This window comes from Chelonobacter oris (genome assembly GCF_000772535.1).
Taxonomy (GTDB): Bacteria; Pseudomonadota; Gammaproteobacteria; order Enterobacterales; family Pasteurellaceae; genus Chelonobacter; species Chelonobacter oris.
Map to the genome: position 1 here is coordinate 57,672 of NZ_JSUM01000005.1, position 57,671 is coordinate 115,342.

At 47.2% G+C, this 57,671-nt stretch carries 53 protein-coding genes (2 of these 53 cut by a window edge); 33 read left to right on the plus strand and 20 right to left on the minus strand.

What is annotated here, in order from left to right; translation table 11 throughout:
* Positions 1-692 carry the 5' portion of a tRNA (cytosine(32)/uridine(32)-2'-O)-methyltransferase TrmJ gene (gene trmJ, locus OA57_RS03925; protein ID WP_034613837.1) on the minus strand. The gene continues 31 nt to the left of window position 1, outside the view, so only the first 692 of its 723 coding nucleotides appear in the window; it begins with the start codon at positions 690-692; its stop codon lies off the left edge, out of view.
* A 179-nt stretch (positions 693-871) separates the two neighbouring features.
* Between trmJ and suhB the strand changes: the two genes are divergently transcribed.
* Positions 872-1,675, plus strand: a complete 804-nt coding sequence (gene suhB / locus OA57_RS03930) for an inositol-1-monophosphatase (protein WP_034613838.1) — start codon at positions 872-874, stop codon at positions 1,673-1,675.
* A gap of 40 nt (positions 1,676-1,715) precedes the next feature.
* Here suhB and mreD read toward each other — a convergent pair whose 3' ends face one another.
* From mreD to uvrA, 4 genes are all read right to left on the minus strand, one after another.
* The gene (gene mreD / locus OA57_RS03935; protein WP_034613840.1) at positions 1,716-2,204 is read right to left on the minus strand and encodes a rod shape-determining protein MreD; all 489 of its coding nucleotides are present in this window, start codon (positions 2,202-2,204) and stop codon (positions 1,716-1,718) included.
* Complete coding sequence (gene mreC / locus OA57_RS03940; protein WP_052122360.1) at positions 2,204-3,253, minus strand: rod shape-determining protein MreC; 1,050 nt, start codon at positions 3,251-3,253, stop codon at positions 2,204-2,206. The genes mreD and mreC overlap by 1 nt, the downstream gene beginning before the upstream one ends.
* Before the next feature lie 84 nt (positions 3,254-3,337).
* On the minus strand, positions 3,338-4,390 hold the full coding sequence (locus tag OA57_RS03945; RefSeq protein ID WP_034613841.1) for a rod shape-determining protein: 1,053 nt from the start codon (positions 4,388-4,390) through the stop codon (positions 3,338-3,340).
* A gap of 296 nt (positions 4,391-4,686) precedes the next feature.
* Positions 4,687-7,536, minus strand: a complete 2,850-nt coding sequence (gene uvrA / locus OA57_RS03950) for an excinuclease ABC subunit UvrA (protein WP_034613843.1) — start codon at positions 7,534-7,536, stop codon at positions 4,687-4,689.
* Positions 7,537-7,699: 163 nt separating this feature from the next.
* Here uvrA and ssb point away from each other — a divergent pair, with 163 nt between their 5' ends.
* The 13 genes from ssb to OA57_RS04015 all read left to right on the plus strand — a co-directional run bounded on the left by ssb (position 7,700) and on the right by OA57_RS04015 (position 25,812).
* Positions 7,700-8,182, plus strand: a complete 483-nt coding sequence (ssb, locus tag OA57_RS03955; RefSeq protein ID WP_034613844.1) for a single-stranded DNA-binding protein — start codon at positions 7,700-7,702, stop codon at positions 8,180-8,182.
* A 217-nt stretch (positions 8,183-8,399) separates the two neighbouring features.
* The gene (locus tag OA57_RS03960) at positions 8,400-9,575 is read left to right on the plus strand and encodes a tyrosine-type recombinase/integrase (protein ID WP_034613846.1); all 1,176 of its coding nucleotides are present in this window, start codon (positions 8,400-8,402) and stop codon (positions 9,573-9,575) included.
* The gene (locus OA57_RS03965) at positions 9,572-11,170 is read left to right on the plus strand and encodes a site-specific integrase (protein WP_034613847.1); all 1,599 of its coding nucleotides are present in this window, start codon (positions 9,572-9,574) and stop codon (positions 11,168-11,170) included. The genes OA57_RS03960 and OA57_RS03965 overlap by 4 nt, the downstream gene beginning before the upstream one ends.
* Positions 11,163-13,172 carry an integrase gene (locus OA57_RS03970; RefSeq protein ID WP_034613849.1) on the plus strand — a complete coding sequence of 670 codons (2,010 nt, stop codon included), beginning with the start codon at positions 11,163-11,165 and terminating at the stop codon, positions 13,170-13,172. The genes OA57_RS03965 and OA57_RS03970 overlap by 8 nt, the downstream gene beginning before the upstream one ends.
* Positions 13,165-13,641, plus strand: coding sequence for a hypothetical protein (locus tag OA57_RS03975; RefSeq protein ID WP_034613850.1), 477 nt, complete (start codon positions 13,165-13,167; stop codon positions 13,639-13,641). The genes OA57_RS03970 and OA57_RS03975 overlap by 8 nt, the downstream gene beginning before the upstream one ends.
* Positions 13,642-13,701: 60 nt before the next feature.
* Positions 13,702-14,847 (plus strand): helix-turn-helix domain-containing protein, encoded by a 1,146-nt coding sequence (locus tag OA57_RS03980; RefSeq protein ID WP_034613852.1) that lies wholly within the window; start codon positions 13,702-13,704, stop codon positions 14,845-14,847.
* Entirely contained in the window at positions 14,847-15,398 is a 552-nt protein-coding gene (locus tag OA57_RS03985; protein WP_034613853.1) for a PIN domain-containing protein, read from the plus strand. Before OA57_RS03980 ends, OA57_RS03985 begins: the two co-directional genes overlap by 1 nt.
* A gap of 97 nt (positions 15,399-15,495) precedes the next feature.
* Positions 15,496-15,720: a helix-turn-helix domain-containing protein gene (locus tag OA57_RS03990; RefSeq protein ID WP_001283160.1), complete on the plus strand. Its 225-nt coding sequence runs from the start codon at positions 15,496-15,498 to the stop codon at positions 15,718-15,720.
* Positions 15,721-15,732: 12 nt separating this feature from the next.
* On the plus strand, positions 15,733-17,874 hold the full coding sequence (locus OA57_RS03995) for a class I SAM-dependent DNA methyltransferase (protein WP_034613856.1): 2,142 nt from the start codon (positions 15,733-15,735) through the stop codon (positions 17,872-17,874).
* Positions 17,871-19,025 carry a restriction endonuclease subunit S gene (locus OA57_RS04000; protein ID WP_034613858.1) on the plus strand — a complete coding sequence of 385 codons (1,155 nt, stop codon included), beginning with the start codon at positions 17,871-17,873 and terminating at the stop codon, positions 19,023-19,025. The genes OA57_RS03995 and OA57_RS04000 overlap by 4 nt, the downstream gene beginning before the upstream one ends.
* A gap of 14 nt (positions 19,026-19,039) precedes the next feature.
* On the plus strand, positions 19,040-21,172 hold the full coding sequence (locus OA57_RS04005; RefSeq protein WP_001077932.1) for a RecQ family ATP-dependent DNA helicase: 2,133 nt from the start codon (positions 19,040-19,042) through the stop codon (positions 21,170-21,172).
* A complete protein-coding gene (locus OA57_RS04010) occupies positions 21,169-22,557 on the plus strand; it encodes a DNA-processing protein DprA (protein ID WP_001103168.1) in 1,389 nt (462 codons plus the stop codon). The genes OA57_RS04005 and OA57_RS04010 overlap by 4 nt, the downstream gene beginning before the upstream one ends.
* A gap of 12 nt (positions 22,558-22,569) precedes the next feature.
* The gene (locus OA57_RS04015) at positions 22,570-25,812 is read left to right on the plus strand and encodes a type I restriction endonuclease subunit R (protein WP_034613859.1); all 3,243 of its coding nucleotides are present in this window, start codon (positions 22,570-22,572) and stop codon (positions 25,810-25,812) included.
* Positions 25,813-26,421: 609 nt separating this feature from the next.
* Here the strand turns inward: OA57_RS04015 and OA57_RS04020 are convergent.
* Positions 26,422-27,306: a LysR family transcriptional regulator gene (locus OA57_RS04020; protein WP_034613860.1), complete on the minus strand. Its 885-nt coding sequence runs from the start codon at positions 27,304-27,306 to the stop codon at positions 26,422-26,424.
* Positions 27,307-27,416: 110 nt separating this feature from the next.
* On the opposite strand from OA57_RS04020, the gene OA57_RS04025 reads away from it, so the two are divergent.
* From OA57_RS04025 to OA57_RS04050, 6 genes are all read left to right on the plus strand, one after another.
* Positions 27,417-28,277 (plus strand): alpha/beta fold hydrolase, encoded by an 861-nt coding sequence (locus OA57_RS04025; protein WP_034613861.1) that lies wholly within the window; start codon positions 27,417-27,419, stop codon positions 28,275-28,277.
* The gene (locus OA57_RS04030) at positions 28,264-29,415 is read left to right on the plus strand and encodes a YbfB/YjiJ family MFS transporter (RefSeq protein ID WP_034613862.1); all 1,152 of its coding nucleotides are present in this window, start codon (positions 28,264-28,266) and stop codon (positions 29,413-29,415) included. Before OA57_RS04025 ends, OA57_RS04030 begins: the two co-directional genes overlap by 14 nt.
* A 67-nt stretch (positions 29,416-29,482) precedes the next feature.
* Positions 29,483-29,689: a tautomerase family protein gene (locus tag OA57_RS04035; RefSeq protein WP_034613864.1), complete on the plus strand. Its 207-nt coding sequence runs from the start codon at positions 29,483-29,485 to the stop codon at positions 29,687-29,689.
* Between the two features lie 10 nt (positions 29,690-29,699).
* Positions 29,700-30,362, plus strand: a complete 663-nt coding sequence (locus OA57_RS04040) for an NAD(P)H-dependent oxidoreductase (protein ID WP_034613865.1) — start codon at positions 29,700-29,702, stop codon at positions 30,360-30,362.
* 242 nt (positions 30,363-30,604) lie between these two features.
* On the plus strand, positions 30,605-31,753 hold the full coding sequence (locus OA57_RS04045; RefSeq protein ID WP_034613867.1) for an iron-containing alcohol dehydrogenase: 1,149 nt from the start codon (positions 30,605-30,607) through the stop codon (positions 31,751-31,753).
* A gap of 28 nt (positions 31,754-31,781) precedes the next feature.
* Positions 31,782-32,639, plus strand: a complete 858-nt coding sequence (locus tag OA57_RS04050) for an aldo/keto reductase (protein WP_200883592.1) — start codon at positions 31,782-31,784, stop codon at positions 32,637-32,639.
* A 64-nt stretch (positions 32,640-32,703) separates the two neighbouring features.
* On the opposite strand, the gene OA57_RS04055 is transcribed toward OA57_RS04050, so the two are convergent.
* Positions 32,704-33,366 (minus strand): cation diffusion facilitator family transporter, encoded by a 663-nt coding sequence (locus tag OA57_RS04055; RefSeq protein ID WP_034613870.1) that lies wholly within the window; start codon positions 33,364-33,366, stop codon positions 32,704-32,706.
* 224 nt (positions 33,367-33,590) lie between these two features.
* On the opposite strand from OA57_RS04055, the gene OA57_RS04060 reads away from it, so the two are divergent.
* From OA57_RS04060 to OA57_RS04080, 5 genes are all read left to right on the plus strand, one after another.
* A complete protein-coding gene (locus OA57_RS04060; protein WP_034613872.1) occupies positions 33,591-34,868 on the plus strand; it encodes an SLC13 family permease in 1,278 nt (425 codons plus the stop codon).
* Between the two features lie 333 nt (positions 34,869-35,201).
* Positions 35,202-36,212 carry an alpha/beta hydrolase gene (locus tag OA57_RS04065; protein WP_084589864.1) on the plus strand — a complete coding sequence of 337 codons (1,011 nt, stop codon included), beginning with the start codon at positions 35,202-35,204 and terminating at the stop codon, positions 36,210-36,212.
* A gap of 29 nt (positions 36,213-36,241) precedes the next feature.
* A complete protein-coding gene (locus OA57_RS04070) occupies positions 36,242-36,841 on the plus strand; it encodes an NAD(P)H-dependent oxidoreductase (RefSeq protein WP_034613874.1) in 600 nt (199 codons plus the stop codon).
* 41 nt (positions 36,842-36,882) lie between these two features.
* Positions 36,883-37,605 carry a putative quinol monooxygenase gene (locus tag OA57_RS04075; RefSeq protein WP_034613875.1) on the plus strand — a complete coding sequence of 241 codons (723 nt, stop codon included), beginning with the start codon at positions 36,883-36,885 and terminating at the stop codon, positions 37,603-37,605.
* Positions 37,606-37,716: 111 nt separating this feature from the next.
* Entirely contained in the window at positions 37,717-38,613 is an 897-nt protein-coding gene (locus tag OA57_RS04080; protein ID WP_034613877.1) for a LysR family transcriptional regulator, read from the plus strand.
* A 59-nt stretch (positions 38,614-38,672) separates the two neighbouring features.
* On the opposite strand, the gene OA57_RS04085 is transcribed toward OA57_RS04080, so the two are convergent.
* From OA57_RS04085 to OA57_RS04095, 3 genes are all read right to left on the minus strand, one after another.
* Positions 38,673-38,969, minus strand: coding sequence for a YciI family protein (locus OA57_RS04085; RefSeq protein WP_034613878.1), 297 nt, complete (start codon positions 38,967-38,969; stop codon positions 38,673-38,675).
* A gap of 10 nt (positions 38,970-38,979) precedes the next feature.
* Positions 38,980-39,531, minus strand: coding sequence for an NAD(P)H-dependent oxidoreductase (locus OA57_RS04090; RefSeq protein WP_034613879.1), 552 nt, complete (start codon positions 39,529-39,531; stop codon positions 38,980-38,982).
* A gap of 149 nt (positions 39,532-39,680) precedes the next feature.
* Entirely contained in the window at positions 39,681-40,577 is an 897-nt protein-coding gene (locus tag OA57_RS04095; RefSeq protein ID WP_034613880.1) for a LysR family transcriptional regulator, read from the minus strand.
* A gap of 140 nt (positions 40,578-40,717) precedes the next feature.
* Here OA57_RS04095 and OA57_RS04100 point away from each other — a divergent pair, with 140 nt between their 5' ends.
* The gene (locus OA57_RS04100) at positions 40,718-41,278 is read left to right on the plus strand and encodes a hypothetical protein (protein WP_034613881.1); all 561 of its coding nucleotides are present in this window, start codon (positions 40,718-40,720) and stop codon (positions 41,276-41,278) included.
* An 84-nt stretch (positions 41,279-41,362) separates the two neighbouring features.
* On the opposite strand, the gene OA57_RS12335 is transcribed toward OA57_RS04100, so the two are convergent.
* Positions 41,363-41,521, minus strand: a complete 159-nt coding sequence (locus tag OA57_RS12335; RefSeq protein ID WP_034613882.1) for a DUF1328 domain-containing protein — start codon at positions 41,519-41,521, stop codon at positions 41,363-41,365.
* Positions 41,522-41,721: 200 nt separating this feature from the next.
* On the opposite strand from OA57_RS12335, the gene OA57_RS04110 reads away from it, so the two are divergent.
* From OA57_RS04110 to rnb, 6 genes are all read left to right on the plus strand, one after another.
* Positions 41,722-42,477, plus strand: a complete 756-nt coding sequence (locus tag OA57_RS04110) for a Nif3-like dinuclear metal center hexameric protein (RefSeq protein ID WP_034613928.1) — start codon at positions 41,722-41,724, stop codon at positions 42,475-42,477.
* Positions 42,478-42,589: 112 nt separating this feature from the next.
* Positions 42,590-42,901, plus strand: coding sequence for a DUF883 family protein (locus OA57_RS04115; RefSeq protein WP_034613884.1), 312 nt, complete (start codon positions 42,590-42,592; stop codon positions 42,899-42,901).
* A 62-nt stretch (positions 42,902-42,963) separates the two neighbouring features.
* Positions 42,964-43,353: a phage holin family protein gene (locus OA57_RS04120; protein WP_052122361.1), complete on the plus strand. Its 390-nt coding sequence runs from the start codon at positions 42,964-42,966 to the stop codon at positions 43,351-43,353.
* A gap of 19 nt (positions 43,354-43,372) precedes the next feature.
* Entirely contained in the window at positions 43,373-43,645 is a 273-nt protein-coding gene (locus OA57_RS04125; protein WP_034613886.1) for a hypothetical protein, read from the plus strand.
* A 120-nt stretch (positions 43,646-43,765) separates the two neighbouring features.
* Positions 43,766-44,554, plus strand: coding sequence for an enoyl-ACP reductase FabI (gene fabI, locus OA57_RS04130; protein WP_034613888.1), 789 nt, complete (start codon positions 43,766-43,768; stop codon positions 44,552-44,554).
* A gap of 88 nt (positions 44,555-44,642) precedes the next feature.
* Complete coding sequence (gene rnb / locus OA57_RS04135) at positions 44,643-46,610, plus strand: exoribonuclease II (protein WP_034613890.1); 1,968 nt, start codon at positions 44,643-44,645, stop codon at positions 46,608-46,610.
* An 86-nt stretch (positions 46,611-46,696) separates the two neighbouring features.
* Here the strand turns inward: rnb and OA57_RS04140 are convergent, their stop codons facing one another.
* From OA57_RS04140 to OA57_RS04165, 6 genes are all read right to left on the minus strand, one after another.
* Positions 46,697-48,124 (minus strand): DASS family sodium-coupled anion symporter, encoded by a 1,428-nt coding sequence (locus OA57_RS04140; protein ID WP_034613891.1) that lies wholly within the window; start codon positions 48,122-48,124, stop codon positions 46,697-46,699.
* A gap of 94 nt (positions 48,125-48,218) precedes the next feature.
* A complete protein-coding gene (gene dctA, locus OA57_RS04145; protein WP_052122362.1) occupies positions 48,219-49,487 on the minus strand; it encodes a C4-dicarboxylate transporter DctA in 1,269 nt (422 codons plus the stop codon).
* A 40-nt stretch (positions 49,488-49,527) separates the two neighbouring features.
* A complete protein-coding gene (locus OA57_RS04150) occupies positions 49,528-50,460 on the minus strand; it encodes an amidohydrolase family protein (RefSeq protein ID WP_034613893.1) in 933 nt (310 codons plus the stop codon).
* 8 nt (positions 50,461-50,468) lie between these two features.
* Positions 50,469-51,167 carry a 4-carboxy-4-hydroxy-2-oxoadipate aldolase/oxaloacetate decarboxylase gene (ligK, locus tag OA57_RS04155; RefSeq protein ID WP_034613895.1) on the minus strand — a complete coding sequence of 233 codons (699 nt, stop codon included), beginning with the start codon at positions 51,165-51,167 and terminating at the stop codon, positions 50,469-50,471.
* A 2-nt stretch (positions 51,168-51,169) separates the two neighbouring features.
* Positions 51,170-52,204 carry an amidohydrolase family protein gene (locus tag OA57_RS04160; RefSeq protein ID WP_235424626.1) on the minus strand — a complete coding sequence of 345 codons (1,035 nt, stop codon included), beginning with the start codon at positions 52,202-52,204 and terminating at the stop codon, positions 51,170-51,172.
* Positions 52,201-53,304, minus strand: a complete 1,104-nt coding sequence (locus tag OA57_RS04165) for a 4-oxalomesaconate tautomerase (RefSeq protein ID WP_034613898.1) — start codon at positions 53,302-53,304, stop codon at positions 52,201-52,203. The genes OA57_RS04160 and OA57_RS04165 overlap by 4 nt, the downstream gene beginning before the upstream one ends.
* Positions 53,305-53,417: 113 nt before the next feature.
* Here OA57_RS04165 and OA57_RS04170 point away from each other — a divergent pair, with 113 nt between their 5' ends.
* Positions 53,418-54,356 (plus strand): LysR family transcriptional regulator, encoded by a 939-nt coding sequence (locus tag OA57_RS04170; protein ID WP_034613900.1) that lies wholly within the window; start codon positions 53,418-53,420, stop codon positions 54,354-54,356.
* Positions 54,357-54,394: 38 nt separating this feature from the next.
* Here the strand turns inward: OA57_RS04170 and OA57_RS04175 are convergent, their stop codons facing one another.
* From OA57_RS04175 to grxD, 3 genes are all read right to left on the minus strand, one after another.
* Positions 54,395-55,354 carry an AEC family transporter gene (locus tag OA57_RS04175; protein WP_034613901.1) on the minus strand — a complete coding sequence of 320 codons (960 nt, stop codon included), beginning with the start codon at positions 55,352-55,354 and terminating at the stop codon, positions 54,395-54,397.
* 11 nt (positions 55,355-55,365) lie between these two features.
* Positions 55,366-57,009 (minus strand): malolactic enzyme, encoded by a 1,644-nt coding sequence (locus OA57_RS04180; RefSeq protein WP_034613903.1) that lies wholly within the window; start codon positions 57,007-57,009, stop codon positions 55,366-55,368.
* Between the two features lie 346 nt (positions 57,010-57,355).
* A protein-coding gene (gene grxD, locus OA57_RS04185) for a Grx4 family monothiol glutaredoxin (protein ID WP_034613904.1) crosses the window boundary here: on the minus strand, positions 57,356-57,671 show its 3' portion. The gene runs 23 nt beyond the window's last position; the window shows 316 of its 339 coding nt (coding positions 24-339); its start codon lies beyond the right edge, outside the window — the gene reads right to left on this strand; the stop codon is at positions 57,356-57,358.

Below are 57,671 nucleotides of genomic sequence, written 5' to 3' on the forward strand. Positions count from 1 at the left end.
ATGCCCTGCAAAATATTGAGCTCGTTTTTCCGCAAGTCGGCACGGGCATACAAACGGCGCAATTTCGGCATCACACCATTGTTTTTAATAAAATCCAGCCGGCGATAAAGCTGTTCGGTTTGGTTAAAGAAAAATTCCAGCTCCTGCTGTAGCGGCTTTTCAGCGGCTTCCGCCACAAGTGCGGTTTGCGGCTGTTGCTCGAATGCCAACATTGCCATTCGAATTTCATAACTGACCAACTGCACCGCCATTGCCAGATTTAATGAAGCGTAATCCGGGTTGGCCGGAATCGAAAGGTGAAAACCGCACTTCAGTAATTCCTCATTGGTCAATCCGACACGTTCTCGCCCAAACACAATCGCTACCTTTGCGCCTGCCTGAGCATACTGTAGCGCTTGCCCGCCACAGGCGCGCGGCTCAATCGACGGAATCGACAAATGACGACTGCGCGCACTGGTGCCGATCACGAGTGAACAATCCGCCACCGCCTGATCGAAGCTGTCCACCACAACCGCACTTTGCACAATATCGTCCGCACCGGCGGCAAGTGCGGTTGCCTGCTCGTCCGGCAGCACTTTCGGCGCCACCAAATACAGTGACGACAGCCCCATGGTTTTCATCGCTCTGGCGGCAGAACCGATATTGCCGGTGTGAGAGGTTTCGATCAGTACGATACGAATATTTTGCAACACGATAGCTTCCTTACCTGTAGATTCGACCCATAGTATAGCATAATACCCGACTGTTTTTGTGCGTTATTTCAAGTAAAATTACCTCGCAATTTCGGGCTGAATTCCTTATAATGCGCCGAGTTTTGTTTCACATAACAAAATTATCCCTTTTATTTTGTTCTTTAAAATCCGGTGGAATTATGAATCCAATGTTAAATATCGCCATTCGTGCCGCACGAAGAGCGGGCAATATTATTGCCAAAGGCTACGAACGTCCTGAAAGTATCGAAACTGCAAACAAACGCCCCAATGATTATGTCACCAATATCGACAAGGCAGCTGAAGAGGCGGTGATTGAAATCATCAGAAAATCCTACCCCGACCACACAATTATCGGTGAGGAAAGCGGTGCGCTTGAAGGCGAAAACAAAAATGTACAATGGATTATCGATCCGCTAGACGGAACAACCAACTTCGTCAAATCTTTCCCGCACTTTGCGGTTTCCATTGCTATCCGTGAAAACGGCCGTACTGAAGTCGGCGTGGTTTATGATCCGATTCGCAACGAATTGTTCACGGCTGTACGTGGTGAAGGCGCCAAATTAAACGATACCCGTCTGCGTGTGGAAAACCGCCGTGATTTGGACGGTGCAATTTTGGCAACCGGCTTCCCGTTCAAAGCCAAACAACATATGCCTGCCCATTTGAATATTATCGGTGCGTTGATTGAAGATGCCGCAGATTTCCGCCGCAGCGGTTCTGCCGCGCTGGATCTGGCTTATGTCGCCGCTAATCGTGTCGACGGCTATTTTGAAATCGGTCTGAAACCTTGGGATTCCGCCGCCGGCGATTTACTCGTGCGTGAAGCCGGCGGTATCGTCACCGACTTTAGCGGTGGCCATAACTATTTGAAATCAGGCAATATCGTGGCGGCTTCGCCGCGTGTCGCCAAAGCGATTTTAACCAAAATCCAACCGCACTTGACCGATACGCTGAAAAACTAATCAATACAAAACGGGGTGAAATCCATTCACCCTGTTCAATTCATCTCAAATGAAACTTACGCCGCAATGTCCGCAGCAATAAAAAGACCCACGGCCATAAAACCCCGCTGATCACCGCACCGATCAATTCCTGCGAATTAAAACGGGCACTGTGCATAAACAGCTCGATCAGGAAGATAATAATATGGATCGTCACCACCGAAACAATCACCAAAATACTTTGCAGCCACAGCGACAAATTGCGTAATACCAGATGGTTGGAGGCAATCAGGTAGGCAAACAACGATAATACCAATGCGTGTACGCCTAAAATCGAGCCGAGACTCAAATCCCAAATCAAGCCGACGACGAACGCCCAACCGATACTGATTTTATTCGGAATCGCCAGCACCCAATAAAGTAATACCAACACCAGCCAAGACGGTCTGAATCCCTGAAACTCGGATGACCAAGGAGTAATTTCCATCACCAGCGCAACCAGAAAAGTGCAGGCAACCATTAATGACTGAATCAGCCAATTTCCGCGCATTATTGATCACCTCCGGTTAAAGAATCCTGTTGCTGCTGATTGGCATCGGCCGGTTCCGGCTCTGTTTGACCTATGGCATTATCCTCTTCCTGATTAGGATTAATCGTCTCTTTGATATTTCTACCCGCATTACTCGGTGTCAACAATTCGTCCTGTCGGGTAGAAAGACGCTGTCTGACGGCATTACGTACATCTTCCGGTGAAAGCGATTGCGCGCGGTGCAGTTCGTCGTTGATCGGCCACAGCAACAACAGATAACGCAGCCGCTCCAGTGACGCCAACGGTTTTGCGGTGATCACCGCAAAATAATTTTGTTTGTCGGTGGAAACCGAATCGACAATCGCAACCGGATAGCCTTCCGGAAAACGTCCGCCCAAACCGGAGGTTACCAAGAGATCACCTTGAACAATATCAACCGAATGCGGCACGTTATCCAACTGTAATTCATCGCCTCTGCCTGTGCCGCTGGCAATCAAACGCACGTCATTGCGCAACACTTGCAGCGGAATCGAATGGGTAACATCCGTGATTAACAAAACCCGACTGGTATTCGCGCCGACTGACGTCACCTGTCCGACCACGCCTTTTTCATCGATCACCGGCTGGCCGACAAATACGCCGTCACGACTGCCTTGATTAATCACCACTTGCTGACGATAAATATCGGTTTCTGCGGTTAAGACTTCCGCAATTTTTTTATATTCGTCATAACGCAACGGGGAATTGAGCAACAAGCGCAAACGCTGGTTTTCCACTTTCAGCTGATCCAGCAGCAACAAATCCGCATTTTTTTCACGCAATTGCGCTTTCAACACTCGGTTTTCAATCTGTAATTTAGACGTATCCGCTAAATTATCGGAAACCCCGTCCAGCACAGAACGGGGAATATTGGCAAAATAGAAGATGCCGCTGATGGACGTTTCCATCAGGCTGCGCAGTTGGATCATGCCGCTGTTGCGCCCGTCGCCGATCATCAACAGAACAGACGCTACAATCGCCATAATTAAACGGATTCCTAAAGGGGGAGCTTTAGAAAAAATAGGTTTCATGCCGTTACGCTTAAAAAAGTTGCGGTTTTAACATCGGGCTAAAACCGCACTTGTGAAAATAAAGGGTGTTTTCAGTGCGACAAATCAGTCGTCACTGAAAATATCGCCGCCATGCATATCGATCATATCCAATGCTTCACCGCCGCCACGCGCCACGCAAGTCAACGGATCTTCCGCTACGATAACCGGCACGCCGGATTCTCTGGACAACAACGTATCGATATTCGGCATTAACGCCCCGCCGCCGGTCAGTACCATACCGCGCTCGAAAATATCCGCAGCCAATTCCGGCGGGCAAGATTCAAGTGCGGTACGCACGGCGGTAACGATGCCGCTCAACGGTTGCTGAATGGCTTCCAAAACGTCACGTGAAGTTAGCTTAAAGCTACGCGGTGCGCCCTCTGCCAGATTGTGACCGTGTACTTCGATCTCTTTCACTTCATCATCATTTTCGATAAAAGCGGTGCCGATTTCCTGCTTGATCCGCTCGGCTGTCGCTTCACCGATAGATGAGCCGAATGTGCGACGCACATAGGCGATGATCGCTTCATCAAAACGATCGCCGCCAATACGAACAGAAGAGGAATACACGACACCGTTCAATGAGATCACGGCAACTTCGGTCGTTCCGCCGCCGATATCAATCACCATTGAACCCGTTGCCGTCGAAACCGGCAATTTGGCGCCGATAGCCGCCGCCATCGGCTCTTCGATTAAATAGACTTCCCGTGCGCCCGCCCCGATTGCCGATTCTTTGATGGCGCGGCGTTCGACCTGAGTTGCGCCCGCCGGCACGCACACTAATACGCGCGGGCTGGGACGCATGAAATTATTACGGTGAACTTGTTTGATAAAATACTGCAACATTTTTTCAGTAACAAAGAAATCGGCGATAACGCCGTCCTTCATCGGGCGAATTGCGGCAATGCTTTTCGGCGTGCGTCCCAACATCATTTTGGCTTCACGTCCGACAGCGGCAATACTTTTTAATGAGCCGACACGATCCTGGCGAATCGCCACCACTGAAGGTTCGTCCAACACAATGCCTTGACCTTTAACATAAATTAACGTGTTGGCAGTGCCTAAATCAATAGACAAGTCATTGGAAAACAGACCACGAATTTTTTTAAACATAATAATTCCGATTAGACTAAAGAGGGTTAAGCCGAGATAGGCGAAAAAATTGTGCTAAATGTATCAAAAAGCGGGCTGTTCCACAACTTGAAATTGGAAGCAATTAAACACCCGACAGTATTTCATCGCCCTAAAATTTATTGGCGAAGTCTCGGTTTATCCTTATATCACCGTCCTTCGACTTCGCTCAAACAGCGGTTGAGCAAAGCCGAATAACGAGGGCGGCGCATAATTAAAGCCTTACTGTTTGCTCTTAATGATGACTATATCATCAAGCTGCTGCGTAAACCGCACTTTAGCTACTTTTTAGCTAAAATCGGCGCCAAGAAACGTGCAGTGTGGGATTCTTGAGATTTAACCAACTGTTCCGGCGTTCCCTGTGCGATAATCTGTCCGCCGCCGTCGCCGCCTTCCGGGCCGAGATCGATAATCCAGTCGGCGGTTTTAATGACGTCCAAATTGTGCTCAATCACCACAATCGTATTGCCTTGATCGCGCAGGCGGTGCAATACGCCGAGCAACTGTTTAATGTCGGCAAAATGCAAGCCTGTTGTCGGCTCGTCCAAAATATACAGGGTTTTGCCGGTATCCCGTTTGGACAGCTCCGTTGCCAGTTTAACCCGTTGCGCCTCGCCGCCGGACAGCGTGGTCGAAGACTGCCCCAGACGGATATAGGATAATCCGACATCCATCAATGTTTGCAGTTTTCTGGCTATCATCGGTACTGCCGAGAAAAATGCCAACGCTTCTTCCACCGTCATTTCCAAAATTTGATGAATGGTTTTGCCTTTATAGCGAATTTCCAAGGTTTCACGATTATAGCGTTTGCCTTTACAGTGATCACAAGGCACATAAACATCCGGCAAAAAGTGCATTTCCACTTTGATCACGCCGTCTCCCTGACACGCTTCACAGCGTCCGCCACGCACGTTAAAACTAAAGCGCCCCGGATTATAACCTCTCGCCCTTGCTTCCGGCACACCGGCAAACAGTTCGCGGATCGGGGTAAACAAGCCGGTATAGGTTGCCGGATTGGAACGCGGTGTCCGCCCGATAGGGCTTTGGTCAATATCGATCACTTTATCGAAATGCCCCAGCCCGTCAATACTATCGTAAGGGGCGACATGAGTATTGTCCGCCCGATTGAGGGCATTTTGTGCCAGCGGAAATAACGTATCGTTGATTAATGTCGATTTTCCCGAACCGGATACGCCGGTGATACAGGTAAACAAACCGACCGGAATCGACAAATCGACATTTTTCAGGTTATTGCCGCGTGCGCCTTTCAAGCTTAACCATTTCGCCTTATTGACTTTAGTACGCTTTTTCGGAATCTCTATCCGCTCTTCGCCGGAGAGATATTTGCCGGTCAGGGAAGCACTGTTGTTCATCAACTCTTCCGCCGTACCGCTGGCAACCACTTCTCCGCCGTGTACACCTGCACCGGGGCCAATATCGATAATATGATCGGCCGCCATAATCGCATCTTCGTCATGCTCGACCACAATCACGGTGTTACCCAGATCACGCAAGTGAATCAGGGTTTTCAATAAGCGCTCGTTATCTCGTTGATGCAACCCGATCGACGGCTCGTCGAGCACGTACATCACGCCGACCAAGCCCGCACCGATTTGGCTGGCGAGCCGAATCCGCTGCGCTTCCCCCCCCGACAGGGTTTCGGCAGAGCGTGAAAGAGAAAGATAATTCAGCCCGACATTCACCAGAAACGACAACCGCTCTTTGATCTCTTTCAAAATTTTTTCCGCAATTTGCGCCCGTTGTCCGCTTAAGCGCAGGGTTTCGAAAAAGTTCAATGCATTACCGATACTGCGTTCCGCCACATTCGGCAGGTTAAATTGTTCGATAAAGACATGGCGGGCCTCCGTTCGCAAACGTGAGCCGCCGCATGACGTGCAAGGTCGGGTACTAATATTTTTCGCCAATTCCTCACGAACCGCCGTCGATTCGGTTTCTTTGTAACGGCGCGCCATATTATTCAAAATGCCTTCAAACGGATGACGACGTAAGGTGATGTCGCCGCGATCATTGACATATTGAAATTCAATCTCTTCTTCGCCCGAACCGTTCAGCACCACCGCTTGAATCGCTTGCGGCAACGCTTCAAACGGTTGGTGAATATCAAAACCGTAGTGTTTGGCGAGGGACGATAACATTTGGAAATAGTAAAAATTACGCCGATCCCAGCCTTTAATCGCGCCGTTTGCCAAAGAAATCGACGGATTCTGGATCACCAGTTTTTCATCAAAATATTGCTGCACGCCCAAACCGTCACAGCTAGGACAAGCGCCTGCGGGGTTGTTAAACGAAAACAGGCGCGGCTCCAGCTCCGCCACCGAATACCCACAATGCGGGCAGGCAAAATTTGAAGAAAACAGCAATTCTTCCGATGTCGCGCCGCTGCCGCTATTTTCGCCGTCCATCGGCGCCACCACCACCGTGCCGCCCGACAACTCAAGTGCGGTTTCAAACGACTCCGCCAGCCGGCTGGCCAAATCCGACCGCACTTTGAAACGGTCGATCACCACCTCAATGGTGTGTTTTTTCTGTAATTCCAATGTCGGCGGATCGGACAAGTCACAAATTTCACCGTCGATTCTGGCACGGATAAAACCTTGCGCCGCAATATTTTCCAATAGTTTGATATGTTCGCCTTTGCGCTCTTTCACCACCGGCGCCAACAACATCATTTTGCTGCCTTCCGGCAACTCCAGCACTTTATCCACCATTTGGCTGATCGTTTGCGCCGCCAGCGGCACATCATGGGTCGGACAACGCGGCTCGCCGACACGGGCAAACAACAGCCGCAAGTAATCATAAATTTCGGTAATCGTGCCGACGGTAGAACGCGGATTATGCGAAGTGGATTTTTGTTCGATAGAAATCGCAGGCGACAGCCCTTCGATATGATCGACATCGGGCTTTTCCATCAGCGATAAAAACTGGCGGGCATAGGCCGAAAGCGATTCCACATAGCGCCGTTGCCCTTCCGCATATAACGTATCGAATGCCAGTGAGGATTTGCCGGATCCCGATAATCCGGTAATCACCACCAGTTTGTCGCGCGGAATGGTCAGGTCGATATTTTTTAAATTATGGGTACGCGCACCGCGAACCTCAATCTTATCCATAAGTTTTTCTCAATTATTGTGCAAATTTGGAATGATTATCGCACAAATAAAAAAACTGTGTAAATATCCAGTATCTTTTTTATTTTAAAGGATGATTTTTTTTTGATTTTCAGGCAACATATAACACGATAACGAACAAGCTATAACATTAAAAGAGGATACTATGGCAGGCGTAAATAAAGTCATTATTGTTGGCAATCTGGGTAACGAACCTGAAATCCGCACTATGCCGAACGGCGAAGCCGTGGCAAATATCAGCGTGGCAACCAGTGAATCCTGGCGCGACAAAAATACCGGAGAAATGCGTGAAGTGACCGAATGGCACCGTATTGTGCTATACCGCCGTTTAGCCGAAATCGCCGGCGAATATCTGCACAAAGGCAGTAAAGTCTATGTCGAAGGCCGGTTAAAAACCCGTAAATGGCAGGATCAAAACGGGCAGGATCGCTACACGACCGAGATCCAAGGCGACAGCCTGCAAATGCTGGATTCACGCGGCGAGCGTGCGCAAGGCGGCGGTTATGCGCCACAACAGCAATCCGGCGGCTACTCCGCCCCGGCGGCCTCCCGCCCTGCACCGGCAGCGCAAAAACCGGCAGTCCAGCCTGAACCGCCGATTGATTTTGATGACGATATTCCGTTTTAGCCCTGATAAATATTAATTTGTAATCTTTTAGGTTTGGTTTGTTTTAAAAAAGACATATAAATTAATAGGTTAAGTTAATAAATAGCCCTCTTTTGTCTGTAAAGATACTAGAGGGCTTTTTATTGCCTAAAAAATGTGTGATTATTAGAATTCGTATATTATTATTTTTGTAAACCTGTAGGTTTTTAAGTTTTGTAATTGTAAAGATGTGGCTTGAATGAGAATCGTAACTGTAAGTCATAGATCAGGTGATTTATTGCCAATACTTTTGGATGGTGATGGTTTGCCGATTCCCTCTCCAAATGAATTTCTGTTGAGTCGAAGAAACTTAAGTACAAACACGCTAATCAGGAATCTTCGAGAGTTGTCTGTTTTGTATCGATGGCTGGAGGACAGACAAATCGATCTGAGAGCAAGGCTGAAAATTGGCACACTATTCACAGAGGCTGAATTCAGTGGTGGTCTGATAGAGTTTCTAAGAAAAGATATGGAATCTGAAGATAAGGTTGTCTCGCCTCATACATTCAATAATCGATTAGCAACGATCCGACAGTACTTCGTATGGGAGCTCGATGTTTATATTTCATCTTTACCACTAAGTGATTCCCAATATGAGGTTCTTCAGGCTGCAAGGAAGCGCCTAATGGGATGGATTGATCGAGCCTTTATAAATACTCCAAGGGCTGGAAGTATTTCGAGGAAGTCTCTAACCAATGACGAAGCCGAGTTCTTACTCCAGTGTCTGAATCCTGAAAGTCCAGATTCGTTTGCGCATTTCGAGCCTGTTAAATTTAGAAACTTCGCGGCGGTGTCTCTGATGCTTAATTGCGGACTTCGCCCTGGGGAATTGCTTAGTTTGCGTGTAGAGGATATTCAGATTGGCTCGATCTCGTCGGTGACTGTTAAAAGAAGGTCCCCGGACCCGCTCGACAAGAGAAAACCAAGACCCAGTGTCAAGCGCAATGGCAGGGTATTGCCTTTAGAAGGACATCACTTTGTGCGAATGCTGGATCGCTACATAGTTGAGTGGAGGGAGATTTTGGAGCAGAAATCGAGCAGTGAAACCGACTATTTGATCTTAAGTGATGAAGGCGACCCTCTGTCTCATTCGTCTCTTACGCAACTTTTTTCTCGTCTACGGAGTGAATATTCTGGTTTGCTTCCGGAGATTCTTACACCTAAATCTCTGAGGCATACCTTTTCTAGCCGTATGGAACAGGTACTTAGGGCGGCAGGCATGGAAGAGGATAGAAGGAAGCAAGCCTTGGCTATGTTGCGAGGAGACTCAAGTTTGGAGTCCCAATCTGTGTATATCGCTCAAGAGGTTGAAGAGCAGGCTCGTCGGGCACTTTCTGACTATCAAAAGAAATTGATTACAGGGTTCAATAAATGAATTTGCTCTTGCATAAAGCGCCCCAGATTTCTGACTCTGCGCTAGAGTTACCCTCTCAATTTTTTACTCGAGAGGGTGTAAAAGTTGAGATTACTGGTGATAGATGGACATTTCCTCTTCTGTATCGGCATAGCAGGCTTGATTTTTCTCGAGTTGAAAACGACACGCTTAAAACTTCGATTAAGCGCTGTATTATTGATCAGGCATCAAGGGTGTCAACTCATGCAGGGTGCCAGTACTGGAGTGATATATCCGCTGCAATAGTCTCTCGCCAAAAAAAGCACTCCTTGTTGCCCGACATTTCCGCTGATGAATTTCAAGAACGTCTGATTGCTGTAATGGAAGAGGCAATCAGTCAGGCGCGAAATAAGCACAGGCTGTGGGCGTTGTACCGGCCAATTCAGTGGTACATCTGGTGCTCTGAAAACTATTCGGAGCTCGGGTTCTCGATAGCCTATGCACAAGAGCTCGATTCTCTAGAAATTCCAGGCAACCCTAAGGGTGAGGCGGTTCGTCAGGAAGATCCAGAATGTGGGCCGTTGCATAGGACGCTGGAGCTTCAGCCTATAATCAATGCGCTTAAGCAGGATCAAAGTAAAGTCTACGAGCATTTGCAGCAAAAAACAGCTGTGGCTCTATCTATAGCTTTTGGCCGAAACCCCGCGAATTTAACATTTTTAAAAGAAACTGATTTAGTTGACCTGACACCGGGTTCATCGCCACCGTGTTATGTCTTGAAAATGCCAAGAATAAAGAAAAGGCAGTTGGCTCCAAGGGATGACATGATCGATGAGTATTTAGAGCCTGAGATCGCAAAGCACGTTTTGGAGCTTATAGATGCGTCCAGGCATAGGAAGCTTCTAATTGAGGTAGATGGAAAGGCAGTAGAAGTCACCAGACCTCTATTTATAAACCCCAGAAAAAATGCTTATGCGATTGATTCAAAGCGTTGGGATGAGGCTTATAACATGCTGTCCACTGGGATAGCGAACCTTGTGAAAGCTTTTATAAAACGTCACAACATTATCTCGCCGCTTACTGGCGAATTATTGCATGTCACGCCAAGGCGGCTGCGATATACCTTGGCAACTGGGCTGGCTGCTGAGGGAATCAGTAAGCGTGAGCTGGCCAGAATACTGGACCATACAGATACCCAGCACGTGAATGTCTATTTTGAGATGGCTGGAAAAATAGTTGAACACCTAGACAAAGCAACCGCGAAAGGTTTCTCGAAGTACCTCAATTTTTTCAAAGGCAGGCTAATCGATAGTGATGAAGATGCTGTCAATGGTGAGCGAGATGACAAGCATCTAACGTTTGTAGATGATCAGAATCCTGCTGATCAAGCTGATATTGGCGTGTGTGGTGAATCTAGCGTCTGCCACCTTGATCCCCCCTACTCATGTTATTTGTGCCCCAAGTTTCAGCCATATCGTCATGCTGATCATGAGCATGTCTTGGAGTGCCTGCTGGCCGGTCGCGAAGAGCGTTTGAAGAAGTACGAGAATGCGCGATTGGGCATGCAGCTCGATGAGGTAATCGCAGCGGTCGCACAAGTAGCCAAACTCTGTGAGGAAGGGGGGCATCATGTCTGATGGTCGCTCTAATCGCAAGGCCAAGGTCGTCCCTTTCGTTGATCGTCTTGAGCGTGACAGGAATGAAAATCTCAACTCTTTAGTCAGCAAAGCAAAGCTAATGAAGCTGGAAGGGTTTGAGTCGGTTGTTTGGGAGGACCCCGAGTGGCAAGTCGATGCAGGTCGCCTAGTCAAGTTAACTGGTAAAAATACGAAATCAGCCTCTTTTGGTTTTTTGCTATCTCCGAAGCTGGGTTCAGCGCCACTAGACGGTTGCTGGGAGCTGGTTGCCAAAGCATTGTTTGTTCTCAGGTTCCACAGAAAATATCAATCAGCACCGAATCAGCGCAGTTTCATTACCGCTATTGGATATGTCTCATTTGCAGCTAAACAGTTAGGGCAGGAATTAGTTGGGCTTACGCCAGAGGCTCTGGATAATGCGTCTGGTTTAATTTCAAAACACTACAGTGAAACCACTGCCTACAACCTTCACAAGCATGTTGCAGAGTTCGCAGCGCATTGTGATTCGAATGGTCTATGTCGGGTTTTATTTCAGTACAAATACGCCAAAATGAAGCGTCCCGCGAGCACGGGAGGGATAAATCACAAAAGGTTGGATGATCCAGAGGCTCTGGATACGAAGTCGGACAAACTTGTCGATCCCGCTGTGTTTCGAGTCATTGGCGAACTCTACTTAAACGTTCCCAAAGAGCATAAGTATCGCTTCTATATTCTGATGTTGACGCTACTTGCTTGCACAGGAAGGCGATTCAGTGAGATTTCACTATTACCAAATCAGCAATTGTCTTCTGATGAAGAGGGGATTGCCTATATCGAATACTTTCCGCGGAAGGCAAGTCATGGTGACGTTTTCACACCTAAGCGTAGACTTTACTTGCCGTCAGAAGTGACCCCCATCGTTGGTGATGTGCTCGTTGAGTTAGCGGAAATTACATTTGAAGCGCGTTTAACAGCGGAAGAAATTCACAAAGTTGGTGAGCCTGATCTAAGGTTTCTGGATGGCATACCTGAAGATAAAAAGCTCTACGCGGCTGATTTAACTGAATTGGGGATCAGTCATACTCTTTTGGGCACAACTGGCTGGCTCAGGAAGCAAAACCTCGCGTGGCCAGATCATAGCGCATTAACCAAGCAGGGAATTAAGCCTGCAAACCCCATTTTTTACACTTACAAAAGTGGATTGGTTGAATACTGTTTCCGTGATTTCTCGGAAGCATATTTATCGGCTCTCCATACGGATCAATTTGGCAAAGAATACTACCTAAAAGATCTTTTATTCATTCGTTCTCTTGGACTTTCCAGCGGAAGCTACGCTCATTGGCTGGCCACAAGTTGTAGCCAGTCCATGTTTACTACCTTTCTCCGATATTTCCCCGCGCTTGCCGCCGAGTACGCATCCAGCAGTATCGAGGTGAACTTCACCAGTCACCACTTTCGTCACACGCTTAATACCCTGCTTGATGAGGGCGGGTTAAGTGACCTGCTGCAAACTGAATGGTTTGGTCGAACTAACCCAAGAGATACCAAAGCCTATCAGCATACATCCCGCGAAAAACGAGCACTGATGCTCCGTGACGACATCAAAAAAGGTCTGGTTGGAGGCCAGTTAGCTGAGCAAATCAAAGTGGTTCCGGTAGAAGTCCAAGATGCCATTCTGAAAGCGCGAATTCAGGCCGTACATGATGTCGGCACGGGTATCTGTATCCACAATTTCTCTCAGACACCCTGCGAGCGCCATTTGCAATGCTCGGCGGACTGCAAAGACTATGTGTGGGCTAAGGATGATAAGGGGCGTCTGGACGAGCAGAAGCGCCAGTATGCCCTTACTGCGCTGGCACGAAAAAATGCTGAAAAGCAGTTGGATAGCGCCAAGCCGAAAAAGAGTGCCGACTGGCTGGCACACAACGATAAAAAACTTAAAACACTGGCTTTCCAACTGGCCGACAACGGGGTGGAGCACTTTGATCCCGAACAATATTTACACGAGGTAGAGCATGGTTAAGCGCTTCAGACGCATGTCCGACAGTGACATCAATACAATCGTTGCCGATTTGGATCGCTGGGCGTTGGGTGAGCTTGGATCAAAACTCACCTGGGCGGTGCTAGAAGAGCGCTTTGGCTTTAGTCGCCAGTCGCTCCAGGCCAAATCACAAATAAAAGCTGCGTACGATAACGCGAAACGAGCACTGTCGGGCGGATTGGTGAAAACCAAAGAGCAGGCCACCAAAGAGGCCGAAGAGCTTCAGATAGAGGTAGAACGCCTCAAGGCGGAGCTAGAGGCCTACAAGCGAAAGGAAGAGCAATGGCTGCGCCGCTGGCAGCAAATCGCCTTTCATGTGCGGCAGAAAGGCATACAGATGGCTAGCGTTGATAAGGTCCCGCCAGAAGGGGCTGATCTGCCCTCTAATACTGAAACCGCGCAGATTCTCCGGCCGTTTGATAAAGAGATACCGCCATCTGGAAGGGTTTAGTAGATACTAGTCTGGAAAAGTTAAACTTGACAAAACTTGACTGCTGCATATACTTCGCGCATGCAAAAAAGACTAAATACAGATAAAGCACAGCAGGCAATCGATAAGGCAGGCTTAACCCAAACTGCCGTCGCTGATGCTCTAGGCGTAACCAAAGAAGCCGTTTCCCAATGGCTTTTGCACAAGTCTTTTCCCCGACCTAACAAACTACTTCAGTTAGGCAAGTTGTTAAATCTTGCTTTTGATGATTTGATCATCAAGGAAGATCCGCATGCCCCGAAGGTGGCATTCCGCAAAATGCGCGGTACCAAAACCAAGGATCACCATATCGAAAAAGCGCAAGAGATTGGTCGTTTTCTCCGTCATCTCGTGCCCTGTCTGCCGTTTGATACCTTTGAGATGCCGCCGGTGCTTAAGTCTCCGAGTTGTGATTACGACTACCTTCGCACGGTTACAGCGAAAGTCAGAGAAGACATAAATCTTGGCCCAATAGAGTGTGTGGATTTTACGCACCTGATTCGCCGCTTCAGTGAGCTACAGGCCGTTGTGGTTCCCGTTATGTGGGGAGCAAAGCAGCGGCATGAAAATGCGGTGCACATACACCTTCCTGACTCGGGAAGCACATGGGTTTACCTGAATCTGGATACCAATATTCATGACTTCAAGTTCTGGATGGCGCATGAGTTGGGACACTGTCTTTCGCCAAGCCTTGAGGGTGATGATGCTGAAGATTTTGCCGATGCGTTCGCCGCGAGCTTGCTTTACCCTCATGAGTTGGCGGAGCAGGCATACGCCTCAATCATGTCGCAAGTCTCTCCTGCGGCCAAAATTGCACATGTCATCGGTTTGGCTGATCAGTTAACCATATCGCCTTGGACAGTGATTGGGCAGGTGAATAAATATGCCGAGTCCGCAGGGCAGCCTCAAATACAGCTCAGCAAATCGGCTTTCCCTGGTGCGGTGACCAACTTCAATAAGAAGTATAAGAACCTCAGCGAAGCCCTGTTTGGCAATACCGAGCTCGACGAACACGGCCACCCAAGCGCCCGTGACTATATTGAAAAGGCAGAAGGTGCTTTCGAAACCCCATTTTTTGACTTGCTCCGGAAATACCTGAAAGAGCACGATAAGGGGCCAGGTTATGTTCAAACTGTGCTGGATATGCCACTCCTCGATGCCCGGAGTATCCACGCAGAGTTGATCTGATGCCGCAATCGAAAATCCTCGTTGATACCAACGCCTACCTAAGGTTAGCCAAAACCATACGCCCCTTACTGTTTGTGCCCTTTGGTGACAACGTGTATTGCCTGTACATCCTGCCTGAACTGAATGACGAGCTGGGTACCAGAAAACTGCAAAGTAAGTTCCCATGGGTGGATGACGAGGAATTCGCGGAGAATCGCAAACACTTCCCCCAAATCGGCAAGAGGCAAAAGAAATCCATTCAGCAAACCTTCGAATATGTCTGGGATCATGTGCAAACCGAATTGCCCGGGCCGTCCCGTGTAGACGCCTGGTATATCGCCTATGCATTGGAGTTGGGGGTTCCGGTCGTGACGGACGATCAGGATATGACTGAGTTGGCCAAAGCCTTCGATGCGCAAGTCATGCCGACCTTAGAACTGCTTAAGATCATGCTGGACTGCGGCCATACGGACATGAAAACCATCAATGGTCTGGCCGAATACTGGAAATACTTTTCAGACATGCCAGCCAACTTCAAGGCAGATTACCAGCGCCTGTTTGGTGATCAATAAGCCTGAAAACCGTTCTTACTTGATCTACCTCCCAGATCCTATATACTGACAGTCTTGTACTTTTCCGACACCTCCGACATAGCTGAGATATCTCGTCATGAGTGACCCCATATTGACCATCAAAGACGTGGCCGATTACCTCAAGGTGAATGAACGGACCATATACCGGTTGGCTGCAAGCAGCGAATTACCGGGCTTTAAAGTGGGTAACTCCTGGCGATTCAAACAGAGCGAGCTGGAGCAATACATCGCCGCCCAGCACAACCGCGCCGGTGTCAGCGAAGCAATGAAATCACCAAACAGTAAATCAGAAGATAACTAGGAATCCGGCCCCATGGCACAACTGGAAAACATCGAAGCAATTGAAAAACGCCTGTGGAAATCGGCTGATACCCTACGCGCCAACTCCGAGCTGGCCAGTAACGAATACTTTTTGCCGGTGATGGGGCTGATCTTCCTGCGACATGCTTACAGCCGCTACTTATCGCTAAAAGACGAGATAATCGCAAACCTGCCCAGCCGTGGCGGTAAAACCCGCGAGCTTACAAAAGAAGATTTCTCTAAAAAGAGCGCCATCTATCTCAAGCCAGAAGCACAGTTCGACTACCTCATTGCTCTGACGGATGCTGATAATCGCGCCGAAGCCATTATTCATGCCATGGACTCCATCGAGACCGATTACACCAACCTCCGTAACCAGCTGCCGAAGCAGGAATACAACAACATTCCCAATGATGTATTAGGTATGTTGCTGCGTACGCTCAACCCAGAAGAGCTTAAAAAAGCCACGGGTGATATCTTTGGCCGTATCTATGAATACTTCCTCACCCAGTTTGCCGATCAGGGTGCGCACGATGGTGGTGAATTTTTCACGCCGGTATCGTTAGTGCAGTTGATTGTGAATGTGTTGGAGCCAGATCACGGCAAAATTTTTGACCCGGCTTGCGGTTCCGGGGGCATGTTCGTACAAAGTGCCCACTTTATGGAGCGGCACGCGCAAGACCCGCATGAACTCACCTTTTACGGCCACGAAAAAAATCGCGTGACCACACGCCTGGCCAAAATGAACCTGGCGGTACACGGCCTTGAAGGCAACGTGGAAGGTGGTGAAGCCGCCATTACCTACTACAACGATCCCCACGAAGGCCTGTTCGGCACTGTCGACTATGTGATGGCCAACCCGCCCTTTAACGTGGATGAAGTCGACGCCGATAAAATCAAAGGCGATAAGCGCCGCTTGCCGTTTGGCTTGCCGGGCGTAAATAAAAACAAAAAAGTCAGTAACGCCAACTACCTGTGGATTCAGTACTTTTATAGCTATCTCAACGATTCGGGCCGAGCAGGTTTTGTCATGTCATCCCAGGCTTCCAGTGCTGGGCGGGACGAAGCTAAGGTGCGCGAGCAGTTGGTCAAAACCGGTCATGTGGACATCATGGTCGATATTCGCGGTAACTTTTTCTATACCCGCACCGTGCCCTGCCAGTTGTGGTTTCTGAATAAAAACAAGCCCGCGCACCTGAAAGACAAGGTGTTAATGCTGGATGCACGCAACGTCTACCGCAAAGTTACCCGCAAGATTTACGACTTCAGCCCCGAGCAGCAACAGAACCTGACTGCCGTGGTCTGGCTATACCGTGGCGAAGGAGAGCGTTTTGTTGAGCTGGTGCAGCAGTATATCGACAAGTCAATTTTCGAAGCTCGCTCCTGTGAACAATCTGAAGCGCTAGCCTGCGAGCCAATACCAGACTTTATCACTCAGTTGGGAAAATTCGGCCAAGCCTTTCAACCCTTTATGGACAAACTGGAGCAGGGCGGCGTGAGTGTTGAGCCTTATGTCGATTTTCTGAATGCCAAAGGCTCGGTCGAAGGCGGTTGGTCCGCGTTTCAAATCCTGACCAACGACCTGCAGAAATGGTGGAACGAATACGACTATAACGATGCTGCCAGCCTGCTGGACTTCATCGATAAAGATACCTGCCTAAAAGACCTGGCCGAACAAAGCCGCAACCTGATTAAAGAAATCGACCTGGCTTATAAGCTGGCAACCCGCGTGATTGAACTGGCCGAAGCCAATGATGCAAAAGACAGCGAACTCTGGGATAACACGCTGTTAAATGGCCGCAGTCGCAGCAACTTAAAGAAAACCGCCGATGACGCCCGCAAGCTGGCCGTAGAGCAACTCAAGCAGGTACGCTACTTCTACAAGCAAGCCCACTGGCTGTTAAGCCGCTTCCCGGAAGGCAAGCTCTGTGATGTGGAAGGCCTGGTCAAACTGGTAGATATCAAAGCGATCGAAGCCGCTGACTGGAGCCTGACGCCGGGCCGCTATGTGGGTGTGGTGCCGGAAGAGGTGGATGAAGACTTCGATTTTGAAGAAACCCTGCATGATATTCATATTGAACTGCAAGGTTTGAATTCTGAGGCCATAGAGCTAGCCGAAAAAATTGCCCGTAACTTTGAGGAGTTGGGGGTATGAGCTGGCAAAGCGAACCTCTGTCAGCGTTAACCCTCAAAATTGGTAGCGGCTCAACTCCAAGAGGTGGTGATTCTGTCTATATATCTGAAGGTACAACGTTAATCCGTAGCCAAAATGTATATAACAATGAATTTTCAACGGATGGCTTAGTTTATATCGATGAAAAAACAGCAGAAAAAATGAAAGGCGTTAGTGTTGAGAAGGAGGATGTTCTTGTCAACATTACCGGCGATTCTGTTGCACGATGCTGTTTGGTCCATGATGCAGTACTCCCAGCAAGGGTAAATCAGCACGTTGCGATTTTAAGAACAAATCCAAAGAAGCTTCTGCCACATTTTCTTGCTTTCTACATGGTATCACCCTTCATGCAGGCCAAGATGCTTTCTTGGGCTGGTACTGGTGGAACCAGAAAAGCACTGACAAAAGGCATGCTAGAGGGATTTGAAATACCACTCCCCCCTGTTGATGTTCAAGATAAAATCGTCCAAAAGATTAGGACTTATAACGACCTCATCGAAAACAACCGCCGCCGTATTCAGTTGCTGGAAGAATCCGCTCGCCTGCTGTATCAGGAATGGTTTGTTCACTTGCGCTTCCCCGGACATAAGCAAGTTAAGATTACTGATGGTGTGCCGGAAGGGTGGTCAAAGGAACCTTTAGAGAACTTACTGGTTCTTCAGCGTGGGTTCGACTTGCCTGTTTCCAAACGTATAGAAGGAAGCGTTCCCATCTATGCATCCACAGGTATTAATGGATTCCATAATGTGGCGAAGGTAAAAGGCCCTGGTGTCGTCACGGGAAGATCTGGTTCACTGGGAACGGTAATGTATGTTGCTAAAGACTATTGGCCACTCAATACGACATTGTGGGTGAAGGAATTCAAAAAAGCGTCACCCATATTCGCAACATATTTGCTAAGAGCAATGAAGCTTGAAGGCTATAACGGCGGTGCGGCTGTTCCCACATTAAATCGAAATGACGTTCATAAGGTCGATGTTCTGTGCCCTGAATCGAAATTAATGAATGAATTCGAAGTTCAGGTAGAAAACATTTTCAAACAGATAGACAAACTAAAAGAATATAACGAGAAGCTAGCCCAAGCACGTGACCTGCTACTACCCAAACTTATGAGCGGCAAGCTAACCGTGTAAATCAAGGAGTGATCATGAACCGTGCCCAAGCCCAACAATTATTACAAACCGCTCTAGCTAATCCCGCCGCCGAATTCCGTGATGGACAGTGGGAGGCCATTGATGCACTGGTGAATCATCGGCAGAAACTGTTGGTGGTACAGCGCACCGGTTGGGGTAAAAGCTCGGTTTACTTTATCAGTACCAAAATTTTCCGCGATCGTGGTATGGGGCCAACCATTATCGTATCGCCTTTGCTGGCCTTGATGCGTAACCAAATTGAATCTGCTGCTCGACTTGGCATAGTCGCCGAGACGATGAATTCAACCAATACTGATGATTGGCGTTCGGTAACTCAGCGGATTCTGAATAATCAAATCGACTGCTTGTTGATTTCCCCTGAGCGCTTGGCTAATGACAGCTTTATTGAAACTGTGTTGCAGCCCATTGCCGACCGCATAGCCCTGATGGTGATTGATGAAGCGCACTGTATTTCCGATTGGGGTCATGACTTCCGCCCCGACTACCGTCGTATTGTGAATATTCTTCGCCAGTTGCCTGCCAATACGCCGGTGCTGGGCACTACAGCCACGGCGAATAACCGCGTGGTTGCGGATATTCAAACTCAGCTTGGAAATATTCAAATTCACCGTGGTCCGTTGATTCGGGAAAGTCTCTCCTTGCAGACCATGGTGTTACCGGATCAGGCATCTCGTTTGGCTTGGTTGGCGCAGGTGATACCCACGTTGCCGGGTACAGGTATTGTCTACGTACTGACTCAGCGTGATGCCGATTTGGTTGCAAAATGGTTGAATCAGCAGGGGATATCTGCACTGGCATATTACAGTGGCGTAACGCATCCTAATTTTGTTAATTATGCAGGGAAAGAAGATACAGATCTCTACCGCCAATTTCTGGAAACTCAGTTACTAGAAAACAAAATCAAAGTTCTTGTTGCAACTACTGCATTAGGGATGGGGTATGACAAACCTGACCTAGGCTTTGTGCTTCATTACCAAGCCCCAAGTTCGATAGTTGCTTACTATCAACAAGTAGGTCGCGCCGGTCGTGGAATCGAAAATGCGATTGGCGTACTAATGTCAGGTACTGAGGATAACGACATTCATGCTTTCTTTCGCCGAACAGCCTTTCCAAGTCAAGATGATGTTCAGCGTCTACTTGCAGCATTAGAAGATGCAGACGGATTGTCACTTGAGAAGTTAGAGAAAGAAGCAAACCTGCCGCAAAAGCGAATAGAGCATGTTTTGAAATATTTGCGTACTGAGAGTCCATCGCCTGTCATTGCGATTGGAAAGACTTGGTTTAGAGCTCCTGTTCGCTACCAAATGGATCTAGAGCATATTCGTAAAATTACAGAGATTCGTGAGCGCGAATGGAGCGAGATTAATGATTATCTCAATACTTCAGGTTGTTTAATGTTGGCTTTACGTAATGCGCTTGATGACCCTTCACAGGAAACTTGTGGCAAATGTGAGAACTGTATTGCGGAGCCAGTGCTTACCAAAGTTTTCGATCAAGAAATTGGAATAAGAGCAACTCAGTTTTTAAGACACTCAGAAGAAATTATTAAGCCCCGTAAGCAAATAGCAGCTTCGAATGATGAGGCAGCGAGAACATTTGTTGAATATGAATTTCCGCGTAATCTCGGTGACTTAGTCGCTCAAGAGGGCCGTGTTTTATCCCGCTGGGGCGATGCCGGTTGGGGGCGGACGGTTGCCGACAACAAACATGCCGGGCGTTTCAGTGATGAGTTGGTTGAAGCCATGGCAGAAATGATTCAGCAGCGTTGGCAGCCTAACCCCGCACCTCAATGGGTATGTTGCGTGCCGTCGCGTAATCATCCTGAACTGGTACCGGATTTTGCTCGCCGGCTGGCTGCACGCTTGGGGCTGCCGTTTGTGGATGCAGTTAGCAAAGTCAAAGACAATCAGCCGCAAAAAGGCCAGCAGAATCGCTTCCACCAATGTCGCAATCTGGATGGTGCATTTGCTGTGACTCAGCTTTATCAGGGGCAACCGGTTTTGTTAGTGGATGACATAGTGGACTCCGGCTGGACGCTAACGGTCGTCGCGGCACTCCTCCAGCAAGCAGGCAGCGGCGTGGTTTACCCCATCGCGCTGGCTTCATCTTCGGTGAAAGACTCATGAATGTATCCCGCTTTTCATCAGCTGATGGCTCTTTACCAGCTAACGGCTCTTTGTCACCCACGGCGCAAGCGACCTTGCTGTTGACCAGCTATTTCTCAAAAGCCAGTAGCGAAAGCGCAAAGCCGCTGACCAATGCCGAATGGGGTCGCTTTGCCTTGTGGTTAAAAGAAAAGTCCACCACACCAGCTGATCTGTTGGTTTCCGACCCGAAAGCTTTGCTGCAAGGCTGGCACGATGCGCGTATCAGTGCGGAGCGCATCATTGAATTGCTGAGCCGTGGTCATAGCCTCGCACTGGCCATGGAAAAATGGCAACGGGCAGGCCTGTGGGTGGTCACCCGTTCCGACCCGGAATATCCAAGGCGTTTAAAGCAGCAGCTAAAAACAGATTCCCCGCCAGTGCTGTTTGGTTGTGGTAACAAAGCCTTGTTGAGTGCCGGTGGCTTGGCGGTTATTGGCTCGCGCAATGCCAGTGAGTCTGATTTGGCTTTTACCGACCAAGTGGGGGCTAAAGCAGCGGCAGAGGGTATTGCCATTGTCTCTGGTGGTGCTCGGGGTGTCGATGAAACGGCAATGCTGGGGGCTATGAAACAAGGCGGTGTGGTGATCGGCGTGATGGCCGATAGCCTGCTAAAAGCAGCGACCAGCAGTAAGTGGCGTAAAGGTCTGATGAATGGCCATGCAGTGCTGGTATCGCCTTTCTACCCCGAGGCGGGGTTTAGTGCGGGTAATGCCATGGCTCGTAATAAATATATCTACTGTCTGGCAGACAGCTCTCTGGTGATTCACTCCGGTAAAAAAGGTGGCACGCTCAACGGAGCAGAAGAAAATCTGAAAAAGGGATGGGTGCCGCTGTGGGTTAAACACACGACGGACAAGGATGCCGCCAATGCCGATTTGGTCACCAAAGGTGGCCGTTGGCTGGAGGCTGATAATACTCAAGCCTTCAAGATTGCGGAATTAATGTGCAATGAAGGTGGGCGTGTGAATCAGGTGAAGGAACAAATGGGCGATCTCTTTTCCATGCCTGCACAGCCCGAATTGTTTTTTGAGCCTGAATCTAATCCTGAGCCAGATTCTGGGCCTGAAGAAGTTATAGAGTCAGAGCGCGAGATAGTCGTTAGCGAAAGCCAGACAAAGATTCAGGCTATTCCAGAGCAGACTGCCGAAAGCGAAGCTGCCCCATCAGGCCCTGTCGATTTCTATCAGATGTTTATCTCCGAACTTCAACACTTGGCTGAAAAGCCAGTAACCGTTGATGCGCTGATTGAAAGCACACAGCTTCATAAGTCTCAGTTAACTGAGTGGCTGAAACGTGCTGTTGATGACGGGGTGGTGAAAAAGCTCAATCGCCCTGCACGTTTTCAAGTCAAGAACAAGAAATAGAAGGATTTGCTCATGGCCATGACAGAAGAAACCCTGGTTCAGGAAGTCACTGCAGACTACTTGCTGAATCAGTTGCAGTGGGATGAATCTGTCCTGGGTATGTATGAAAAGCTGGGCAAGGAGGGTGATTTAGGTCGGCTTTCAGAGCAAGAGGTGGTGTTAACCCGCTATTTGGGCGAGAAACTGATAGAGCTCAACCCTGGCTTGCCGGATGTCGCCTACCAAGAGGCGCTGCGCGTGGTTTGTGAGATGCCAGCATCCACCAATATTGTTGCTGTAAATAAGGAGAAATACTCCCTTCATAAGAATGGCGTAGAGGTGAGCTTCCATAACGAAAAAGGTGAACGGGTAAAGAAACGGCTTCGCCTGTTTGATTTTGACAACTACGAAAACAATCACTTCTTGCTGGTCAGAGAGTTTTGGATCAAAGGCGATATTTATCGTCGCAGAGCAGACCTTGTGGGCTTTGTGAATGGTATTCCGCTGCTGTTTATGGAGGTGAAAAACGTTCACAAGGATATCCGTGCTGCCTATGAGCAAAATCTTGCGGACTACAAAGACACCGTCCCGCACCTGTTTTATCACAACGCCTTTATTATCTTGGGCAATGGTATTGACGCCAAGATTGGCTCCGTTTCCAGTAAATTTGAGCATTTCAATGACTGGAAGCGTTTGAATGAAAGTGAGCCTGGTGTGGTGGATATGGAAACCTTGTTGAAAGGTACCTGCTCCAAAGCCAATCTCATGAACATTTTTGAGAACTTCACTCTGTTTGACCAGAGCTCGGGCCGCCTGGTAAAGATTATTGCCCGCAATCACCAATATCTTGGTGTCAGCCGTGCCATTGATGCCGTGATTAATCGTGGCGAGCGGATGGGTAAGTTGGGAGTTTTCTGGCATACCCAGGGCTCTGGAAAGTCCTATTCGATTGTCTTTTTCGCTCAGATGGTGCATCGAAAACTGGGTGGGAACTATACCTTTGTGGTGCTGACTGACCGAGAAGATCTCGATACACAGATTTATAAAACCTTTGCAGGCTGTGGCTTGGTCGACAACGATAAAGACCCGTGCCGCGCCGATAGTGGTAAAGACCTGAAAGAGCTGATCGGCCAGCAAAAGGCGTTTGTATTTACCTTGATTCAAAAATTTAACGAAAAAGTCGACCCTAAAAAGCCTTATTCCGAGCGCGACGACATTATCGTCATCACCGACGAAGCTCACCGCACGCAATATGGCACGTTGTCGTTAAACATGCGCAACGCCTTGCCCAATGCCAGTTTTATCGGCTTCACCGGAACTCCATTATTTAAAGATGATGAGATAACCAAGAAGGTTTTTGGTGATTACATCTCTACCTATGACTTTCAGCGGGCTGTCGAGGATAAAGCGACAGTGCCCTTGTACTACGATGCCCGTGGTGAAGAATTGGTATTTACCGATGAAGATGGCAACGAGCATACGGTTGCGGACCCCAAAGGCATCAATGAGCGCATAGCGGAAAAGCTGGATGAGTTGGAAATTGAGGATGTAGACGTTCAGCAAAGGTTGGAGCGAGAGCTGAAGCGTGATTATCACATTATCACTGCAACCAGCCGACTGGATCAGATAGCACGTGACTTTGTGGCTCATTATGCCAACGCTTGGGAAACCGGCAAGGCGATGTTTGTGTGCCTCGACAAGATCACTTGTGTACGGATGCACAAATTGATCGATTTTTACTGGCAACAGGAAATTAAAACCAAAGAAAAAGCACTTTTGTCGGCTACGGATGAGCAGGATCTAGCTTGGCGAGAGCGGCAATTGGCGTGGATGAAAGAAACGCTGATGGCGGTTGTGGTCAGTGAAGAGCAAGGTGAAGTCGCCAAGTTTGAAAAATGGGGGCTGGATATCAAGCCTCACCGCCAGTTGCTTAAAGCAGGACTTGAACTGGCTGATGGCTCTCGACTGGACATGGAAGAAGCCTTTAAATCCAGCGAACACCCTTTTAGAGTCGCCGTTGTCTGTGCCATGTGGCTGACCGGATTTGATGTGCCCACACTTTCTACCCTCTATTTGGACAAGCCTTTGAAGGCGCATACCTTGATGCAAGCTATCGCCAGGGCTAACCGAGTAGCGGAAGGCAAGAATAACGGTTTGATCGTGGATTACTGCGGGATACTGAAAAACCTGCGTAAAGCATTGGCAACCTTCGCCGGTGCTGGTGACGAGGGTCATGGCGGAGGTGAGGGCGAAAATGAACCCGCCAAGCCCAATGAAGAGTTGTTAGAAAGTCTGAACGAGTCGATCAGTTTTGTTGCTGAGTTTTTACGAAAGCATGATTTTGAACTAAGCCGGATTATTACAGAAACAGGTTTTGCTAAAAATGCAGCGATTGCTCAAGCCAAGGAAATCATCAATCAAAATGACGAAACACGGAAACGTTTCGAGGTAATGGCCAGAGAGGTGTTCAACAAGTTTAAAGCCTGCATTAACGTGCCTGGCGTTAATGGTTATCGTGATATGCGTGATGCAATCAACGTACTCTATAAGAGTTTGCAGGCAGATAAAGAGAAAGCCGACATCTCCGACATCATGAAAGAGCTGTACGAAATTGTTGACGGTAGTATCGATACCACACATAAAGTCAAAGAGCCGAAACCGGATGGTGATCGAATTTACGATATCAGCAAGATCGATTTTGAACGACTCCGCCAAGAGTTTTCTAGGTCAGAGCGAAAGAATACTACAGTGCAATCGCTCAAGCACGCGGTTGAGAAGAAGCTAGCCCGGCTCATGATGCAAAATCCGTTACGTACCGATTATCAAGAGCACTACGAAAAATTAGTTAAGGAATATAATCAGGAAAAGGATCGCGCTGTTATTGAAAAAACCTTTGAGGCACTGCTAAAACTGAATGAAGAGCTTTCTCATGAAGAGAGGCGAGCAATCAGGGAAGGCCTGGATGAGGAGTCTTTGGTATTGTTTGATCTCCTCAGTAAGCCGAGTTTGCAGCCAAAAGAGATTGCTAAGATCAAACAGGTCGCCACTACTTTGCTGGCAATGCTAAAGGCAGAGCGGCTGAAAGTTGCGAACTGGCAGCAAAAAGAATCTACTCGCGACGCGGTTAAGCAGCAGATATTTGATTTTCTTTACGATGAAAGAACAGGGTTGCCCGTTGAGCAATATGAAGAGGATGAGATTTCTCATATCACTGAGAGGGTATTTCTTCACATATATAGGGCGTACCCCGAACTGCCATCGCCTATTTATAGGTGAAGAATTACGCGGAGTTACGCATGTGACGCGTAATTGTGCGTAATTTGAGGTAACTCTATCTCAAACCTCAAATGGGCCGGTTACATTCTAGATGGAGCCTTGGTCTAAGGAGCTCTTAGCCGGTGATGTCTTGAAATCGGGTGTAAATACCAAGGTTTGACATAGAGTTGATGGCAAGAGCGGGAAATGGATTTTATTTCGCCGAGATCTTGCTAGAATGCGGTTCAATGTTTGGTAGAAACAACCAGCCTTCCAATACCCGCCTTTTTTGATTTTGGGTGTTGGAGCCGCCTGAGTTGATCAGGTGTTGTCGCTGAAAGTGTCAAGATTCTTTCTTTACACTTGGTGGCTAATACTCCCACAGTACTTGCCCAGAAAGTTGACAATATTGGGCTTAACTTAACAGTTTTGGCTTTCGCTATGATAAAAACCAATATTTTCAATGAGTTGAATGGCTTGTTCGCTACATTATGTGAACTACCGTTTTAATTCGGCATAATCTGTTTTCATTAATACAAATTAAACGATGAGGAACCAAGCGATGCGGGTTCCTCTTTTTTTGGACGTTTTTGCGGCTTGAACGGATTATTTTACCGAAAACCAATTTATCTACCGCACTTGGAGATGCGTTTTTAGAAACTGAATAAACACCTGCACTTTCACAGGCAGCAGGCGAGTTGTGGTAATGGCATGGACGGGAATCGGTTTAGTGTGCCAATCGGGCAGGATACGGATCAGTTTGCCTTCGGCAACGGCTTGCCGCACGACGATATTCGGCAATGCCGCGATCCCCAAATGTTGCAACGCCAATCTTAAATTAAAACCCAAACTATTGGCAAAGAAACACCCGTCCACATCTACGGTGTGCTGTTCGCCGTGACTATGCCATAAGCGCCACTCATGATTATAGCCCGCTTGAATCCGAATAATTCGGTGCTGCGATAATTCATCGATATACATCGGTTCGCCTTGTTGTGCAAGATAATCCGAAGAGGCATATAAACCGCCGTCCAATTCAGTCAATTTATGGGCAATCAGCCCGCTGTCTTTTAAATCCCCCAATCGAATAGAAAGATCAAAATTTTCACTGATTAAATCCGCTCGGCGTGATGAAAGATCAAATTCAAAGTGAATATGCGGATATTGCCGATGAAAGTGCGGTAATATCGCCGCCAGCACTTCATAGGCAAAATCTACCGGCAAGGTGATACGCAGCGTCCCTGTCGGCATGGTTAACATATCCGTCAATTGCTGATGTGCGAGACGCGCTTCATCCACTATTTTGTGTGCTTTTTGATAATACAACCGCCCTGCTTCGGTCAATTCGATACGACGGGTTGTGCGGTTAAGCAAACGCAGTCCTATCGAGCGTTCCAGCTTGCTGATTCGCCCGGATACTGTTGATTTCGGCATGTTCAAATTATTTGCCGCATTGGTAAAACCTTTCGCTTTTACGACTTCGACAAATAATGCCATGTCATTTAAGTAATCCATTTTATTGTTCCAAATTTCGTATAATGAATTCGATTTTTCGCTATTTATCCTATTTTATCCAACTCATATAATCAACACTATCAATTGAGATCGTATATAGGAAATCATTTATGCCATACCACACGCTAACCGTGCAAAATATCACTATTTTTTATCGTGAGGCGGGTGATCCGACTAAACCGACTGTAGTCCTGTTTCACGGTTTTCCGTCTGCAAGTCATATGTTTAGAGAGCTGATTCCGCAACTCGAGCCGGATTATCATGTTATTGCGCCTGATTATCCGGCTTTTGGACAATCCGATATTCCGCCGCGATCCGAATTTCACTACACCTTTGATAATATCGCCAATGTTATGGATAAATTTTTAACCGCACTTGGTATAAAGCGCTTTGCCATGTTTGTGTTTGATTACGGTGCGCCTATCGGTTTTCGGATTGCCTTAAAAGATCCCGCACGGATCACGGCAATTATCAGCTCGAACGGTAATATTTACGAAGAGGGATTAGGTGAAAAATGGGCTCTGCGGGCAAAATATTGGCAGCACCCGACTAAAGCATTACGTGAGGAATACAAAACAGCCTTTGCCCCTGAAACCATTATCGGACAATACACCTTCGGCGCCCCCGAACAGACGGTTTCCCCCGACGGCTACTCGCTGGATATTTTCTATACGCAGCGTGCGGATTATGCCGAAATTCAATCCGATCTGATTTTTGATTATCAAAACAACATTAAATGCTATCCGGCGTTCCAACAGTATTTGCGCCGATACCAACCGCCCTTGCTCGCGGTGTGGGGAAAGAATGATCCGTCTTTTATCCCTGCCGGCGCAAACGCATTCAAACGTGATCTGCCGAATGCAGAAATCCACTTCGTTGAAAGCGGGCACTTTCCGCTTGAAAGTCATGCCGGAGAAATTGGTGATTACATGCGGAACTTTTTAGCCGGGATAAATCATGGCATTGCATAATCCTGCCCTGATCGGCATCAAAGCCTGCTTGATATTGGCTGTCGGAATGGGCTTCGGACGGTTTGCTTTCACGGCAATTTATCCGTATATGGTCGACGAACAATTACTGACGGTAACCGAAGGCAGTATCGCCGCGTCAATGAATTATATCGGCTATTTGATCGGTGCGTTGGCGGCAATCAAAATCAAACCGCATCATGCCGATGTGATGTGTATTTGCGCCTTATTAGGCACAACGCTCTGTCTATTGCTGCTCGCCCTGCCGCTATCAAGCCTGTGGATTATCGTGATCCGCGGCATTGCCGGCATATTCAGTGCCTTATCGATTATCGGTTCGTCAATGTGGCTGTTCAGTCAACGAGGGTTACATCGTCAAGCACCGCTGCTGTATGCCGGTGTCGGATTAGGTATCGCACTGTCTGCCGAAGTTGTCGTTATTGGCAATCACGTTCTGCTGACCTCTAGCGCGCTATGGCTGTTACTGGCTATCATCAGTATTGTGATAGTGTTGTTCGTCATTCGAGATTTACGCCGGACAGCACCGCTCCTCTCGGCGCAATCGGCGAAAACCGCACTTACACGCCCTGATTTTCATGCCGTACCGTTGGTGATTATGTATGGGTTGGCCGGTTTCGGTTATATCATCACCGCCACTTATCTGCCGTTATTCGTTAAATTGGCCATGCCGACGCTGAATGTCGGCCACATCTGGGCGGCATTCGGACTGGGCGCTGTTCCGTCTTGCTTTATTTGGCATAAATTACGGCATAAACTCGGCTCGAAACGGGCGTTAATACTGAATTTGTGGTTACAGGCAATCGGTGTCGTGCTGCCTGTTTTGCTGAACAATAACCTCGGTTATGTGTCGAGCGCCTTACTGGTCGGCGGCACTTTTATGGGGACAGTCACCATCGCCATGGCGCAAGCCCAATTGCTCGCACACCACAGCGGAAGGAATCTGCTTGCCATTATGACCGTCGCTTACGGCATCGGGCAGATTGCCGGCCCGCTGATTGCCGATAGACTGTATCAAATCGAGCACAGTTTTAATCTGTCGTTACTGATCGCCGCAGCAGTCTTGATCGGCGGTGCAATCATTATCGCCAAAAAAGAAAGTAAGGCCGTTAAAGGTGAATAATTTGTCGGTATACGGTACAGTTACGGTATTAAAACAACAATGTCAAATCTAAAAAACAAGGAGTCATATGCCTTACGTCAATATTAAACTCACCGGGGGAAGCGAAGCCCCGACCGCCGCACAAAAAGCCGAATTGATTCAAGAGGTCACGGCACTGCTTTCCCGTGTGCTGAATAAAAATCCCGAAACGACCGTTGTCGTGATCGACGAAGTGGATATGGATAATTGGGGTATCGGCGGCAAAACCGTGACCGTACGCCGAAAAATAAAATAAGGAAATCAACATGGAATCTCTCACCAAACAGCAAGTGCTGGACGCCTTTCACTTTCGTGCCGCCACTCGGCGTTATGATCCGGTGAAAAAAGTCAGCAAAGACGATTTTGACTATATTTTGCAACTGGCTCGCCTTTCACCCAGTTCGGTCGGTTCCGAGCCGTGGAAATTTCTGGTGGTGCAAAATCCCGAATTACGCCAAAAATTGAAACCGGTCGGTTGGGGAATGGCGAGCCAACTTGATGATGCCAGTTATCTGGTGGTGATATTGGCTAAGAAAAACGCCCGTTACGACTCCGACTTTTTCCGTCAAGGATTGGAAAAACGCGGTTTGACGGAAGAACAGATGCAGAAAACGCTGGCGATGTATCAACGGTTTCAAATCGATGACATGCATCTGCTTGAAAGTGACCGCACTTTGTTCGACTGGACCAGCAAACAAACTTACATCGCCTTGGCAAACATGATGACCGGCGCCGCACTGATCGGCATCGACAGCTGTCCGGTGGAAGGTTTCAACTATGCCGAAGTCAATCGTATTTTGGCGCAAGCCGGGGCATTCGATCCGAATGAATGGGGCGTTTCGGTCGTGGTGACGTTCGGTTATCGAGCAAAAGACATCAAATCCAAATATCGTAAGCCGATTGATGAAATCGTGAAATGGATTGAATAGCCCTGCCGAAGTACGGTCAAATACAGTGTATCTGACTTTTGCCAAAAACGGATGCCGCACTTAGCCCGATCAATGCGAAAGTGCGGTATACCGTGAAAATCATTCCGTGCAATCACAATCACACCGATTAATGAATATAGCTTATAAGTCCTATCAAAAATCGTCGCTAATGAAATAAATCATGTTCTAGTATAATCAAGTTGTTTAAGCATTAACCACTTCACTGACCAAAGGACGATATTATGTACGAATTTAGCTTTTGTAATCCAACCCGTATCGAGTTCGGCTCGGATAAAGAAAAAAATATTGGCCGCTATATGAAAGAGTTTGGCGTCCAAAAAACCATTCTGGTTTTCGGCAGCAATCGCATCAAGCAATCCGGACTGTTTGACGATGTCGCCGCCAGCCTCACGCAAAACGGGATTGAATTTCTCGAATTGGGCGGTGTGAAAAGCAATCCGGTTTTAAGTAAAGTAAACGAGGGCATTGAACTTGCCAAATCATTTGCCGCCGATAGTGTCTTAAGCGTGGGCGGCGGCTCATGTCTTGACAGTGCCAAGGCCATTGCCGCCGGCGCATTATATGACGGTGATGTTTGGGATTTCTTTATCGGTAAAGCCAAGGTTGAAAAAGCCTTAGCCGTATTTGATATTATCACGCTGGCTGCCACCGGCAGCGAAATGAATAGCGGCGGTGTGGTGATGAAAGAAGAAACCCAACAGAAATATTCATTAAGCGGTTTCCCGCTCTACCCTAAAGTTTCGGTCATAAATCCGACATTACAGGCAACCGTCGGCTCCGATTATCTGGTGTATTCCGCCGCCGATATTATCGCACATTCGATTGAAGGGTATTTTACCGCCGACATACAGCCTGAGATTATCAATATGCAGATCGAGGCCAATATCAAAACGGTCATCAAAACCACCGAAATATTGCTCGCCAATCCTGATGACGATGCGGCGCGCGGTGAATTCGCATGGGCGGCGACCATGGCACTGAACGGATTAACCTATGTAGGGACACGGGGCTACAGCTATCCGAATCACATGATTGAACACGCCATGAGTGCGGTATGTGACGTGCCGCATGGTGCCGGGCTTTCCGTTATTATGCCGGCATGGATGAAATGGTGGAAAAACAGAAATCCAACACAATTCGAACGTTTTGCCAACGAAATTTTCGGATTACAAACCGCAGATCAAGGGATTGACGCCTTAAAGGCTTGGTTCGATAAAATCGGCACGCCGACAACACTGGCTCAACTCAATATTGAGGGGCAAGTTCTGGATAAAGTTATCGACAATGCAGCCCAAAATGCGATTGATTGGCAGATGAGCGACACCTACAGCAAAGATGCTATCCGTGAAGTTTTTGAATTGGCAAAATAACCGAAAAGTACGCTTACGACAGGAGGATATGATGCAAACAATCAAATTGAATAACGGCGTAGAAATGCCGATGCTGGGCTTCGGCGTATATCAAATTCCGACGGAAGAAACCGAACAGGCGGTGCTGAATGCGCTGAAAACAGGGTATCGTTTAATTGATACTGCGGCGGCCTATTTTAATGAACAAGCGGTAGGCGCCGCCATTAAAGCCAGCGGAATTCCTCGTGAGGAGATTTTCGTCACGACCAAATTATGGATCAAAAAACGCGGTTATGAAGAAACGCTCACTGCCTTTCAAAAATCACTGGATCGTTTGGGACTTGAGTACCTTGATCTCTATTTAATCCATCAGCCGATCGGCGATATTTACGGGGAATGGCGTGCCATGGAAGAACTTTATCAAGCCGGCAAAATTCGCGCCGTCGGCGTGAGTAATTTTCACCCTGATCGGCTCGAGGATCTGATCGCACATCATGACATTATCCCGGCAGTCAACCAAATTGAAACGCACCCGTTCTATCAACGTGAAGAGGAACTCGCTTTTCATAGCAAAAACAATATCGTACAACAATCGTGGGCCTCATTTGCCGAAGGCAAAAACGAGATATTCAACAACCCGATATTAACGGTTATTGCACAACAACACGGAAAAAGTGTCGCGCAAGTGATTTTGCGCTGGCTTAATCAACGGGGAGTGGCTGTGATTCCAAAATCGGTAAAAGCAGAACGCATAGCGGAGAATGCGGCTATTTTCAACTTCAGCCTAAGTGCGGATGAGATGGCAAAAATCGCCGAACTTGACGGCAAAACAAGCCTGTTTATCGATCACCGCAATCCTGAAAGCGTAAAATGGCTTGCACAGTGGGGCGTAGATTGGGACATATAGCCATAAGGCGATTGAGTAGAAGATCAGATCGCCCCGCGCAAAAGTGCGGTTGTTGACACCCCAGCTAGTGGCGGTGTCCACTGTGTTTGTCAAGCTCAAGTGCGGTCTCAGCGCTTAATGCCTTAACCGCGGCATAAGTTACTTTTGTACCGCTTTGCAAAATAATGCCGCTCAACAGCAGGCTGGCGGCGGGATCAACCCATTGCCAGCCTAACAGTAAAGCACTCAACCCTGCCGCAATGGCAACCACCGACCCCAGTAAATCAGCCAAAACATGCAGATAAGCGGCGCGGATATTCAGATTATCTTGATCCGCTTTAACCATCATTTTGGCGACTAACACATTGACCGCCAATCCCAATATCGCCACTAAAATCATCGGCAGCGCAATCACTTCACTCGGATTTTTTAAACGTATAATCGCTTCATAAATAATGTAAAGCGCGATCAGAATCAAGGAAGCGCCGTTAATCAACGCCAACCGTTTCGACAAGCCCGGGAATTTGTTCGCCATAATCACCGCCGACAGTGCCACCCCCAACGACAGCGAATCATTCGCCATATGACCGGCATCCGCCGTCAATGCCAAGCTATTGAAAAGATAGCCGCCGAGAAATTCTATCAACATAAAACCGCTGATAATGCAGAAACTCCACATTAAACGCCGCCGATCGCCTGCTGACGATGCAATATGGTCAGAATGTTGATGGGAATGGTGGTTTGACATGGTATTCCTTAATTGTGCATTCACTTCGATCATCACCTAGTTTAAACGCTGCCGCTACCACGAAGTCAAGTTTTTCCGTCGCCGAAACAAGTATAAGTTTTACCCTATACCTTTTATATAAAAAATCATATTGGACTGATAGCGAATGAATTAAATAGGATATACACACAAATTTCAGGTCTTTACTGCTCGCTTCATCGTCATTACCCGAAAGGAAATAAACTATGAGTCCAAGTACTATCACCCTGCTGTTTCTTTTATTTGCCGTCATCATGTTCATTTGGGAAAAAATTCCGTTGGCGCTCACCGCCATGATAGTTTGTATCGGCTTAATTCTGACCGGCGTGTTGGATGTCAAAACCGCTTTTCTCGGTTTCATTGACTCCAATGTAATTTTGATTGTCGCCATGTTTGTCATTGGCGGCGCTCTGTTTGAAACCGGCATGGCGAATAAAATCGGCGGCTTAGTCACTCGTTTCGCTAAAACCGAACGCCAATTAACCGTTGCCGTCATGTTGATTACCGGCTTGATGTCCGGATTATTATCCAATACCGGCACTGCCGCCATTTTGATTCCGGTCGTGATCGGGATCGCAACCAAAGCCAATTTTTCCCGTTCACGATTATTGATGCCGTTAGTTTTTGCCGCTGCAATGGGTGGAAATCTGTCCTTAATCGGTGCGCCGGGCAACTTGATTGCCCAAGGGGTGCTGGAACAAGGTGCCGGATTGAAATTCGGTTTTTTTGAATATGCCAAAATCGGCTTGCCGATTTTAGTGGTCGGCATTCTCTACTTTGTGTTTATCGGCTATCGCTTTTTGCCTGCAACACAAAACTTAAGCATTCACGATTCCATTTACAGCGATGAAAAAATTGACTATCAGCGCATTCCCGTCTGGAAACAGCGGTTATCATTACTGATTTTAATCGGCACGTTACTGGCGATGGTGTTGGAAGAGGTGATTGGGGTAAGATTTTATCTCTCCGCCTGCATTGGCGCGATTCTCTTGGTATTAACCGGCGTCATGAGCGAAAAAGAAGCCTATAAAGCGATTGATTCTCAAGTTATTTTCTTATTTGGCGGCACACTGGCGCTGGCAACGGCACTAAAAAACAGCGGTGCCGGCCTAGCCATTGCCAATACGATTATCGGCTTTTTAGGTGAAAATCCAAGTCCGTTTATCTTATTGGCGACGATATTTTTAATCAGCTGTATTTTAACCAACTTTATGTCCAATACGGCAACGACCGCCCTATTAGCCCCAATCTGCCTGTCGATTGCCAACCAACTGGGGGCGGATCCCCGCTCGGTTCTGATGGCAACCGTTATCGGCGCCTCCTGCGCCTACGCCACACCGATCGGTATGCCGGCCAATACGATGATACTCTCTGTCGGCGGCTACAAATTTACCGATTATGTCAAGGCCGGTCTACCGTTGATTATTGTCTCAACCATCGTCAGCCTGATCCTGTTGCCGATATTCTATCCGTTTTATCCGTAGTTTTTACACAGACAAAAGTCATGCCAGCGCATGGCTTTTGCTGTAATTTATCATACGGCAGCGTCCGCCCCGTTTTTTACCCTCAGTCAAACCGCACTTTGCATCGCTTTCCTACTTGTCAGCGGTTATCCATTCATAGTTTTAAACTAATGATGAATTCAATATCACGGCACTACCCCTTTATTGCGTTTGCTTTATACTTTAAATAACAACACCCATTATCCGTATAAAAAGGTTATGGTGGAGTCAATAAACCGTTAACGCATACAACGGCTTGTTTGAGCAAGTTCACAACGTTGATACCGCACTTTTAGTTTACTCGGGGATTTTACGATGAAAATACAAAAACGGCTGTTTTCAATACTGTTATTAGGCTTTGCCGCCACAACGCTTGCGCAGGATTTCAAAACCCTTGACCGTCTTGCGCCTGAATATCAGGCTAACGCAGCGCAATGGGCAACCAGCATTACCGATGTGGACGAGGCAAACCGCCGCCATCAAATTCAACTGGATTTGGCACAACAGGCCGCTCAACCGAACGAACACATCCGTGTGCCGGCAGAATCGGCACAACCGGAGGTTGATCTCTATCTTTACCGCCCAAAAACAGAGAATACGTCTTTGCCGGCAATCTACTTTATCCACGGCGGCGGTTATCTGTTCGGCGCCGCCAAAAGTTCGGGCGACAATTTTGTGGAAATGGCGGAAAAACATCAGGCTGTCGTCATCAGCGTGGAATATCGTCTGGCAACACAAGCACCGTTCCCCGCCGATCTGAATGATGCCTATCACGGTTTATCCTATGTCTTCCGCCATGCAGAAAAACTCGGTATCGATCCGACGCGCATCGTATTAATGGGGGAAAGTGCCGGCGGCGGCTTGACGGCACGCTTGGCGCTTTATACACGCGATCAGGGACAATTCAAACCGAAAGGTCAAATCCTGATCTATCCGATGCTGGATTACCGTACCGGCACAGCGCAATCCCCCTATCAAAACGATTATGCGGGCGAATTTGTCTGGACGGCAGCGTCCAACCGCTTCGGCTGGCAAACATTACGCGGCAATCAGCCGATCAGCGAGGCGCAAATGGCCTATTTTTCACCGTCATCGGCAACGGATTTAACCAATTTGCCGGCTACTTTCCTGTTGGTCGGTGATCTGGATCTGTTTGTCAATGAAGATATTGATTACGCAAACCGCCTGATTGCTGCCGGAGTGCAAACCGAGCTGCATGTTTTACCGCGTTTATATCACGCCTTCGAACATCTCGATCCGACGACGGCGCAAAGTGCGGAGTATAAAAGATTAAGGGATAACGCCGTCAACGCCATGTTTCATTAAATAAAAACCACATTCAAGGAGAATTCACCATGTCAAAATTTGATCGCAGAACATTTGTCAAAGGTGCGCTCGCCGTGACCGCCGCACTACTTGCGACGGGACAAGCTTATAGCAATGAAAAAACCGACATCAAAACCTTAGTGATTGTTTCCCACCCCTATCCCGAACGCTCAGTCATGACGAAAGGCTTACAGGCGGCTGCGGAAAGTGTCGAGGGCGTAACGGTACGCAATCTGGAAACCCTTTACGGTTTTGATACCCGCGCCATCAACGGCGAAGAAGAACGGCGGATTACACGGCAGCACGACCGTATCGTCTTTATGTTTCCGACCCACTGGTTCAATATTACCCCGATGATGAAAGCCTATCTCAACGATACTTGGGGTAGTGTCGGACCCGGATTGTGGCAAGGCAAAGAAATGCTGATTGTCACCACCGCCGGCGGCGGCAGTTCCACCTATGGCGCCTCGGGCAGAATCGGTGTCAGCCTCGACGATGTCTTTCTGCCGATGAAAGCCAGCGCATTACATGCGGGAATGACCTATTTGCCGCCGCTCGCCTTTGAAAACATCAGCAGCAGCCGATTACCTCAATATCAGCAGCAACTGATCGAACGGCTGAAAAAGTAAAACGGTTTTACACCGCACTTAGCGAATATAAGGAAAATTTCATGACTTTTTTACCCAAATGGATACTGACCATGACCTTTTGTACCGCACTTTCCGCTCAGGCTGCACCGATTTTCAATCTGTTCGAATTGGGCGTTCAGCCCGCTGAAAAAACCGAACAATATCATGCCGTCGGTCTGCACAATATCACCACATCGCTTGCCGAAGAAAGCGGCACGCTGGCAATGTATTCCGCCGCACAAAAAGACAATCCGAATCTGGTATATATGTTTGAAATTTATGCGGATGACGCCGCCTATCAAACCCACATTCAATCACCGCAATACCGGGCTTTTTTACAGGCGTCGCCCTCGATTTTGACCGATCATAAAAAACGGATTTTGTTGGAGCCGCAATTTTTAGCCGATAAAAAAATCGAACAGCGGGCGGAAACAATCAATAATCTGGTGATTGTTGAGGTCAAACCCGAATTTAACGATGCATTCAAAGCGCTTGTGCTGCCGGAAATGGCGCAATCGATCAAGGTGGAATCAGGCGTTTTGGCAATGTATGCCGCCACTGAAAAAGATCAACCGAACCGTTGGTATTTCTATGAGATTTATGCCGATGAGCACGCTTACCAGCTGCACCGCCGGACACCGCACTTTCAAGAGTATTTGACGAAATCGGCGGAGATGCTGCAAGACAAACAAGCCGTACCCATCACTCCGAATCTGTTACGCAATAAAGGCGGATTGAATTTTAACGTCTTAGAGACACCATAATCTTTACCGCAGGTGGAAAATCGCGCCGTTTTCCACCGCATTTTTCATTGTTGTACCGCACTTCTGCGCTTATAATCGATAATGTATTAAAAGCCAACCATAGGAAGCCGCATGAACAGCTCGATTTTCGGTTATCTCACCGTTTTTCATACTATCGTAACGGAAGGCAGTATTGCCGCAGCCGCCAGAAAACTGGAAATCGCCTCGCCGTCGGTCAGCAACTCGCTGAAACTGTTGGAACAGCACATCGGCTTGCCGCTGTTTACCCGCACCACACGCAAAATCGAATTGACCGAAGCCGGTATCCAGCTGTATCAACACTCCAAGCCCGCCATGCAAGAATTGACTTTAGCACTCGAAAGCGTGCATGATTTGGCAGACATCCCGTCCGGTTCAGTGCGGATCACCGTGCCGCGAATCGCCTATCTCTTGATTCTCAAACCGCACTTTGCCGAATTTTGCCGCCGTTATCCTGACATTCAACTGGAAATTTCGGTTTACGACGGCACGGTGGACATCATCAAACAGGGCTTTGATCTGGGCATTCGTTTCGGCAGTTCGATTGAAGAAAATATGGTGGCGCGCAAACTGCTTGCGCCGTTTAAAGGCGGGTTATACGTGTCAAAAGAGTATGCGAAACAATTCGGCGTGCCGACCTCGATTGCCGAATTGAAACAGCATAATTTGATCGGATTTCGTTTTATGACCGCCAACCGTCTTTTTCCGCTCACCTTGAACGAAAACGGACACGATGTAACGCTTGAAATGCCAAGCGCCTTGATCGCAAACAGTTTGGAAGTGGTTATTGATGCCGTCCGTCAAGGGCTGGGAATCGGCCGTGTATTCGAACCGATTTTAAAGCTGGAAGCCGATGCGGCTGACTTTATTCCGGTATTGCCGTCCCACTGGAAAACCTATCCGCCGCTTTCATTATATTATGTGCAGCACAGTCAAAAAGCCAAGCGAATTCGGACATTGATTGAATTTTTAAGTGAAAAAATGGCGTAAGCTTCACTTACGCCATCTCTTTTTGTTGCTTATCGCAATTCGGGTAAAGTGCGGTTCAATCAGCCTTGAAACCGTTTGATATTCTCCGCCACCATTGCCGCTTTGAATTCACGCACCTCATAGGACGCCAGATTCGGATAATAAACATCTTCCGCCAATATCTTTTCCAGTTGCTGCCGATTTTCAGCTTGTGCAATAATCACGCCGGAATGCGGCTGATCAAGATAAGGCCCCAATAACAAAAAATGACCTTGTTGAAAATAATCGGCAAACCAAGTGCGGTGCTGATCTAGCATCGCTTGCTGTTCATCGTCCGACAGATGATCGGTTTTAAGAACAATATTAATCAAATACATAGCGCTCTCCTTATAAACTGTTGATTTGGGCGATGAGACGATCGGCATAAGCACCGGCTTCCGCTTGTTGCTGCGCAACCGCCGCCTGATCCCGCCCGACATAACTGACCCCGTTTAGATACATCGGCGACACCAAGTCTAAATTGCACAACACGGCGGTACTTTCCAGCGCAGCGAAATAGTCTTCAACATCATGGCGCATAAACGCATCTTTAGCATAAGCGCCTTTCGGTGCGCCGGTGGTGATTGAAACCAATAGTTGCTTGCCGCCCAATTTTGCGCTCGAGCCGTGGGCAAAGCCATGCACAAACACATCGTCCAGCCACTTTTTCATCAGCGCCGGCATGGAATACCAGTAAAACGGGAATTGCCAAACGATCAGATCGGCTTTTTCAAGTGCGGTCTGCTCTGCCGCCACATCAATATGATAATTCGGATACAGTTCGTCCAATTTACGAATCTCGGCATTCGGCAGTGCCTGCGCTAATTTTTCCAGAATCGTACGGTTGGCAACGGATTGCGCCAAATTCGGGTGTCCTGAAATCACAAGGATATTTTTCATCGGTGTTCCTTAACTAAACAAGCGGATAAATCAGCGGAACATCTTTCGTTCCGCTTGGTGTTAAGGATTATAAAGAATCTCCGATCGGCCGATAAGGGTGCCGTCATTTAAAAGATTATTAGCTTAAAACGAAGAATAATCGAGATAACCTAACCTAAAAAACTCTCGCGAATGGCTTCAATCCCCAACCGCACTTTAGTCGAATCGGCACGGTTCGGCGTCACCAGATATAAACTGACGGTCGCCAATTCCCAGTCCGGCAAAATATGTACCAGCTCGCCGCTAGCTAAATAGGCCTCCAATTCCCGTTCGGCATGAATTGAAATGCCCATATGCTGAACGGTCAACAATCGGCGAATCAACATACTGTCACAAATGACATTGATCGTCGGGGTAAGCACAATCTCACTTTGTCCTTCACGGCGATAGGTGTAATACTGGCGTTGTGCCTCAGGGTTCGGCGGGCCAATCCAACGGTGTCGTAATAAATCCTGCGGCGTGTTGATCGGCATATCGGACTCTTGCAAATAACGGGCGCTGGCGCAAGTAATCCGCCGTATATCCAGCAGATGACGGGCGATCAAATTCGAGTTTTGTAATGCCCCCATTCCCCCCCGAATCGCAATATCAATTTTATTTTCCAACAAATCGACTATCGAATCGGAAAACTGCAATTCAATATTCATCTCCGGATTTTGCGTTAACAACCGTTCCAATGCAACGGCAAACACGCCGCCGGCAATTCCGGTCGGCGCTGAAATCCGCAACGTGCCGATCGGGTTATCACGCAAACTTTCCAGCGTATTGACCGCACTTTCCGCCCCTTTCAGCATGGTGACACAGCCCTGATAAAACCCTTCGCCTGCGGTGGTTAAACTTAAACGGCGGGTTGTGCGGTTCAGTAATTTGATTTTATGCTGCTGCTCCAATTTACTGATGTATTGGCTGACTGCCGCCGATGTAACGTTTAACTGCTGTGCCGCCGCCTGCATCGACCCGAGTTCCACCACTTTGGCGAAGATCGCCATCGCTTTCAAATCCAGCATAAATCCTCATTATTAAATTTTACTTAATTATGAATTAAGAAATTCGATATTTTCATTTAATAAAACTCATATTACTATAGGCCCCGTCAAAAGCAATAATGCTTTTCTTATTAATTAACCTAATTTAAAAGGATATAACGATGAAATTCTCACACAAACTTCTGATTGCTTTACCTGTCGCTTTTGCCAGTTTCGGTGCATTGGCCGACAACCCGATTAACGATCAAATCGAAGCGGCAATCTCCGCCCAGCCGTTAAACACCGTTGCCGTGGCTTCTGAGGTTGCGGCGCAGCCAAAAGCCCGCCTGACCGGCGACAATCCGGTAAATGCCCAAATTGAAGCGGCGATTTCGGCGCAAACCCTGAAAAAAGCACCGATCAACAACAACCGTTTTGACAGCGCCTACGAGCAACTGCAAAGCAAAATCGCCGGCTTAAAACAGGCTGACAATCCGGCAACGTTCGCTGCCGATGCACAAGCGGCAAAAGAGTTGGCACTGCAAGCCAAACAAAATGTCTCCGCCTTACTGAAAGACACCGGTGATTCCGAAGACAACTACCGTCTGGCTTCCGACGTGACTTACAAAGCCAACAAGCTAAATCGTTTAATTCATGATTTGGACAGTGCGCTGGCATCTGCACAAAACGGTCAAATCAATACCGCCAAAACCATCGTGGCCGATTTGTCTGTCAACTCATAATCGTTATTAAAACAACCCCATAACAAAGCGGCAATAGGAAACCCTATTGCCGCTCTTCATATTGTCTCTTTTAGGTTGTGTCGGCTAACGTCGTCGTCCGAACAAAAACGATATCACTGCCAAAATCAAAAAAGCGAAGAACAGTACTTTCGCAATCCCGACCGCACTTCCGGCAATGCCGCCAAACCCTAAGGCCGCCGCGATCAGCGCAATGATAAAAAACACAACAGCATAATGTAGCATAAACTCCTCCTGTCACAATTGATGAGGTATTACACAACTTAAATCAAAATATGAATAAAATAAAAGAGTTGCGTAACGTCTATAGGTATAGCACAAAAATTTAACACAAATCAAATTATTCTTGCTTATTTTTGCCCGACTTCCCTACAATGGGCATCACGAATCAACATAACATCAGCAATTGGAATACCATCATGACAATTAACCACCTTGAACTGGAACAACTTTTAAACCGTACATTAAATAGTGAAGCCATCAGCGACTATGCCCCGAACGGCTTGCAAGTCGAGGGCAAAAGTGCGGTCGACAAAATCATCACCGGCGTCACCGCCAGTCAGGCGCTGTTAGATTATGCCGCAGCACAGCAGGCCGATGCGGTGTTGGTGCACCACGGTTATTTTTGGAAAAATGAAAGCCCGCTGATTCGCGGCATGAAAAGCCGCCGCCTGCGCACGCTCTTAGTAAACAACATCAATCTGTATGCTTACCATCTGCCGCTGGACGTTCACCCTGATCTGGGTAATAACGCCTTATTAGCCGGTATGTTAGGGATCAAAAATTTACAATCTCTTGAACAAAGTGCGGTATCCATCCCGATTTACGGCAAGCTGGAAACCGCACTTTCAGGTGAACAATTGGCACAGCGTATCGAAACGGTGTTACAGCGCAAACCACTGCATTGCGGCGACAATGCCCCAGCGACAATCCGCACTGTCGCCCTCTGCACCGGCGGCGGGCAAGATTACATCGATTTGGCGGCGGCACAAGGGATTGACGCCTTTATCAGCGGGGAAGTTTCCGAACGCACCATTCACTCCGCCCGTGAACAAGGCATCCATTTTTATGCCGCCGGACACCATGCCACCGAACGTTACGGCATCAAAAAACTCGGCGAATGGCTACAGCAACAGCATGGTCTGAATGTCATCTTTAAAGACATCGACAACCCGGCATAACGGCGTTTGTCAATTTGTAAAGATTGACTTTTCGCTTTGATTTTATTCAAATAATGTCTTAGGATAAATTTTGAACACCGCAACATAATATTAATCAAATGGAGAAAATAGTATGAAAAATGATTTTGAAAATAAACGTGAACAGCTACTTTCCGAGTTGCAAGATATCCTACAATCTGCCGAAGACTTGTTTGAAGCCGGCAAAGATGTCGGATCCGACGAGTTCAAAAAATTGAAAAAACGCTTAAGCGAACAATCCGACGGCTACCGTCAGCAGCTGGACGATCTTCAGTCCAAAGTGTCGGCGAAAGCCAAATACGCAGCCAAACAGTCCGATGCCCTGATTCAGGACAATCCTTATAAAGCGATCGGCTTGGCTGCCGGTGTCGCTTTTGTAGCAGGTTTATTGATTAATCGGAAATAATTCGGCGCATGGCGGAAGCCGTATTGACGGCTTCCCGATATTTCTGTTACAGGAGATAAGAAATGCAAACGATGAACAACATTAAATCCGGCGTAAAAAGCAGTTTCGTGACCGCACTTGAGCTAGTCGGCATCCGTCTGGAAATGGCGAAATTGGAACTCAACGAACAAAAGGAAAAGATCCTGCTGGTGGTCGTTTTCGCACTGTGTAGTTTTCTCTTATTGTTGCTTTGTGGTCTCAGCCTGATTTTCGCCCTGAACGCTTGGTTGCCGGAGGAAGAGAAATTCCATGTGTTTATGCTTATCGCAACAGGCTGTTTCGTCTTGGTATTGATTTTTGCGTTTCTAATCATTCGCCTGATGCGCAAACAACGCGGCTTCCTCGACCAAACCCTGAAAGAGGTTAAATTGGATATTGCCGCTATCAAACAAAGCGTCAATTCCGCAAAATAGAGCGCACGCAGGAGGATTTATGCCAAGCAATAGAGAACTGGAGCGCGAATTATTGTTACTGAAAGGCGAAGTATTGCGCAATAAATTCCGCCTACAAAGCGAAAAAACACGGCAGGATATTCGTCAACCGTTAAGCTACCTGAAAGCGGTATCCAATCCGATTATCCGCTCATCATTGATTTCCCTCTCGACCCGTTTATTATTGGGAAGAAAATGGCTGCTTGTACCTGCCATCGGTATTGCCTCGTTATTGTTATTCAAAAATCAGCAAAACAAACCGGATGATTCTTGATAAGCATAGAATCCATCGACAAATTGCAGTATAATCACGCCGTTTCAATTTGCGAACTGCGCAGGCATCTTTGTCGCCGTTTACAACCACTCTTTTTATTTCATAACAGGATCGAGTCTTATGGGTTTTTTAACGAATAAACGTATTTTAATCGCCGGTGTTGCCAGCAACCGTTCTATCGCTTACGGTATTGCCCAAGCCATGTTCGAAGCGGGTGCAGAATTGGCATTCACTTACCAAAACGACAAATTAAAACCGCGTGTTGAAGAATTTGCCAAAGACTTCAATTCTTCCATTGTGATTCCTTGCGACGTAGCAAGTGATGCCGACATCGAAAACTGCTTCCAAGCCTTAAGTCAGCATTGGGACAAATTCGACGGTTTCGTACACGCCATTGCATTCGCACCGGGCGACCAATTGGACGGTGATTATGTTAACGCCGTCACACGCGAAGGTTTCCAAATTGCACACGACATCAGCTCTTACAGCTTCGTTGCAATGGCAAAAGCGGCACGTCCGATGCTGAATTCGGGCGCTGGCTTAGTCACCCTGTCTTATCTGGGGGCCGAACGTGCGATTCCAAACTATAACGTCATGGGGCTGGCAAAAGCCTCACTGGAAGCCAATGTCCGCTTCATGGCTAACGCCATGGGTAAAGAAGGCATTCGTGTCAATGCGATTTCCGCCGGTCCGATCCGCACGTTGGCAGCCTCCGGCATCAAAAACTTCAAAAAAATGTTGTCGCACTGTGAAGCCGTCACCCCGTTACGCCGTACAGTGACGATTGAAGATGTGGGCAAAAGCGCCGCATTCCTTTGCTCCGATTTAGCCTCCGGCGTAACCGGTGAGGTGTTACATGTAGACGGCGGTTTCAATATCGCCGCCATGAACGAACTGGACGCCGAATAAATTTATAGGCGGGCTACCCGCCTATATTGCCGATTCCCAATAAGCAGTAATCCCTATTACTGCTTTTTCTTATATAAGAGATCATTGAATGTTTCAAAACAACCCGCTGTTAAGCCAACTCAAACAACAAATTCGGGAAAACAAACCGCGCATCGAAGGCTCGGTTAAAGCGAATGAAAAAGGATTCGGCTTTCTCGAAGCCGATAAAAAAAGCTATTTTATCGCCCCGCCGGCCATGAAAAAAGTGATGCACGGCGATAAAATCAAAGCGGTGATCACCAGCAACGGCGACAAAGAACAAGCCGAACCGGAAGCGCTGATTGAACCGATGTTGAACCGTTTTATCGCCAAAGTGCGGTTTAACAAAGAAAAGAAATTACAGCTGGCGGTTGATCACCCCAACATCAAAAATTTAATCCTTGCCAATAAAGTCGACACCATTGAAGAAGAACTGCAAGAGGGCGACTGGGTTGTCGCCGAGCTGAAAAAACATCCGTTGCGTGACGACAAAGCATTTTTTGCGCAAATCACACAATTTATCTGCCGTGCAGACGACAACTTTGCTCCTTGGTGGGTAACTCTTGCCCGCCATCAGCAGCCGCGTACGCCGGTTGCCGGCTTAGACGACTATCGTCTCAACGATGAACAATTACAACGTAAAGATCTGACCGCGTTGAATTTTGTCACCATCGATGCGGCATCAACGCAAGATATGGACGATGCGCTCTATATCGAATCGACCGCTAACGGCTGGCAATTGCAAGTGGCGATTGCCGATCCGACCGCCTATATTCCGTTAGACTCACAAATTGAGCAAGACGCCAGACAGCGCTGTTTCACCAATTATTTGCCCGGCTTCAATATTCCGATGCTGCCGCGCGAGTTATCGGACGAACTTTGCTCATTGATGCCACAACAAAAACGCCCGGCGTTGGTTTGCACCATCGAAACCGATTTCAATGGCGCAATCCTAGCCGAACCGCACTTTACTGCGGCATGGATCGAATCGAAAGCCAAATTGGATTACGATGAAGTTTCCGATCTCTTGGAGCAAAAAGCCAATCACTGGCAGCCGCAAAACGAACAGATTGCCGCACAGATCGAACGGCTACACCGCTTCGCCTTGGCTCGCATAGAATGGCGTAAAACCCACGCCTTGCTGTTTAAAGAGCGTCCGGATTACAGTTTTGAACTGGAACAAGACGGCAAAGTAAAAGCCATTCACGCCAAATACCGCCGTATCGCCAACCAGATTGTAGAAGAAGCGATGATCATCGCCAACACCAGCGCTGCGGTGTATCTGGACAAACACGCCAAGTGCGGTATTTTCAACACCCACAGCGGTTTCGATCAAAAATTTCTGCAAGCTGCGCACGATTTTCTGTTGGCTACGTTGGCAAACGATGAAAACCGTAACGAGCTGAACGCACGCTATGCCGTCGACCAACTGACCACACTGGACGGCTACTGCCGAATGCGTCACGATATTGAACACTGTGATTTCAGCTTCCTTGAAATGCGCTTGCGCCGCTTCCTAACGTTTGCTGAATTTAAAGCCGAAGCCGCACCGCACTTTGGATTGGGCTTGAGTGCCTATGCCACTTGGACATCGCCGATTCGTAAATATTCGGACATGGTCAACCATCGTATTATCAAGCAATGTTTATTGGGTCAAAGTGCGGTCAAACCGGCGGGTGACATTCTGGCGCGTTTACAGGAAGCCCGTAAACAAAACCGCATGGTGGAACGTGATATTGCCGACTGGCTGTACGCCTACTATTTTGCCCCACAATTGGCACAAAACCCGATTTTCACAGCCGAAGTACAAGATGTCAGCCGCGGCGGTCTGCGTGTGCTGCTACTCGACAATGGCGCCAGCGTATTCATTCCGATTTCAACTTTGCATGATAAAAAAGAGGAAATCAGCGTCAACAGCGACGAACTGGCACTGTATATCAAAGAGCAAAAAGCCTATCAAATCGGTGATCAATTACAGGTGAAACTGGTGGAAGTCAATACGACCACTCGTAGTCTGATCGGTAACGTGGTGAGTTAAGCTATTCGCCCTGATTATTAAAATATCAAATCGATATAGGCATAGCGGAAAATTACCTATCTTCCGCTATGCCATATCCATATAGTTTATGGCTGTATTAAACCGATTAATCCCCACCAGCCATAACCGATGGTCATAAACACAATAAAAGCGATCAACGCCATAATAGCCCCCATTCCCCACCATTTAACAACGCTATTATATCCGGCACCAAAAATAATCGGAGCAGCTCCGGCGCCATAGTGCGTTAATAACCCACCGAAAGAATTTGTTGCTGCAAGTAATAATGCCAACGCCATAGGATCTGCGCCGGCAACTTTGCCGACAGTCAAAAAAACCGGCAACATCGCGACAACATATGAGCTTGCTGAAGCAAAAAAATATCTAACAATAATACTTAACAAACCTATAATGATCAGAATGATAAAAGGATTATCGCCAAAATTGATATTGTCGCCTAATAATTGAGCCAACCAATCAAAAACGTTTGCTTTATCCAAAGCTGTCGCCATGCCGATTATACCGCCAAACCATATTAATGTATTCCAAGCGCCTTTATTTGCCAACATATCATTCCAGGTAATGACACCAAATAAGAAACTTAATACCATCGCCACCAGAGCAACCGCTGTCGCATTGATTGATAGTTTCAATCCTATGAGTCCGAATATTGAAGGCAATGCCCACCCTAGAAGCGCTAATGTAAATATTACTATTAATACTTTCTCACTATTCTTTAATGATCCCAGTTCATTCAATCCTTCTGCAGCAATCTTTTTATTATTAATATATTTTATTTCTGGTTTATCTAAATAATAACCAAGCAATGGAAATATTAATAACAATATAATACCCGGCACAACTAAACCAACAGCCCAATTTCCCCAATTAAGATCTACCCCTAATATTCTATTCATAAATTCAGCAGTAAGCAAATTAGGCGCCATTGCCGTAATAAACATAAAACTTGTCACTTTCATAACAAAATAGACATTCGCCATTAAATATGAACCGGCTCTTTTAGCCGACTCTCCGGGGTCTGAACCGAGTGCTTTTGCAATAGCGTGAATTATAGGAAAAACGATGCCTCCGCTACGTGCTGTATTTGACGGAGTAACCGGAGAAATAATAAAATCAAGAAATGCTGTCACATAGCCTAATCGAAGCGTAGTGCTGCCAAATGATCTAATCATTAAATAGGCTATTCTTTTCCCTAATCCTGTTTTTACGAATGCCGTACTAATAGAGAATGCAGCAAACACCAACCAAATTGTAGTTGTTGAATAGCCGGTAAGGAGTGAACTCGTATTATTTAGAAAAATACTCGCAAAGCCCATTGAGGTTAATAATACTAAGGGTTCTGAAAACGGTCTTAGAATAAGACCTAGAATGGCAGCCAAATAAAAACCCAATAATTTCCATGCCTCAACTGTTAATCCTTCCGGAGGGGGTGTAAACCATAATAATAATGGAAATATAGCCATAATGCCTAGTTTCCAAATTTTAATCTCCATTTTAACTCCTTACTTTTTGGATTATCCGGCATATGAACTTTCAAGTTAGGGGGCAATTGGTGCCGAACATTTGTTTGAATAGTGTTAGCTTCAACTATCCGTCCGAATTATCGTGTTCTAACGTTTGTTTCATCATTTGGCAATTAAATGAACCGTTCCATGCTGAAATTACGATCGCGGCAATGCCGTTACCAATCAGGTTGACAATAGCCAATCCTGTACCGACAAAACGATGAATCCCCAGAATTAGTACCATTCCTGCAACCGGGACAACCGGCAATACGATTAATGTACTTGTCAGCATAACGAATGCCGCTCCCGTTACTCCGGCGGCTCCTTTGGATGTTAACATGGCAACAATCAATAAAATAATTTGATTAGCGACGTTCAATTCGGTGTTCGTCGCTTGGGCAATAAAAATAATGGCCATCGTCATGTATAAATTCGTGCCGTTCAAATTAAAAGAGTACCCTGACGGAACCACTAGTGCGACAACCGATTTAGGACAACCCAAACGCACTAATTTTTCCATCAAGTGCGGTAATACGACAGATGAAGAGCCGGTTCCTAAAATAATCAATAGCTCTGTTTTAATAAAATTTAAATAAGCAAACAGATTCACTCCGCATAACCGTGCAATAAGGCCGTAGACAATGACGACAAACAGCACCAGTAAAATATAAAAGCCTAACACCAATTTAGCCAGCGGAATTAACGAAGCCAAACCGTAAGCGCCGATAGTATAGGTAATTGCGCCGAATGCGCCGATTGAGGAAAGTTTGGAAATCAGATGAACATTATGAAAAAATACTTTAGATATGCTGTCAATCAAGTTATAAACCGGCTTTCCCTTTTCACCAAGTGCGGACAATGAAAAACCGAATAAAATAGAAACCAATAGAATAGCCAAGACGTTACCTGAGGAAAATGCCCCGACAAACGTTGAAGGAATAATATTCATGGCAAAGTCTGTCAAATTAATATTACGCGCACTTTCAGTATATTTGGCAATAGCGCTGGTATCCAATGTTGCCGGATCGACATTGAACCCTGCTCCGGGTTGAATTAAATGCCCCCATAATAAACCGATAATCAAAGCAATAAACGATATGATAAAGAAATAAATCAGTGCTTTGCCGCCGACTTTCCCCAACTCGCTCATATCTTTCATGCCCGCAATGCCCGTCACAATAGTGCAGAAAATAATCGGCCCGATAATCATTGCAATCAGTTTAATAAACGCATCGCCCAGCGGTTTCATTTGCACAGCAAATTCAGGCGCAAAATACCCTAATGCTATTCCAGCCAAAATTCCCATTAAAACCTGAAAATAGAGTTCTTGATAAAATCGTTTTTTACTCATTTTCTTCTCCAAATATACATAATATATAAAAAAATCACGCTTATTTCTGATTGCTTTCGTATTTTTCTTCCGGCCAATAAAGCCGCATCGGATTATCTACCAATAGTTTTTTTCGTAATTGTTCCGTCGGTGCAATTTGCGCAATATAATCCACCAATAATCCGTCATCCGGCATATGATCTTTCAAGTTCGGGTGCGGCCAATCAGTACCGAATAATACTCTGTCTGGAAATTCCCGTATCAAACGTCGGGCGAAAGGCACGACATCCGTATAAGCATGTTGTTCGCCGTCGAGCGCTTTTGGCCCGGTTTTGCTTAATCGTTCGGGGCAAGATACTTTGCTCCATATATTCGGATGCGCTTTCATTAATTTGATAAATAAATTGAATTCCTCTCCCGTTACCGATTTACTCACATCAGGACGACCCATATGATCGACCACGACAATCGTCGGTAACCGAGTGAAAAAATCCCATAATTCCGCTAAATCGGCCGCCTCAAAATAGACCACAATATGCCAACCCAGCGGGGCAATTCGCGCGGCAATTTCCATCAATTCTTCTTTCGGCGTAAAATCAACCAGACGCTTGACAAAATTAAAGCGGACGCCTCTGACGCCGCCCGCATCCAAACGCTTCAATTCTTGATCGGTGACATCTCGTTTTACCGTCACAATTCCCCGGGCTCTTCCCTCTGCCGCCTGCAACGCATCCACTAAAGCTCGATTATCTGCACCGTGGCAAGTAGCCTGAACAATCACATTACGTTCAAAACCCAACAAATCACGCAAGGCAAACAGTTTTTCTTTGGGGGCATCGCAAGGGGTATATTTGCGTTCGGGCGCATAAGGAAAACGCGCTCCCGGCCCAAATACATGGCAATGTGCGTCAACCGCACCCTGCGGTAATATTAATGTTGGTTTTGATGGCGTCGGATAGAAAGGCAGCCACCCCGGCGTTACGTCAAATTTCATATTTTCTCCTAATCAATATATTTCAAACCGGCTTGCGCCAATTTTTGGCGCATATCATATAAATCCAGCCCGAGTATCCCTTGTTCAAATTGCACACGCTTATCAACTTCATTTGCTTCACGCTTTTCCGCGCTATCGGCGATCTCGTGCGCTTTTTCGGCCGGAACCACGACTACGCCGTCAATATCCGCAATCACAACGTCTCCGGGATAAACTACTATGCCGGCACAAATAAGCGGAACATTAACCGAACCCGGGGTAGCTTTAATCGTGCCTTTTGACGAAATCGCTTTACTGAATACCGGAAAATCCATCTGCCGCAAGGCATCGACATCTCTGACGCCGCCGTCAATAATCAGCCCTCTCCCACCTTGCGCCCGAAATGAAGTCGCCAGTAGCTCGCCAAAAAAGCCGTCGCTTGAATCGGACGTGCAACCGGCCACTATAACATCGCCCGGCTGAATCTGTTCTGCCGCAACATGCAGCATCCAGTTATCACCGGGTTGTAAAAGTGCGGTTACTGCGGTGCCGCACAGTTTGGCTCGGGAATAAACGGGGCGGATATACGGCCGCATTAATCCGGTTCTTCCCATGGCTTCATGAATGGTCGCAACACCGAATTTTGCCAGTTTTTCTACCGCACTTTTGTCGGCTCGCACGATATTGCGTTTTACAACACCCAATTGATTAATCCGTACTTCAGTCATGGCTACAACCCTTTAGCTTTTAATTGTCGATCCAGGCGAGGAAATACCCGCCGAGCATTTTCTTCATAAATTTGATGTTTTTGCCGCTCGCTCAATCCACCGGCTTCAATGTAACGTTTGGTATCATCAAAATAAAAACCGGTGTGGGGATCGATATCACGCACCGCACCAATCATTTCCGAAGCGAATAACACGTTTTTATGCGGAATGACATCCAGTAATAAATCAATACCGGGTTGATGATAAACACAGGTATCAAAGAAAATGTTATTAAGCAAATGCGCTTCCAAGATCGGTTTTTTCAGCATCATTGCCAGACCACGAAAGCGCCCCCAATGATACGGCACCGCACCGCCGCCATGCGGGATAATAAAGCGCAAATCGGGGAAATCCTTAAAAAGATCGCCTTGCAAGCACTGCATAAAACTGGTGGTGTCCGCATTCAAATAATGTGCGCCGGTGGTATGAAAACAACAATTGCAACTGGTGCTGACATGGATCATGGCCGGAATATCGTATTCGATCATTTTTTCATAAATCGGATACCAGTAAGCATCAGTTAATGGCGGCGATGTCCAATTTCCGCCGGAAGGATCCGGATTTAAATTGATACCGACATTGCCATATTCGTTGACACAGCGATCAATTTCCGCAAGACAGGTTTCGGTCGGTACACCGGGCGATTGAGGCAGCATGGCAACCGGAACAAAATGATCGGGAAACAGTTGTGCGACCCGATAACACAATTCATTACAAATAGATGCCCAAGTAGCTGAAATTTGCTGATCACCGATATGATGAGCCATAAAACTGGCGCGCGGTGAAAAAATCGTTATGTCTGCACCGCGCTGCTTCATCAATTTAAGCTGGTTCTGCTCAATCGATTCTCTCAGCTCGTCATCACTGATTTTTAAATCGGATACTTTCGGCATTTCCGAGGGATTGGTAATCCCGGCGATTTGCTTTTTACGCCACGTTTCTAAGGCTGTCGGTGCGGTCGTGTAATGCCCGTGGCAATCGATAACCAAACTCATCATTCGCCTCCCTGCTGCCAAATGTTATTTGAAATCATCACATCTCCTTTCATTAATAAACGGGCGGTGCGCAGTAAAGCCGCACTTTCTACCCGCCCTGCTTTCATGCCCAAAACCACACTGAATTCTCCGCTTGGGTGTTCCACCGAAAAATTGACTTGTTCACTCGATTTCACCGCGGAAAACTCATCAACTACCGTTCCCGGTAAAACACAGGCTGTGGCAACGGTTACCGCCGCCAACACCCCGATTGCATCATGGCAAATATGCGGAATAAAGCAGCGCGTATGAATATCGCCACCGTTAATCGGCTTGTTAAGCAAACACATTTTGGGATAATTTTTCTCTGTCACATCACCCAATCCCATTTTCAAGCCGGCTTGCAGGCGCAATTTTTCCAAGCGGATTTTTAACACATCATCGACATTTAATTCTTCAACATCTTCATAGGCACTCCGTTGTACCTGATCCGCACGAATCAGCACCATTGGCATACCATTGTCGATACAAGTCGCTTCGACCGTGCCGAAATCCGCTATTTCAAAAACATCACGTCGATTACCGGTCGGCAATAAACTGCCGCATACCGCCCCTTCGGTATCCAAAAACCGAATTTGGATAGCCGCACTGCCGCCCGGCACACCATCAATTTTAGCTTCTCCTTCATAACTGATATGTCCGTGTGGCGTCTGAACGGTAATATCGGCATACATGCCGGTATTCAGGGTTAATACTCTGGCCGTTGTCGTATCGCCTTGCGCCTTAATTAACCCGCTTTCCAGTGCAAAAGGCACCACCGCCGCCAACATATTGCCGCAATTCGGTTTGGTATCGACCGTTTCTTTTTCCGGTTGTAACTGCGCAAACAAAAACTCCAGATCGGTACCGTCTCGCTCACTACGGCGCACCAGACCGACTTTGCTAGTCAGAGAATGCGCGCCTCCTATACCGTCAATTTGCCGTTTATCCGGCGACCCCATTATTGCCAGCAGGACGTTATCTCGGATTTCATTATCCTGCGGCAAATCGTCAAAACGAAAAAAAGGTCCTTTTGAAGTGCCTCCCCGCATTAACATACAAGGAATTGAAGTCTGTTTTGTCATTGTTCCCTCCCGATTTTTTTCTATTCTATTCCCTCGGATAACTATTAAAAAGTTGATAGAATATCTATCAGTTATAACAAAAATAATAGATGTAATAACGCTCGGGAAAAATCATGATAAATTTAAGACAGCTGGTCTACTTTACGAAAGTGGCCGAATTAGGCAGCTATACGCGTGCCGCAGATGAGCTTAATGTCGCGCAACCGCTCTTGAGCCGACAAATCCGGCAGTTGGAAGTCAAGCTGCATCGGCATTTACTGATTCGCCACGGACGTGGGGTGAAGACGACGGAGGCAGGCAATCTCTTGCTGAAACATTGCTATACCATTCTTGGGCAGATAGAGGCGCTTAAAGAAGACATGAGTTTAAGTAACGGGAAAATCACCGGCACTATTTCATTGGGCGTTCCGCCGACATTATCCAAATTATTTGCACGCGATATTATCAAAACATTTTGCCGGCGTTTGCCTGATGCGAACTTAATTGTCACCGAAGGTCTGACCTCCAATTTACAAGAGCGGTTACAGTTAGGCCGATTAAATATTGCGCTTTTACACAATCCGTCATTTGTCGCCGAACTGGATTATGAGCTGTTGATTAATGTTCACTTAATGTTGATCACCCGCAGAGATGATCCGCTGCTTGACGATAAAACCAGCATAAACGCTAATGATCTGGAAACCATTCCGCTCATTATTCCGAGCGAGAACAACACGTTCAGACAATTATTAGACAGTGAAATGGCAAAGCGCCATAAAAAACCGAATATTGTGCTGGAAGTTGACAGCAAAGAGCTTATTTTGGATTTGGTCATGGACGGCATGGGACATTCGATTCTACTGCCGATGGTACTGGCATTGGGGCAGACAAACCGACAGCTGACCGCACTTCCCATTACCGATCCGGTACTGCCATGCCATTTGTATATGGCAACCTCCAACAAACTGTCGCCCAGCCGGTTGGAATTAGCATTGATTGCCATCATTCAGGAAGTATGTAAAAAATATTTTCCCGACGACTATCCGCTGAAGACGACAAAAACCGCATGCTGACGCAAACTCAACGTGCGGTCAATGCTAGAGTTTCTGACTTAAACCAGCAGTAAACTATTGACGATTGGAATCACAATAATAAACAGCAATGTGCTGATGGTCACGACATTGGTGGCATATTCCACATCACCATTGGCTGCATGCGCCAGAATCGGCAATACCGCCAGTGCCGGTACGGCAGATTGAACAATCAGCGTCTGTGCCTCAACACTCGGCAGCGCCCCCAAAAAGCCGCCGCCGAAAGTAATCAGCCCAATCATCAATGTCGGTACGACAATAAAACGCCCGATTAATGCGCCGGCGACATCTTTATCAATATGCATATTTTTTAATCCGGCATCCGCCAGCACAATCCCGACGTACAGCAATGCCAGCGGCGTTACCAACTCACCGACATAATCCAGCGTCGAATTGATAAATGCGGGAAGCGGTATATCGGCAAGCAGAAAAACAAATGCCGACAGCGTACCGGTAATCGGTGGGGTAATCAGCTTTTTCCAGTCAAAACCGCCTTGCCGCCTCTCGGGATCAAGCGTCGGATCATCGTTGGCAATCAACCAAGCGCCGATAGTCCAAGTCGATAGCGTATTGACCAGATAGCACACCAAAAAATACGGTAAACTGCCTTCGCCAAATAGTGCAACGTTTAACGGCAAACCGATAAAAATAGTGTTGGCATTGGCAATCACATTGATAAATACCCCACGCCTACCGCGCCGCACATTTAACAGTTTGACCAGCAGAAAGGCGATTAAATATGCCAGCAGCGTCACCAAGGCAAAATACAGCAATCCGTCGGATAATGAAAATAACTTGTCGCGATCCAAATATTTCAAGATAGAAACAAAAATCCCGGCCGGCAAGGCAATATTCAAAATCAATCGGGAAAGATTGCCGCCGAAACTGTCGGCAAACCACCTTTTTTTACGCAAACCGTAGCCCAAAGCGATGATAAACAAAATCGGCAAGGTACTTTCGATTGAGGCGAGAAATTGCATAGCCTTTCCTGTTATTCAACCAAAGTGCGGTATTGCGGTGCCCATTTCAGTTCATCAATGGCTTGATCAATATCCGCAATCGGGTGCTTATTCAATTTTTGATCGACCGCACTTTGTGCCACGCCGCGTGCAACCGTGCGTGAAAATTCAGGCAATTTGGCAACCGGCGGCAATACCGCAGCGCCCGCTTTGTCCGGATCCACTAAACCGCCTAAGGAGTGCGCCGCTTTGGATATCATAGTATCGTTCAACATACGCGCGGCCGACGCCAACACACCTAATCCTAATCCCGGATAAATCAAGGCATTGTTAGCCTGTCCGATTTCATAGCTGACGCCGTTAAACTCGACCGGATCGGTTGGAATTCCCGTTGCGACCAGCGCACGGCCTTCCGTCCATGTCAACAGATCTTTCGCAGTGGCTTCAGCCAATTCCGTTGGGTTGCTTAACGGGAAAATAATCGGACGCTCGCTATGCGCCGCCATTTTTTTGACAATACTTTCAGTAAACGCACCGCCGCAGGTTGATGTACCGACCAAGATTGTCGGTTTAACCGCTTTAACCGCCGCTTCCAATGTCGTTAATTCCTGACTGTTGGGAAATTCTGAGCGCTTACGGGCAAACGGGCGCTGTTCCGGCGTTAAATCCGCCATATCATCAAACAGTAAGCCTTGTAGATCAACCATATAAAATTTGGCGCGCGCTTCTTCTTCGCTTAGCCCGTGTTGCAGCATCTCTTGATAAATGCGATTGGTGATGCCGGCACCGGCACTGCCTGCGCCAAAACACATGTAAACCTGATCGGTAATCTGTTGTTTGGAGATATTTAACGCCCCCAAAATACCGGCAAGAGAAATAATCCCGGTGCCTTGAATATCATCGTTAAACGTCGGAATGCGATCACGGTATTTATTCAAAATATTAGCGGCATTGGAACGTCCGAAATCTTCCCAATGCAAATACAGTTTCGGAAACAACGCTTCCGCTTTTTGTACAAATTGATCAACGAAATCATAATAACGATCACCACGCACACGCTGATGGCGATTGCCCAAATAGAGCGGATCTTGCAGCAATTGCTCACGATTGGTACCCACATCCAACACAACCGGCAATACACTACTCGGATCAATGCCTGCGGCGGCGGTATAAACCATCAATTTGCCGACAGAAATATCCACGCCGTTCACGCCCCAGTCACCAATCCCCAAAATCCCTTCGGCATCGGTCGCCACAATCAGTTTAATCTCTCTGCCGTTGGCTGCATTTTTCAGGATCGTTTCGATATTTTCAGGTTCATTAATCGACAAGTAGGCGGCGTATTGCGGATCGACAAACAATTCATCATAGCGTTCAATGGATTCGGCAATCGTCGGGTCATACACAATCGGCATAAACTCAACCACATGTCGGCTAAACAGTGCATAAAACAGCGTGCGGTTAGTATTAAAAATCTCCATCAAAAAATGACGTTTCTCAATAGCGGAATCTTTTTTCCGATACTGGTCATAAGCCTGAGCGGATTGTTCTTCGAGGGTTTGAATACAAGGCGGCAATAAACCAATCAGCCCCAATTGCTTGCGTTCTTCCTGTGTAAAGGCGGTGCCTTTGTTCAAAAACGGATCATTTAATACATCATGGGATTTCTTCATCATTAATTCCTTTATTTTACATTGAAAATTTTCATCGCTTCCGCTGAAAACGGATCAACCGAATCACCCCATGTTATATCCGAACGCTTTAAAAATGAACAGAAAATATTAACAATATTACTTTAACTGAAAAAACAACTTGATTTAGAAAGAAAGGCAAAGAAAGGCAAAGCAAGGCAAGGCAAGGCAAGGCAAGGCAAGGCAAGGCAAGGCAAGGCAAGGCAAGGCAAGGCAAGGCAAGGCAAGGCAAGGCCATTGTAAAGATTTATTTATAATATAAAAACCGCACTTTGTGTCTGAATATCAAGCAAAGTGCGGTTCAGGTAGTGAAACGGCTGCGTTTAAAGGATTAAGCCTGCTCTTCTTCGCCGTGTTTAGCGGCAACCTCTTTCAACATCGGTTGTAATTCTCCCTGTTGAAACATTTCCATAATGATGTCACAACCGCCGACCAGCTCGCCTTCAACCCACAATTGCGGAAATGTAGGCCAGTTGGCATATTTCGGCAGTTCGCTGCGAATATCCGGATTTTGCAAAATATCAACATAACCGAACGGAACCTGACAATGAATCAAGGCTTCAACCGCTCTTGCCGAAAATCCGCAAGACGGGAATTTAGGGGATCCTTTCATGTAAAGAAGAATCGGATTTTCGCTGATTTGCTGT

Bases quoted from the DNA above. Each gene is read 5' to 3' on its own strand.
- OA57_RS04050 (WP_200883592.1), top strand. From the start codon at position 31,782: ATGATGCAAACAATCAAATTGAATAACGGCGTAGAAATGCCGATGCTG.
- OA57_RS04125 (WP_034613886.1), top strand. From the start codon at position 43,373: ATGCCAAGCAATAGAGAACTGGAGCGCGAATTATTGTTACTGAAAGGC.
- uvrA (WP_034613843.1), bottom strand. From the start codon at position 7,536: ATGGATAAGATTGAGGTTCGCGGTGCGCGTACCCATAATTTAAAAAAT.
- dctA (WP_052122362.1), bottom strand. From the start codon at position 49,487: ATGAGTAAAAAACGATTTTATCAAGAACTCTATTTTCAGGTTTTAATG.
- OA57_RS04150 (WP_034613893.1), bottom strand. From the start codon at position 50,460: ATGAAATTTGACGTAACGCCGGGGTGGCTGCCTTTCTATCCGACGCCA.
- OA57_RS04010 (WP_001103168.1), top strand. From the start codon at position 21,169: ATGAATGTATCCCGCTTTTCATCAGCTGATGGCTCTTTACCAGCTAAC.
- OA57_RS04080 (WP_034613877.1), top strand. From the start codon at position 37,717: ATGAACAGCTCGATTTTCGGTTATCTCACCGTTTTTCATACTATCGTA.
- OA57_RS04045 (WP_034613867.1), top strand. From the start codon at position 30,605: ATGTACGAATTTAGCTTTTGTAATCCAACCCGTATCGAGTTCGGCTCG.
- mreD (WP_034613840.1), bottom strand. From the start codon at position 2,204: ATGCGCGGAAATTGGCTGATTCAGTCATTAATGGTTGCCTGCACTTTT.
- OA57_RS04100 (WP_034613881.1), top strand. From the start codon at position 40,718: ATGAAATTCTCACACAAACTTCTGATTGCTTTACCTGTCGCTTTTGCC.
- OA57_RS04160 (WP_235424626.1), bottom strand. From the start codon at position 52,204: ATGATGAGTTTGGTTATCGATTGCCACGGGCATTACACGACCGCACCG.
- suhB (WP_034613838.1), top strand. From the start codon at position 872: ATGAATCCAATGTTAAATATCGCCATTCGTGCCGCACGAAGAGCGGGC.
- OA57_RS04060 (WP_034613872.1), top strand. From the start codon at position 33,591: ATGAGTCCAAGTACTATCACCCTGCTGTTTCTTTTATTTGCCGTCATC.
- OA57_RS03980 (WP_034613852.1), top strand. From the start codon at position 13,702: ATGCAAAAAAGACTAAATACAGATAAAGCACAGCAGGCAATCGATAAG.
- OA57_RS03960 (WP_034613846.1), top strand. From the start codon at position 8,400: ATGAGAATCGTAACTGTAAGTCATAGATCAGGTGATTTATTGCCAATA.
- OA57_RS04065 (WP_084589864.1), top strand. From the start codon at position 35,202: ATGAAAATACAAAAACGGCTGTTTTCAATACTGTTATTAGGCTTTGCC.
- OA57_RS04075 (WP_034613875.1), top strand. From the start codon at position 36,883: ATGACTTTTTTACCCAAATGGATACTGACCATGACCTTTTGTACCGCA.
- OA57_RS04175 (WP_034613901.1), bottom strand. From the start codon at position 55,354: ATGCAATTTCTCGCCTCAATCGAAAGTACCTTGCCGATTTTGTTTATC.
- OA57_RS04120 (WP_052122361.1), top strand. From the start codon at position 42,964: ATGCAAACGATGAACAACATTAAATCCGGCGTAAAAAGCAGTTTCGTG.
- OA57_RS03985 (WP_034613853.1), top strand. From the start codon at position 14,847: ATGCCGCAATCGAAAATCCTCGTTGATACCAACGCCTACCTAAGGTTA.
- OA57_RS04115 (WP_034613884.1), top strand. From the start codon at position 42,590: ATGAAAAATGATTTTGAAAATAAACGTGAACAGCTACTTTCCGAGTTG.
- OA57_RS03975 (WP_034613850.1), top strand. From the start codon at position 13,165: ATGGTTAAGCGCTTCAGACGCATGTCCGACAGTGACATCAATACAATC.
- OA57_RS04165 (WP_034613898.1), bottom strand. From the start codon at position 53,304: ATGACAAAACAGACTTCAATTCCTTGTATGTTAATGCGGGGAGGCACT.
- OA57_RS04040 (WP_034613865.1), top strand. From the start codon at position 29,700: ATGGAATCTCTCACCAAACAGCAAGTGCTGGACGCCTTTCACTTTCGT.
- OA57_RS04005 (WP_001077932.1), top strand. From the start codon at position 19,040: ATGAACCGTGCCCAAGCCCAACAATTATTACAAACCGCTCTAGCTAAT.
- OA57_RS03990 (WP_001283160.1), top strand. From the start codon at position 15,496: ATGAGTGACCCCATATTGACCATCAAAGACGTGGCCGATTACCTCAAG.
- ligK (WP_034613895.1), bottom strand. From the start codon at position 51,167: ATGACTGAAGTACGGATTAATCAATTGGGTGTTGTAAAACGCAATATC.
- OA57_RS04180 (WP_034613903.1), bottom strand. From the start codon at position 57,009: ATGATGAAGAAATCCCATGATGTATTAAATGATCCGTTTTTGAACAAA.
- rnb (WP_034613890.1), top strand. From the start codon at position 44,643: ATGTTTCAAAACAACCCGCTGTTAAGCCAACTCAAACAACAAATTCGG.
- OA57_RS04170 (WP_034613900.1), top strand. From the start codon at position 53,418: ATGATAAATTTAAGACAGCTGGTCTACTTTACGAAAGTGGCCGAATTA.
- OA57_RS03995 (WP_034613856.1), top strand. From the start codon at position 15,733: ATGGCACAACTGGAAAACATCGAAGCAATTGAAAAACGCCTGTGGAAA.
- OA57_RS04025 (WP_034613861.1), top strand. From the start codon at position 27,417: ATGCCATACCACACGCTAACCGTGCAAAATATCACTATTTTTTATCGT.
- OA57_RS04035 (WP_034613864.1), top strand. From the start codon at position 29,483: ATGCCTTACGTCAATATTAAACTCACCGGGGGAAGCGAAGCCCCGACC.
- OA57_RS04055 (WP_034613870.1), bottom strand. From the start codon at position 33,366: ATGTCAAACCACCATTCCCATCAACATTCTGACCATATTGCATCGTCA.
- OA57_RS04070 (WP_034613874.1), top strand. From the start codon at position 36,242: ATGTCAAAATTTGATCGCAGAACATTTGTCAAAGGTGCGCTCGCCGTG.
- OA57_RS04090 (WP_034613879.1), bottom strand. From the start codon at position 39,531: ATGAAAAATATCCTTGTGATTTCAGGACACCCGAATTTGGCGCAATCC.
- OA57_RS04095 (WP_034613880.1), bottom strand. From the start codon at position 40,577: ATGCTGGATTTGAAAGCGATGGCGATCTTCGCCAAAGTGGTGGAACTC.
- OA57_RS03965 (WP_034613847.1), top strand. From the start codon at position 9,572: ATGAATTTGCTCTTGCATAAAGCGCCCCAGATTTCTGACTCTGCGCTA.
- OA57_RS04030 (WP_034613862.1), top strand. From the start codon at position 28,264: ATGGCATTGCATAATCCTGCCCTGATCGGCATCAAAGCCTGCTTGATA.
- OA57_RS12335 (WP_034613882.1), bottom strand. From the start codon at position 41,521: ATGCTACATTATGCTGTTGTGTTTTTTATCATTGCGCTGATCGCGGCG.
- OA57_RS04020 (WP_034613860.1), bottom strand. From the start codon at position 27,306: ATGGATTACTTAAATGACATGGCATTATTTGTCGAAGTCGTAAAAGCG.
- OA57_RS04015 (WP_034613859.1), top strand. From the start codon at position 22,570: ATGGCCATGACAGAAGAAACCCTGGTTCAGGAAGTCACTGCAGACTAC.
- ssb (WP_034613844.1), top strand. From the start codon at position 7,700: ATGGCAGGCGTAAATAAAGTCATTATTGTTGGCAATCTGGGTAACGAA.
- OA57_RS04140 (WP_034613891.1), bottom strand. From the start codon at position 48,124: ATGGAGATTAAAATTTGGAAACTAGGCATTATGGCTATATTTCCATTA.
- OA57_RS04000 (WP_034613858.1), top strand. From the start codon at position 17,871: ATGAGCTGGCAAAGCGAACCTCTGTCAGCGTTAACCCTCAAAATTGGT.
- OA57_RS04085 (WP_034613878.1), bottom strand. From the start codon at position 38,969: ATGTATTTGATTAATATTGTTCTTAAAACCGATCATCTGTCGGACGAT.
- fabI (WP_034613888.1), top strand. From the start codon at position 43,766: ATGGGTTTTTTAACGAATAAACGTATTTTAATCGCCGGTGTTGCCAGC.
- mreC (WP_052122360.1), bottom strand. From the start codon at position 3,253: ATGAAACCTATTTTTTCTAAAGCTCCCCCTTTAGGAATCCGTTTAATT.
- OA57_RS03970 (WP_034613849.1), top strand. From the start codon at position 11,163: ATGTCTGATGGTCGCTCTAATCGCAAGGCCAAGGTCGTCCCTTTCGTT.